Below are 57,671 nucleotides of genomic sequence, written 5' to 3'. Positions count from 1 at the left end.
ATGGTAATTTTCATACGTCAATTGCTTATGATGCCAAAGATGCTAAGCAGCAACTTGCTGCCGAAACGATTAATGAAAAACTCGCTTATCGCGCCATCGAACTCGAAGGAACATGCACAGGTGAACATGGTGTCGGCCTCGGAAAAATGAAATATCAAGATGCAGAACACGGTACTGCTGTTACCATTATGAGAAACATGAAGCAAATGCTGGATCCAAATAATTTACTAAATCCAGGGAAAATATTCGCATAAAAGCCAGCAGGGAGTCTATTCCTGCTGGCTTTTAGCTTGTATTTAGTTAAAAATCAGAAACCGAGTCGTTCTCTGACACTAGCCGTATAATTTTGGCTAACGGGTAAAATCGAGCCATCTCTTAGTGTCAACTGATAGTTTGATGCAATATCTCGAGAAATTTCTTCTATATAGTCAATATTTACGATATAAGATCGATGAATCGGTAAAAAACTATCTGGCAATTGATGCTTTAAATTTTTCAATGTATGTATTGCACAATACGTTTCATCATCTGTATAAAACCATGTTTTCTTTTGGCTGCTCTCAATATGGGAAACTTTATTTACAGAAACAGGACGCCAAGTATCTTCATACTTGCCTGTTAGAAATCGGATTGGTTTGTTTTTACGAACTAAATAATCTGGCGGCAAAATAATAACGAGTACACTTTCTTTTTCTCCTAACTTGACCGGATAGCCAATGCCGTAATAAGGGGTTCCGAAGATAGACTCTTCGACAAACATTTCAATTCGTTGTCCTTCTTTTTTCGCACGTGCAGCAATACTACCGGGAAGCACCGGCTGGCCTTCTCGAATCTGTAAGTCATGAACTCCCGCTTTATAGTAGATATAGCTATCTTCTACCGCAATTGCAATCGATGCTTCTTTCGGAATCCAATCCCCTATGATAAAACCCATTTGTTCCAAAATCGTATTTTCCATCCCCGACTCCCCTTTCAAATGTGCTTATCGTTAAATACTCGCTTCTATCGCCAAATATTCTTTTTCGTCCTGTTTAGAAGACAGTTAGAATTTTCTGTTATATATTAATATACATTAAAACAAACTGTATTAATACAGAAGATTAAATTTTTTTCAGAAAGGGATGATTTGTTTGTTAACTAAATCGACGATGACGATAAAAGGTGAAGAAGTTCCAGGAATGGAAACCATTTTAACTCCTGAAGCATTAGACTTTATTGAAAAACTGCATACTAATTTCGACAAACGACGTGTCAAGCTTTTGGAAAAGCGACAAGTGCGTCAGAAAGAAATTGATGCTGGAAAAAAATTAGACTTTTTGCCAGAAACTAAACATATACGCAATAACAATTGGACGATTGCTCCGCTCCCTGAAGATATGAAAGACCGCCGTGTTGAAATTACAGGTCCAACAAATCGGAAAATGCTGATCAATGCATTAAACTCAGGAGCCAAAATGTTTATGGCAGATTTAGAAGACGCCACTGCACCCAACTGGTTTAATGTCATTGATGGTCAAATCAACTTACGTGATGCGGTTCGGCGCCAAATTGATTTTGAAGTTGCTGAAACTGGAAAAAAATATGCGTTAAATGAAAAAACAGCAGTTTTAATGGTTCGCCCTCGTGGTTGGCACTTGATGGAGAAAAACATTCTTATTGATGGGCAGCCGATTTCCGGTAGCTTAGTCGATTTCGGATTATATTTTTTCCACAATGCGAAGGAATTGATTGAACGCGGAACAGGACCCTATTTCTATCTTCCAAAAATGGAAAGTCATTTAGAAGCGCGTCTATGGAATGATGTTTTCGTTTTCGCACAAAATGAATTAGAAATTCCTCAAGGGACGATACGCGCAACCGTATTGATCGAAACCATTATGGCCGCTTTTGAAATGGACGAAATTTTATACGAATTACGCGAACATTCAGCTGGCTTAAACTGCGGACGTTGGGACTATATTTTTAGTGTGATTAAACGTATGCGCAATTTACCGGAATACATTTTCCCGGATCGTTCACAAGTAACTATGACAGTCCCGTTTATGCGAGCTTACACACAACTGTGTATTAAAACGTGTCACAGACGTAATGCACCGGCCCTTGGCGGAATGGCAGCACAAATTCCCGTTAAAGGAAACGACGAAGCCAATGCCGCGGCTTTTCAAAAAGTGGCTGAAGACAAACGACGTGAAGCTATGGACGGTCATGATGGAACGTGGGTTGCACACCCTGGAATGGTCGCTGTTGCGATGGAACAGTTTGACGAGCATATGCCTACACCAAACCAAATTGATAACAAACGCGACGACGTTCAAGTTACTGCGGAGCAATTGGTAGAAGTGCCAACTGGTACCATTACAGAAGAGGGATTACGCTCAAACATTTCAGTCGGCATTCAATACATTGCTTCATGGTTATCGGGAAATGGCGCGGCTCCTATTCATAACTTAATGGAAGATGCTGCAACTGCTGAAATTTCCCGCTCCCAAGTATGGCAATGGATTCGCCATCCTAAAGGTGTTTTAGAGGATGGACGAAATATCGACCTTCCTCTGTTCCATGAAGTGATTGAAGAAGAAACGGCTAAGATCCAACAACAGGTTGGCGAAACAAGATATTCAACCGGGAATTATGCGGAAGCCCGTGAGTTGTTTACAAACCTTACTTTAGAAAGTGAATTTGCTGAATTTTTGACATTGCCAGGTTATGAAAAACTAAACTAAACTATTGGAGGAGATCAAAATGAAAAACACTCAAACTTTCGAAACGCGTACAAAAAAAGAATGCCGGGAATGTGGTTGCATAATCAAAGAACGCCGCGAATCTATTATTTATGAATGTGAACGTTGCATTGCCAATGCCGAAGAATAACGCAAAAGAGGAAAACCAGTAAGTATGGTTTTCCTCTTTTTTTGTTAGTATGTTATTTTCTCTAATAATCTCTGTTGATTGTTAACTTGAATTTTGCCAATTTTCCCTGCTGTTGGTACGATTGCCTCGCCATCAAAATCAAAGGTTTCGATTACACCTATTTCATTTTCATACATTACTTGAAATGTGAAAGTATACAAAGTCTTCTCAATTTCATTTTGATTGATTTCAATAGTAGCAGTACTTAGTTTGTACTTACGGTCCGAAAAGCTATACATAAAAGCATCTGTATTCTTAAATGTTTCATACGCATTTTCAGTAAAATACGAAGCATACGTATCGCTCATGTAATCGATTAAAGCTTTATATTCCGTTGAATTCAACCAAGCGTTGTATTGTTCCTCGTTCATATCAACTGTTTGGGTGTTCATTGCAGCCTCCCACAGCTCGCGGTATTTTTTGTCTGGACCGTTAAATTGTTTTTCAATAACAGCTTGAATGGCCGCTTTGTCTTTTTCAACTGAATCGATTGTTTTTTCAGTTTCTACTTTTTTTGCTTCACCATTTCCTGAACAACCGGCAATGAGTAAAAAAGAAACGAACACTAGTAGCAACCCGATAAGTCTTTTATTCTTTGTTAAAATGCCCATACGTTATTCCCCCTTTTATTCTCATTACACGCTTTTCACAAAAAAGTAATTCTCTATTATACGAATCTTCGCTCAAAAAGTTCCCTTTTTCTTACAACAAATGCTTTCGTCTCCTAATATGTAAATCCATCATTTTTCCAAAATAAAAAACTACCCCAAAAGTCAGTGCTCATGACTTTTGGGGGTAGCTTTAAGTTTCACTCTTGATTAGATGATTTAAAACGATATCGTGTATCTTCTTCGAGTTTATTGAAAACTTCGATATAGCGCGTTCCGCCTTGTTCACGCTCATTCGGTGTATCCTCGCCTTCTAAAATTTCGTCGAGTGGTCGTGCTTCGGGCTCAATGATTACCGAATCATAATCGTCCATCAATCCTTGGAGTTCACTGTAGTTTTCAATATTTTTGTCTTTTTTCACTTCTTCGAATAGTCGGTCTGATTCGTCCTGTGTTAAATCTACGTATCCGACTGTGATCTGTTGCTTTTCCATTTTACAACCTCCTGTAGCTAATCCCTTATTTCTTATTCCATACCCTATAGACTAAAATACATAAACCTACGCCCCACACTTACTGGAAGATATCGCTATTTTCCGCTATGATAAAAGCTATAGAAAAAATGAGAACCGGAGTTGATTTCTTTGCGCGTAGCCATATTCGATTTTGATGGAACATTGTATTCAAAAGAAACTTTCCAGGTAATGATGAGTCATTTAAAAAATCACCCTGAACATAGCACACGCTACCGTCAATTTTACCGGACTATTATGCCGCCTTATATTGGTCATCGACTAAAAATTTATCCTGAATGGAAAATGCGTGAACGTTCTGTTCAAGCTTATTTGTCTTCGTTGGAGACTTTTACAAAGACTGAACTCGAACAGTTTTTCGGTGAGATTGCAGATCGTATGCACGGGGATATGAACCTTACGGTGGTAGAGCGATTAAAAGAACATGTAGCTAATAATGATTACGTTATGCTCGTTTCTGGAGCCTTTACTCCATTACTTCACGCAGTGACACAACAATTGCCGATTAAGACCATTATCGGGACAGAAATTCTCTATAACAATAATATTTTAGATCACCAAACTCCGTTGTCACATGTCCAAGGTCAGCTAAAAACGAAAAAAATCAAAGAAGCACTAGAAGGCTGGGACATTGACTGGGCCAACAGTTATGCATATGGCGACAGTCCTTCTGACTTACCTGTACTTGAACTTGTCGGTCATCCTGTAGCGGTGCGTCCAAAGCCGAAATTAAGGACAGTTGCAGAACGTCGCAACTGGGAAATTATTTAAGCATGAAAAAACGGATCGCCAATTGGCGGTCCGTTTTTTCATGCTTCGTCTAACACTTCAATACAAATTTGAATGCCTTTAACAAGATCTTCATGTGACCAACTAGGAATCCGACCATGTTGGATCGCCAATTCATGTGACGCAGGAATGTGGATAAAGCCTGTTTTCAACGTGGGTTTGTTATATTTGGCATAATGCAACCCTTCATACATAACGTTATTACATAGATATGCACCAGCTGTATTCGAAATATCTGCTGGCAAGCCCTTGGCTATTAGATGATCCACCATTTTCCGAACTGGTAAGGTAGACATATAGGCTGCATCTCCTTCTTGTCGAATCGGCTCATCAATAGGCTTATTACCTTCATTATCAACGTCTCCATCTTTGACATTCAAGGCGATTCGTTCTGGTGTAATTTTATATCGTCCCGCAGCAAGTCCTAGTGATATAACAGCATCCGGATTTTCTTCTTTAATAAATTTAAGCAAAAATTCTCCAGACGAATTAAAGTCCACAGGCATAATTTTCCCGACCACTTGGTAATTACCGATTGTTTTTCCATCTAGCGCTTCTACTATTTTCATCGTCGGGTTGACCGTATAATCCAAAAATGGTTCAAAACCGGTTAACAGTAATTTTCTCATTAGTATCTCCTCCTAATCACCATTATACGCAGACCCTCTTTTCTTTCCCAACCCTCTCTTTTATACTCTTTTAATTATCAGAAAATATAAACATTAAATTTATCGGAAAATAACTTCCCAAATGCTTTTTCTTGTGATAAAATTCATTAAAATGAATAAACATACATATAACAGGAGGAATATACATGATTAAGAAACTATCATTTATCACTTTATTTGCATCATCTGCATTAATACTAGGAGCTTGTGGAAGTTCTAGTGAAGACGAAACAGGGTCTTCAGAGAAAAAAGAAGTATTGGAGATGGGTACATCTGCAGAATTCGCTCCATTTGAATCGCGCAACCCCGAAGGCGACATTGTTGGGTTCGATATTGACCTTGCAAACCACATAGCAGACGAATTAGGTTATGAACTTGAAATTACAGATATGAAATTTGATGGCTTGATTGGTGCTCTACAAAATGATCGTGTAGATATGGTCATTGCCGGTATGTCGGCAACTGACTCTCGTAAAGAGAACGTCGATTTCTCCACAGAATACAATCATTCTGGTGAAATGTTCGTTACAGCTAAAGATTCCGAACTTACGAGTCTCGAATCTTTAGAAGGTAAAACGGTTGGTGTTCAACTCGGGACAATTCAAGAAGAAGGCGCGAAAAGCATCATCGCTGACGAAGGCATCAATTTTGAATTGAAAGCTTTAGACGATTCAGGTGCATTAATCCAGGAAATTTTATCTGGGCGTATCGATGCTGCTTATATTGACAAACAAGTAGCGCTTGGCTACATCGAAGCGCAGGACCTTGGTGCATTTGACGATCCCACAACAGCTTCACCGGGCATGGCTGTCGCTTTCCCTAAAGGTAGCGAACTTTTAGAAGATGTTAACGGCGTACTTGCCGAAATGGAAGAAAGCGGTAAATTAGATGAACTAAAAGAAAAATGGCTATCTGAAGAAGAGTAAACTTACCTGTAGAAAAGAGTTGTAACTTATGAACCTGGATTTTTCTCAAATTGTCCCCTATATCCCTTTCATGCTTGAAGGGATATGGGCCACTTTAAAATTCGTATTTTTTGCTATCATTCTTGGATCCATTCTTGGAACATTATTGGCTTTGTTTAAAATTGGCAGCATCAAACCTTTACGTTGGTTTGCAGATGCCTATACATCGATTTTTCGTGGAACACCACTAATCCTGCAATTGATGATTATTTACTTTTCCACTCCCCAGCTAACCGGATATGATATTTCAGCTTTTCTGTCCGCAATTCTGGCTTTTGGATTAAATTCATCCGCCTACATATCGGAAATTATCCGTGCTGGCATACAAGCAGTAGATAAAGGACAAACGGAAGCCGCACAAGCTCTTGGTGTGCCCTACCGTTCGATGATGAAAGACATCATTTTGCCGCAAGCTTTGAAAAACATTTTGCCTGCACTCATGAATGAATTTATCACTTTAACCAAAGAATCTGCCATCGTTTCGACCATTGGCTATCTCGATCTCATGAGACGTGCACAAGTAGTAGGAGCTGATTTGTTCCGTAATTTCGAACCTTTATTATTTGTTGGTTTCATTTATTGGTGTCTCGTAATGGGCTTAACGATGATCGGTAGAGTGTTTGAACGGAGGCTGAAACAAAGTGATTAATGTACAAAATTTATACAAGAAATTCGGCACCAATGAAGTACTTAGTGATATTTCAGCTACCGTAAAAAAAGGTGAAGTCGTTTCAATAATCGGTCCTTCTGGTTCCGGTAAATCGACTTTCTTACGTTGTTTAAATTTGTTAGAAGTACCGACTGACGGTACTATCGAAATTAACGGCAAAAGCTTGACCGCTTCTAATAAAAACATACACAAAATTCGCCAAGAAATTGGGATGGTGTTTCAGCACTTTCATTTATTCCCTCATTTAACAGTGCTTGAGAATTTAACTTATGCCCCGATAAAAGCAAAAGGTATCAAAAAAGCAGAAGCAGAACTGAAAGCTCGTCTTTTACTCGAACGTGTTGGCTTATCTGAAAAAGAAAAGGCATATCCAAATAGCTTATCAGGCGGCCAGAAACAACGTGTAGCAATTGCTCGTGCGTTGGCAATGGAACCGGAACTGATGCTGTTTGATGAACCGACATCAGCACTTGATCCTGAAATGGTTAAAGAAGTGCTCGACGTAATGAAAGACTTAGCTCAATCAGGCATGACGATGGTTGTGGTTACGCATGAAATGGGTTTTGCTCGCGAAGTTGCAGACCGCGTGTTATTTTTAGATCACGGTGTACTAGTCGAAGAAGGTCAACCTGTTGAATTTTTTAGCAATCCAAAAACCGAACGCGCAAAAGATTTTCTGGATAAAGTATTGTAACAAGTGTCTTTTAGGTATTTTTACAGACTGTAGACAAATCGATTTATTCGATTTTGTCTACAGTTTTTTTATTGGAAACAAATCGCTCTGGTATTTGTTCATTTGATGCTCAAATGTCGAACGTATCCATCACCTTTCACATGTTATAATCGAATCTGGCAATCTTGCAGAAAACAGAGGTGAAGAATGTGTTTAGAAAAATAATTATTTTAGTTGGTGTTGTATTTTTCATGTCGCTGTTTGTTTTTACAGCTGTCATGTTTTTAAAAAATGAAATAGAACTTTACTCCAAAAACAATATAACGTTAACGCTTGAAAAGCCGACGTTCATTACGCTTAATGAGCCTGAAGTTAGTGAAAATGGACCAGACGTAACACAGCTTTACGAAATGACATTCCTTGGCTTGAATGTTGGGACGTATACACTTGTTGACCGTTCGCTTTCCAATGGAACTTCTATCATTTTTGAAGATATCAAAAATACAAGTTGGCTTCCTTATACATTTTCAATGAACATTAACGGCCTAGAAGATACAGACTATAAATCTTGGAATCCAAAACCACCGGCTAGACTTGACGAAGCAATGTATGGTTCAGACCCTACGACCAATCCTTACGGCGTCTTCACGACTCCAGACGGCGAAATCCTAATTGGTAATGTGTATGTATCACGAAATCTTCAACTCGGTAATGGCAATTGGGTGCAGGAACTACGCCATGAAATTACCGAGTTGACTTTAGAAGAAGGCGTACTATCGAAAAATCTATGGCTTCCTCCTAAACATACAAGCCAAACTTGGTTAATGGCTTCACCAGAACCTTTATTTGATAAAGACAAAATTGAAGATGATTGGATTTCTTTTTCATTGGAAAACCGGCTATCTCAGTTAAACTGGCTAACACCTGAAGGTCCTTTGGTTAAGCTCGAATTGACTGATGACCCACGCACACAGCTAGCTTATGGGTATATCGAAAAACGGACTGCCGATTTAACTTCCTTAGAATGGAATGAAAGATCCTTTGCCTTGTTTTTTGAATCGATGACACTAAATGCAGAAATCAATAAGCAATAATATAAAGGGTGTCTTAAAAGTTCATGGACAATGACTTTTAGGCACCTTTTTTCATGAACTTTTAAGAGGTTTAGTGTATTTAATGCGCTAAGCTCTTTCTTAGCTATTAAACTAAATATTCTGTATAATGGATGTGAGTTAAAGCTGTCGTTTTTATTGCCATCTGGCTGCTGGCTATCAAATGAGGAGGTTGGTCATAATGGAACGCAAAGTAATTGATCCACAAGAAGTCGAACTTCAATTAGAAGATGACTTTAATGCAATTCTGAATATGATTGGCGAAGGTGCACCAGATTTTGCAGCCGATGACGAAAACGACATGTTAAAACAACGTCGCCGTGAAGAAGCAAAAGCGAAAGATCTCCATTAACACATAAAAATCACCTCTCTATAAATAGAGAGGTGATTTTTATGTGTAAATTCCTTATTTGACAAGATTTTTTCTTATTCCATCATTTCTGCCAAGTAATCGTATGACTGTAGACGAGCTTCATGATGGAAAATTGGTGAGTGAACGATAACTTCATTCGCTCTTGTTTTTTGGATAAAGTTTTTCAACTTTTGCTTAACGAGATCGGGTGTTCCGACAATCATCGATTCAGAATTTAATTTATCTCGGAAAATTGCAATTTCACGATCTGACCAAACGTCTTCCAACTTATCAATCGGTGGTTGGAATGTTGTCGGCTCTCCTCTCATCAACGAAAACATTTGCTGTTGTGAGGAAGTTGCTAACCATTCTGCGCGTTCTTGCGTTTCCGCAACAATAACATTAACGCCAAGCATAGCATATGGTTCAGTTAATGCTTTGGATGGCTTAAAATTCTGATGATACAACTGCAAGGCTTGCATCATATAATCCGGAGCAAAATGACTAGCAAACGAAAACGGCAAACCTTTTAATGCAGCAAGCTGTGCACTAAATCCGCTTGAGCCAAGTAACCACATGGGCACTTTCATATTGGTGCCTGGATATGCTCGTACACGACCCACTGGATTTTCTGAGAAGTAATTTTCAAGTTCCGCTACTTGTTGTGGAAAGTCTTCTCCATTGCTTTGCAAACTGCGGCGCAATGCATGAGCCGTTGCTTGATCACTTCCAGGTGCACGTCCTAAGCCTAAGTCGATGCGCCCTGGATAAATCGTTTCCAAGGTACCAAACTGCTCCGCAATCACTAGTGGTGCATGATTTGGAAGCATAACGCCACCCGAACCGACACGGATCGACTTAGTCGCTCCTGCAATATGTCCGATTAAAACAGATGTAGCCGAACTACCAATTCCCGGCATATTATGATGTTCAGCTAACCAAAAGCGGTTAAAGCCTAATGACTCCACATGTTGCGCCAGTTCAACGCTATTTTTGAATGCCTGCGCCGTTTCCGCACCTTCATTAATCGGTGCCAAATCAAGCACAGCCAGTGGAATATTTTCGAATTTCTTAATTTGCATAATGACCTTCACTCCTATTCATCTCCATTGTAGCGATGTTTAACAAAAACATCCCTTTTTCTGCTCATGTCACGAAAAGTGAAAGTGCCTGGTCAGCTCCGACAGGCATAAGACAGACCAGCAGGGTGGCGTTCTTTGCCACACAGCTGGGTTGACTTATGACCCGAGGAGCTAGGCACTTGCAACTGGACAACAAGAAAAGCGGAAGCTGCCGTGTAGATTCGACGGGCATAAGACGCTCTGGCGAAGCGGCGTTTTTCAGCCGCACAGCAAGAGTGGCTTATGACCCGAGAATCTGGTAGCTGGAGCTAGACAACAAGAAAAGCGGAAGCTGCCGTGTAGATTCGTCCACTTCTTTCCCTTCTTTTTTCTTTTTATTCTAACTAATTAAAATTCTCACTTGCTTTCCTTCAACAAATGATTTATGATAAGGAACATCGAAACAGAAACACCATAAATTTAATAGGATATTTCTTATCTAGAGAGACGGAGGGATTTGGCCCTGCGAAGTCTCAGCAACCAGTCTGACGAAGACTACGGTGCTAAATCCAATAGGCTTTGCCTAGAAGATGAGAAGAATATGTTTCCTGACAGGGGCTTTCTTCTTAAAAGAAGAAAGCCCCTGTTTTATCGTGGAGAGGATGAGTAAAATGACAAAACATAGTTTAGAAACTTTATTGGTGCAATTGGGGAATCGCAGTGATGCCGCGACAGGAGCGGTTAACCCACCCATTTACTTATCTACAGCTTATGAGCATCAAGGTCTTGGACAATCAACTGGTTATGATTACACGCGGACTAAAAATCCGACACGTTCTGTTTTAGAAGAAGGTTTTGCAGAACTTGAAGGGGCTGATGCAGCATATGCTTGTAGTTCTGGAATGGCAGCTATTCAACTGGTTTTGTCTTTGTTTCGGCCCGGCGATGAGCTATTAGTACCGGAAGATATTTACGGAGGTACGTATCGCCTGTTAGATCATTTCGCAGCCGCTTATAACATCCATCCCATATACGCTGAATTTAAAAACGTACAAGATACAGAAAAGAAAATAACGATAAACACACGAGCTCTTTTTATCGAAACGCCTACAAACCCGCTTATGCAGGAAATTGACCTTGTCGCTTATGCCGCATTAGCGAAAAAACATAAACTTCTATTAATAGTAGATAATACATTCTTAACACCTTTTTTCCAACAGCCCATCAAGCTTGGAGCAGATATTGTGATTCATAGCGCCACTAAATACATCGGTGGTCATAATGATGTGTTAGCTGGACTTGTAGCCGCTAAAGGAGAGAAGATTTGCGACAAACTAGCCACATTCCATAACTCGGTTGGAGCAGTCCTCTCCCCTTTTGACTCATGGTTATTGGTTCGGGGCTTAAAGACCTTACCATTACGCATGAGGCAGCACGAAGCGAATGCGAAAACAATTGCCGAGTTTTTATCTAAACACCCAGTCGTCTCAGACGTATTGTATCCGGGTAAAGGCGGCATGCTTTCTTTCCGATTGCAGAAAGAAACTTGGGTTGGACCATTTCTAGAAAATATTAAGCTCATCACGTTTGCTGAAAGTCTTGGCGGTGTTGAAAGCTTTATCACTTACCCTGCCACTCAAACTCATGCAGATATCCCTTTTGAAGAACGCACAAAACGCGGCGTATGCAACCGTCTATTGCGTTTCTCTGTAGGCGTTGAACTAGCTGACGATTTAATCGCTGACTTAATACAAGCATTTTCAAAATTGAAAGAGGAGGTTGTTGAATATGACCGATCGTATTGAAACCAAGTTTATTCACTCTACCGGAGTTGATCCACTCACTGGGGCCGTTAACGTACCGATCTATTTGTCATCTACATTTCATCAGAAAAGCTTAGATTCTTTTGGTCCTTTTGATTATAGTCGCTCGGGTAATCCTACTCGTCTTGCACTCGAAGAGACGATTGCAAAGCTTGAAGGCGGCACTCGTGGTTTTGCCTTTTCATCGGGAATGGCTGCCATCTCTTCTGCTTTTATGCTTTTATCTTCTGGTGATCACGTACTTGTTTCCGAAGATGTTTACGGAGGCACCTACCGTTTCATCACAGAAGTTTTGGATAAATTCAAGATTGAATATACATTTGTAAATATGACTGATTTGGATGAAATGGCCCATGCTATTCAACCAAATACTAAAGTTATTTACTTAGAAACGCCTTCAAACCCTGTCATGAATATTACAGATATTGAAATCGCTGCAAAATTAGCAAAAGCGAATGGTTGTTTAACATTCGTCGACAATACATTTATGACACCACTCTATCAAAACCCGTTAGCACTCGGTGCCGATATTGTTCTACACAGCGCGACAAAATTCTTGTCTGGTCATAGTGATATTATTGCTGGACTCGCCGTCACGAAAGACGAAGAACTTGGCAATCGTCTAGCCTTTATCCAAAACACGTTTGGTTCTGTTTTAGGAGCACAAGATTCTTATTTACTAATTCAAGGCATCAAAACTTTAGGCGCTCGTTTAGGCCAATCATCGGAATCTGCTCGTGTGATTGCTGAATACTTGCACAACCATCCATTAATCGAAGAAGTTTATTACCCAGGGTTTTCATTTCATCCGGGAAATCCCATTCACGAACGTCAGGCGAAGAGTGCAGGAGCTGTCCTCTCTTTCCGCTTAGCTGATAAAAAATCCGCTCGTGTATTTGTAGAACATTTGAGAATTCCAGTATTTGCGGTCAGCTTAGGTGCAGTGGAATCGATTTTGTCATACCCTGCCACAATGTCCCACGGTTCTATGCCTCAAGAAGAACGTGAAAAGCGCGGAATTACCGACGGCTTATTACGTTATTCAGTCGGCCTTGAGCATTCGGATGACCTGGTGCAAGATTTAAGCCAAGCACTCGCTCAAGTCGCACGACGAAAAGGTTTGAGTATCGCAAATTGAACAGTAGCTTGTTAAATCGAAAAGTATCCTTTCCCAAGCTGGGTAAGGATGCTTTTTAATTTTGCAAATGATGAAATTCAATGAACTCATTTTTTTAGACACAACTCTAAAAAAATTAAGATAGTTGGCTGTTTCTGATTGACATTCTCAATTAGCTCTTTATAATTGAGGTTGAGAATGATTTTCATTTAACTTCTCAATTACATACTAAAGGGAGAGACATCCATGAAGAAATCCTTATATCTCATCTTAGCGTTATTACTTCTTGTTTTAGCAGCATGCGGAAACGACGATGCAGCTGAATCAAATGAAGAAACAACGGATAGCAAAGAAGTTAATCTATATACAGCAAGACATTATGATGTAGACGATGAACTATATAAAAAATTCGAAGAAGAAACAGGCATTAAAGTCAACTTGATCAAAGGCGATGCAGACGAATTACTTGAACGCATCAAGCGCGAAGGCGATGCTACGGAAGCAGATCTATTCTTAACTGCTGATGCTGGCCGTCTATACCGTGCGAAAGAAGATGGTTTGTTGCAATCTGTAACAAGTGACCTATTAGATGAGCAAATTCCTGAGAACTACCGTGATACAGATCAAATGTGGTACGGCTTAACGAAACGTGCTCGCGTGATTATTTATAACCAAGACACAGTAACACCTGAAGAGTTATCAACTTATGAAGCATTAACTGAAGATCAGTGGAATGGCCGCGTATTAATCCGTAGCTCTGAAAACATTTACAACCAATCTTTACTTGCTTCATTAATCGAAATCGATGGTGAAGAACAAGCAAAAGAATGGGCTGCAGGCCTTGTTAATAACTTCGCTCGTGACCCTGAAGGTGGAGATCGTGATCAAGCAAAAGCTATTGCAGCTGGAGTCGGCGATGTTGCGATTATGAATAGCTACTATTTCGGTCAAATGTTAAATTCTGAAGATGCTGCTGAAGTAGAAGTTGCAGAAGGTCTTGGACTTTACTTCCCGAACCAAGAAACAACTGGAACTCACGTTAACGTTAGTGGTGCAGGTGTCGTTAAAACTGCTAAAAACAAAGAAAATGCGATAAAATTACTTGAATTCCTTTCTGCACCTGAAGCGCAAGGCACTTTTGCAGAAGCTAACTATGAATACCCTGTAAACTCAGCTGTTGAACCTTCTGAGCTATTGAAATCATGGGGCGAATTTAAAGAACAAGATATCCCACTTTCTTCACTGGGAGACAACAACGCCAAGTCGATTTTAATCTTTAACGAAGTAGGCTGGAAATAATCAAAAAGCTGTTCCCTTGCTGTGTTCTATAACGGCAAGGGATTTCTGACGATTGGAAAGGTGACTAATTCTATGCAACGAAGACTCGCTAATATAAATATTTGGACGGTTGCAGCCATTGTTATTATAGCTGCACTGTTTTTGCCGAACATGACAATTGTGACAGGTTTATTCACCCCCTCTAATGAAAATTGGGAGCATATGAAAGAATTCGTCCTCTGGTCGTTTGTCAAAAACTCCTTGATCCTCGTTGTTGCTACAGCAGGTTCAACGATTTTCATCGGTTTGAGTTTAGCTTGGCTGATTGCCCAGTACCAGTTTCCTTTCCGAAAGTTTTTAAAATGGGCTTTGATCTTACCTCTTTCTATTCCTCCTTTTATCGGAGCTTATACCTATCATGGAATCTTCAATTATACCGGGGTGATCCAGACAACACTTCGTGGACAGTTTAATATGGAACTCAATCCTGTATACTTTGACATCATGAATTTACCGGGTGCCATTTTTATCTATACGGTTTTCTTGTATCCTTACGTTTACACCATTACACAAGTTTTTCTTTCTCAACAATCCGCTTCACTTATTGAAAGTACGCGACTTCTAGGAAAAGGCCCTTGGCGAACGTTTTTCCAAGTGGTTGTTCCGATTTCACGCATTTCGATTATTGCAGGTGCCAGTTTAGTCATCTTAGAAGTATTGAATGATTACGGCGTCGTAAAATATTACGGCATCCAAACGTTTACGACAGCGATTTTCCAAAGCTGGTTTGGCTTAGGTGATATTGAAACGTCGATTAAACTAGCCGCCTCTTTAATGGGCTTTGTTATCATCATTTTGCTGATTGAGAAAATTCTTCGTGGGAAACGTCAATACAGCTATTCTTCCACTAAAGTACGTCCATTGCCGCTAATTCGGTTAACTGGTTGGAAAGCATTTGCAGCAGCCGGCTATGGCTTTTCAATATTAGCATTAGGCTTTTTTATCCCAGTAATTCAATTGATCGACTGGACGATATTAACTTTCGGAACTATCCCTCTAGATGAGTTTATATCTTATATAAAAAATTCAGTGTTCGTGGCAGGTATTAGTGCTGCTACCATTATTGTGTTCTCATTAATTGTCGGTAACTTTGCACGACTTGTGCATGGCAGAATTGCTAAATTGTTGCCAAAATTGACTGTTCTCGGTTACTCTATTCCTGGAGCTGTTATCGCAGTTGCAGTCGTAACTGCTTTTGTAGCATTGGATAATTTTTTAGCCCCACTGTATCAGTTAGTGGGCACAAAATCGACGCTTGTACTCAGTGTTAGTCTTATCTTGCTCGTTACTGCTTATATTATCCGATTTTTTGCCATTGGCTATAGTTCGATTGAGACCGGTTATGATAAGATCGGTACGGATTTCCAAGATGCTTCTCGCCTTTTAGGAGCAGGACTAACAAGAACATTCTTTAAAGTAGATATGCCGATGATGAAAGGCGCAATCATTAGCGGATTTATTCTAGTCTTTATCGATGTATTAAAAGAAATTCCATTAACTTTAATTTTAAGGCCATTTAATTTTGATACACTTTCGACGAAAGCTTTCCAATATGCCAGCGACGAAAAAATCATGGAGGCTTCTCAAGCTTCCTTATTGATAGTTGGTATTAGTGCTCTGGCAATTATGGTCTTCTACAAGTTTTTGGAAAAGGAGTTGGATTAATATGTTCGTAACCATTGAAAATCTTTGTTTTTCTTATCCAAATACAAAAGCTGTTGCACTTGATAATTTCTCTTTACAGATTGAAAAAGGTGAAGTTATCTCCATTCTTGGCCGAAGCGGAAGCGGAAAAAGTACGGTTCTTCGTCTTCTTGCCGGACTTGAAAATCCCTCAGTTGGCAAAGTAACAATTCAAGATCAAGTTCTCTGTGATAATAAAACATTTATACAGCCCGAAAAGCGTGGCATCGGCATGGTTTTTCAAGATTATGCACTTTTCCCTCATATGACGGTTGCTGATAATATCTTATTTGGACTGTTTCGCATGAAAAAGTCTGCCAAACAGAAACGTCTCCAAGAAGTGTTGGAACTTGTTGAATTGCAAGGGTATGAAAATCGTTATCCACATCAACTGAGTGGTGGACAACAACAACGTGTAGCGATTGCTAGAGCGCTTGCACCAAACCCTCATCTTCTCTTGCTTGATGAACCATTCAGTAATTTGGATGCAGAACTGCAAGAGAAGATCCGGAAAGAATTACGTGATATTCTAAAAAAAGCCAATATCACGTCAATCTTTGTTACGCATGATGAAAAAGATGCTCACATTTTGGCTGACCGCATTGTCAAAATCAAAAATGGGCAAACGGATTTTATCGGACGCCCATGTGATTTACTCGACGTTTACCGTCAAGAAGGTCATAGTGAACCATTTCCTACTGTAGAAGCAAAAGAATTAGTTCATAGCTAAAAATAGCCAACACGCCTTCTTAAAAGAAAGCTGTGTTGGCTATTTTTTTAAATCTAAAATGAAACACACAAAAAAACCATCCGTTTTCCCGGATGGTTTCCTCTTAACTCTGGTTTTCGCCAACTGCCGATAAACTGACTGTTTTTTGCTTTAAGTCATCTGTTGCAATTGTTTTTCGTGCAACTCCTGTTTCGATAGCAGCTTTAGCAACTGCCGCAGCTACAGCTGAAGCTACACGTGAATCAAATGGTTTTGGAATCACGTAACCTTCATGCAACTCATCTGTCTCCAGCAAGCCCGCTATCGCTTCGACTGCAGCAATTTTCATGGCATCGTTGATATCGGTAGCCAATACATCTAAAGCCCCTCTAAAGAGTCCTGGGAAAGCTAAAACGTTATTTACTTGGTTCGGGAAGTCAGAACGCCCTGTTCCAACAACTCGTGCTCCAGCCTGTTTTGCCAAATGTGGAAGAATTTCAGGGTTCGGATTTGCCATCGCAAAGATGATAGCATCGCTATTCATCATCCGGACCATGTCTTCAGTCAATGCTCCTTCAGCTGATACGCCGATAAAGACATCTGCTCCTTGTATCACATCTGCTAGTAGACCTTCTTTACGCTCATAATTACTCATTTCAGCTACTTCAGCTTTAAATGGATTCATACCATTTTTGCGCCCTTTATAAATAGCTCCTTTTGTATCACACATAATCAGATGGGCAAAGCCAAATTTACTTAGCAATTTGACAATAGCAATACCTGCAGCTCCTGCACCGTTAACGACTATTTTCGTTTCCTGTACATCTTTTCCAACTAATTTCAATGCATTGATCAAGCCTGCTAGTGTAACAATAGCTGTGCCATGTTGATCGTCATGAAACACTGGAATACCCATTTCTTTTTTTAGACGTTCTTCCACAATAAAACAAGTTGGGGCAGAAATATCTTCCAGATTGACGCCTCCAAAACCTGGTTCAAGTAATTTTACCGTCTGGATAATGGTTTCTGCATCTGTTGTATCTAAACAGATAGGAAATGCATCTACGCCTGCAAACTCCTTAAACAAAATCGCTTTTCCTTCCATAACTGGCAGTGCAGCAAGTGGACCTATATTGCCAAGACCGAGAACAGCTGTACCGTCTGTTACAACTGCGACCATATTGCTTTTCATCGTATAATCGTGAACTTTCGATGGATCAGCCGCGATTTCTCTGCACGGTTCCGCTACTCCTGGAGAATAAGCGAGACTTAAGTCCCTTTCGTTTTCTACCGCTACTTTTGAACGAATCTCCAGTTTTCCTTGATGCGTTCTATGCAATTGTAGCGAATCATTTTTTAGATTGGACATTTGCCTCATCTCCTTAGGTTCATAATTGTTCATTATAAAGGGTATTGAGATAATTGAAAGAGTTTTCAATTAATTTGACTAATATTCAGACTTTAGGCGGATAAAGCATTAAAGTCTTGAGACAATTTAAATAGCGGTCCAGCCCCCATCAACTTTAATCGTTTCACCGGTTACAAAATTAGCTAAGTTAGATGCTAAATACAATACTGCCCCTGAAATGTCTGCCGGCTGAGACAAACCATCAAGTAAGATTCTATTATTGACATCGTTTTTAAATTTTTCATTTTCAAACATTTTAGCAGTCAGTTCAGTTTCAATGAAAGTTGGTGCCACTGCATTCACGCGTATGCCTTGCTTTGCCCATTCAACAGCTAATGCTTTTGTTAGTTGCACTAGACCACCTTTACTTGAACAATATGCGGCGCGCTTCTCATAACCAACAAAAGCCATTTGAGAAGCAATATTGATAATACGCCCACTTTTTTGTTCAAGCATATATTTAGCAGCTGCTTGACTTGCAAAAAATGCAGATTTCAAATTCAAATCGAGCACAGTATCCCAGTCTTCTTCTGTCACTTCCATAGCAGGTTTAGCAATATTGACACCAGCATTATTAACTAGAACATCGATGGTGCCAAATTCTGACGCAGCTTTGTCGATCAGCTTGCGGACTTCTGCAATATTGCTTAAGTCACCTGAAACAGCAATACATTTCGGATTGTGCTCTCTAAGTTCCACTAGAACTGATTCAAGTACAGCTTCATTTCTACCTGATATCACCACATTGGCATTTAGCTTGGCAAACGTTATGGCGATATCTTTACCAATTCCTTTACTACCACCTGTAACAACAACGGTCTTTTTTTCGAGTTCTGAAAAATACGCGCTCATTTTACCCCTCCTATTTCAAATCATTTTTTAAGAAGTAAATTAGCATTTGCTCCCGCTCTTCGTTTATCTTCGCTGAAACTTCAGTCTCCCAGGAATAAAATCCTTCACCTGTTTTATCGCCGAGTTTGTTGTCAGCTGCTAGTTGAGTCAGAACTTTACCTGAACGTTGATCTGTCGATAAATCTTCAAATAAATAATTTGAAATTGCCGAGAAGACATCTAGACCTCCCATATCAGCCGACATCAACGGTCCTGTAACAGGCAATCGACGGCCAATGCTATAAGTCACTGCCGCATCAATATCTTCTTTAGAAGCTGCTCCAGCATCTAATAAGGATTGTGCTTCACGGAATAATGCATATTGCAGTCGGTTACCGATAAACCCAGGAATTTCTTTCTGTAATACCACTGCTTTTTTGTTCATCTTATCTAAAACGGCCATTGCTCGTTCGACTGTTGCTTCATCCGTGCGCTCACCTTTGACCACTTCAACTAAGGGGATAAGATGTGCCGGATTCCAAAAATGCGTGACGACAAAACGTTCAGGTCGTCTCATATCAGCAGCTAGTAAACTTGGTTTAAATCCTGAAGTGTTACTAGCAATTACGACTTCGTCGTCTACTATGGTTTCTAATTTAGTGTATAATTTTTTCTTTAAATCTAAAATCTCTGGAACAACTTCTATTATGAATGTAGCATCTGAAACGGCATTCTCTAGAGAAGTCGTAAATTTAATACGTTCTCTAATTTCTTTTGCTTGATTAGCAGAAAATAATTCATTTTCAATCATTACGTTGAGTTTATTGTTCAAACCTTTATCCGCACTTTCAAGATCTTGCTCATTAATGCCATATACATTTACCGCTTGGTTTGCCCAAGCTGCTGACAAGGCAATAGAGTGTCCCATCGTTCCTGCTCCAAGAATTGAAATTTTCTCCATCAGTTGCACATCTCCATCTTTTGATTTTTAAGTACAAACTAATAATAATACTCTTACCGTTAAGTATCTTGGACAAATTCGGCTTGTATATCTAAACATAAAAACAGTAAATGAGCTAAAATAAGTTGGGTTTTCACATTAATTTATTTATTACCGTATCTTCTTACTCTGAGGAGTGCTTGTTCGGCGTGCCCTGCGAAGTTTTCAAGTTTGCACAACCGTGCTGCATATTCACCAATATAAGCACTCGCTTCTGGTGTTACTTTTTGATATGTAACAGTTTTAATGAACTTTCCAACCCATAATCCGCCAGTATAGCGAGCAGCACCTTTTGTGGGTAATGTGTGGTTTGTTCCAATTACTTTATCTCCGTATGCTACATTCGTTTCTGGCCCAAGGAACAAGCAACCATAATTCGTCATATTTTCAAGGAAGTAATCCGGATTTTCCGTCAAAATTTCAACATGTTCAAAAGCTAAGCGATCTGCCTCAATACGTGCTTCTTCGATTGAATCTACCAATAATATTTGTCCATAATCATCCCATGAAACACGAGCCACGTCTGCCGTTGCTAATGTTTCTAATTGACGTTCGATTTCTTTAACCGTTTCATTTGCCAATTCTTCTGAAGTTGTGATTAATGCGCCTGGTGAAGTTGGTCCGTGCTCACCTTGACCTAAAAGATCTGTTGCTACCATTTCAGCATCAGCCGTGTGATCTGCGACAACTAAAGTTTCTGTTGGTCCAGCAAATAAATCGATACCAACACGGCCATATAGTTGCCGTTTTGCTTCGGCTACAAATGCGTTTCCGGGTCCAACAATCATGTCCACTGATTTGATTGTTTCAGTTCCAATAGCCATCGCTGCCATTGCTTGAATTCCGCCAAGCAAATAAATTTCATCTGCTCCGGCTAGTGACATTGCCGCAATTGTTGCGTTTGGAATCTCTCCATTAATTGGTGGTGTACATGCAATAACACGCTTAACTCCAGCAACTTTTGCCGTTAAAACACTCATATGAGCTGATGCAACCATTGGATAACGTCCACCGGGGATATAACAGCCTACACTATTAACTGGAATGTTTTTATGACCAAGAATAACACCTGGAATGTTTTCAACTTCCACATCACTCATAGAAGCTAGTTGAACTTCTGCAAACTCGCGAATATTTTTTTGAGCAAATTTAATGTCTTCAATCACATCATTCGGTACTTTGGAAACGATTTCATTTATTTCGTCTTGAGATAACCGAAAAGATTTTGGTTCCCATTTATCAAATTTCTCGGAAAGTTCACGTACCGCTTTATCCCCTTGTGTTTCAACGGCTTGTAATGCTTCTGCGACAATTTGCGAAACTTTTGTGTCGTTAGCACTTACTTCCTCTTGTGATTTACCCGCTTTAAAAATTTTCATTATATTAATTCCTCCCTTTTATGAATACGTATGCAAAAGTGAAACTATTTAGATAATATGGGAATTTTCAGAGAATGTCAATACCTTTTACGTTGTTTTCCGTTTTACAAACTCCCCATCTAGTTCAACAGATTCTGCTAAACCTGTATATTCAGCTATTTCGGATAGTAAATAGTTCACCGTTTCTTCCACCATTTTTTCAATTGGCTGTTCCCATGTCGTCAGTTCATAAGCTGGCCAAGAAGACATACTGATATTATCAAACCCTATTACTTTAACTTGTTCTGGCACTTGAATTTCTTGTTTTCGCAAAGCATCTAATACGCCTAAAGCCATAATGTCATTCGCCACAAAAAAAGCTGAAGGTAAATTACCTTTCCCGCTAATAGTAAGTGCAGTTTTGTAGCCACCTTCATACGTATAATCTGACACATATTTTGTATAGCTGATTTTATGTTCCTCTAGTACTTCGCTAAAACCTTGCTCACGCTCTAAACTAGTTGATGTATTTTCATTGCCGGAAATATATACTGCGTTTTTTAACCCTTCCGCGATCAAATATTGAGCAATCGCACGTCCAGCATTTAAGTTATTACAGCAAACCGAATAAAAATTGGAGCGGCTAAGTTTACGGTTGAAGAATACAAGCGGAATTTGATTTTCTTTAAAACTTTCTGCCACATTTAAAGACATTGTGGCATCGGTAATAACAACACCCGCAACATTATAGTTCAGCAAAGTTTCAATATCCTCAGTTTGTATTTCATCGCTATTCGTATGAACAAACAAAACGCTATAACCATGTTGTTTGAATGAGTTAGTAAATTGAGTCAAAACTTGTGGATAAAAAGGATTTTGAACTCCTTTCATGACCAAGCCAATAATTTTTGTTCGATTCGTAATTAAACTTCTGGCAAATTCATTTGGTCGGTAACCTAACTCTTCAGCTGCCGCCAATACTTTTTCCCGTGTTTTTTTGGATACTTTCGCACCTTCAAAATAAACACGTGAAACAGATGACTGTGATACTCCCGCGAGCTTTGCAACGTCTTTCGCATTAATTGTGGATTTCATTCACTTCAACCCTTTTCCCCTATTCTTACTCTCTAGCTTACCTTAAATTCACATAACTGGCACTTGTAGTTTTGTCACGGATAAAAAGCTTGCCATTTACTTGGCAAGCTTTTTAAATTATTGTTTCATTCAAGATCAATACTTTCAAGAACAGAAGTCACGACAAACTCTTGTTGTCCTTCTTCTTGCATTCGAAATTCACGCTTTACTTCACCATATCCTTCAGCGAAATAAGTTTTGTTAATCGTGTTTTCGGTTTCTTCACTTTCAAGAACACTGACGTTTTCAAAGTTTTGAAAAGCCGTTTTAGCGGTCGTAGCTGTTTCAGTAACTGTCCAATCTTCAATCACCGTTCCTACTTCTAACGGCAAAGTTAAATACGTTCGAATTGGTTGTAATGCTTCTAACTCATCCGAACTTGCAACAAAATCCTCATAAAACTCGGCTTGCTCTTTCACTAGTTCTACTTCATTTTCGCCGACTCTATAAACTTTCAATATTACTGTTCCTCCGTTGTCTTCATAAGTAGCGATATGCTGATCATCCATATAAACGGTCCGAAGTGTAAAACTCGCGTATTCATTCCCTTCTCCAAGAAAAGTAGCTATAGAAGCATCTGGCATAAAAAAGTCATGTGGATCTACATTAGCAGCCGGCTGCTCTTCAGGTTTTTCTCCATTCTCTGAGCCTTCTTCCGTTAACTTACCATCCTCGTCTGGAGAATTTGGTTCTTCTGAACTTTCTGTACCACAGGCTACCAATAGTAACAGCACGGATAAAATAAAAGCAATGAGCTTCTGCATATCGAATCTTCTCCTTTAGAAAAGTCGTATACATGATTATCGAATGCTTTTTACAGATGAAATGAATCGTCATATAAAGGCTTCATGTGCAAATCATATTCCTTTTTCACATCTTCAATATCGTAAATAGTTCCAGATTGTTCGGAACTGTTCATTTGTTCAACTTGTTCATGAACTAAATCAGCAAAATATTTTCCACAAGCTACATTATTCGGGTATTTTGCTTTTACTTTCTTCACAAGTTCTTCGTCTAGTATTTGGTTGAATGCATGATACATTGCCGCATTTACAATCGTCAACGACTTTTTAGAAGCATAAGATACCATGTAATAATTTCCGTAACCGTCCTTTAGCAAATCCTTCTTCGGCACAATTTCCATAACTTCGCCCTCCTTTAGTTCTATAGTATTCCATACCCTTCCGCTCTTCTGAAAAAACAGTTGAGCTCTATAACACAAAAAAACTCCCTGCCCTAAGTAGAGAGTTCGAATGGTTACAGGTACAATTATAAGCGCCACAAATGAATTTTTCCCGGTTTTTTCGCTTCTTCTAAAACCCCTTTTATATCAAAGACGATTCCCTGGTGCCCAATTAATAAGTCTTCAAACTGCTTCCAACTATTGTCCTTGTAAGCTTTATGGGGAACAGCTAAAACAACTGCATGTGCTGGTTTTAATTCTTGATGGGATAGTAAGTCCGCTTCGTAATAACTTTGAGCATCTTCTGCAGATGCATAAGGGTCGGCTAACTGAACATCAATACCATGCAATTTTAATTCTTTAACAATGTCTATTACTTTAGAATTACGTAAGTCAGGAACGTCTTCTTTAAAAGACAGTCCTAAAATAATAACGCGCCCTTCAGTTAACATGATATTTTCTTGAATCATTTTTTTCATCAAGGTTCGTGCAATAAACTGTCCCATTCCGTCATTAATTTTTCGTCCTGGCAAGATGACTTGAGAGCTATGTCCAAGCGTTTTCACTTTATCCGTTAAATAAAATGATGCGAGTTCAATCTCTTGTCCACCTACTAAGTTGGGCATAGTCTTCACGAAATCTCGTTTACTTCCTGCTGTCGCTAACACCGCTTGTGTATCAATTTCTAAACGCTCACAAATCAATGCTAGTTCGTTCATCAAAGCTACGTTAACATCTCGTTGAATGTTTTCAATCAACTTCGCTGTTTCAGCAACTCGAATAGAAGGTGCTTTATAAATGCCACCATTCACTACACTGCCATACACTAAGGCAAGAAACTCTGTTACTTCCTCATTTTGACTGGCAACCACTTTTTTCATAGTCTTGAAGTTATTCTTTTTATCTCCGGGTAATGTTCTTGCAGGAGAATAGCCTACAAAAAATTCCTTCCCATTTTCGTACCCTGAATACTTCTCTAGTAAGGGAATACAGATTTCTTCAGTCATTCCAGGCCCAACAATTGTTTCGTAGACCACTACCGCGCCTTTTTTCATATGTTCTCCTACGCATTTACTCGCTTTTTTTATAGCAGACAAATCTGGTAACTGATCTTCACCCAGAGCTGATGGCACAGCTATAATGATAAAACCTGCATCTTGTAAATCTGCAGAATCAGTTGTAAAAGCAATTGTTGCTTTCGTAAGTTCTTCACAGCTTATTTCATGTGTATGATCTACACCTAGCATTAATGCCTGAATTCTGGCTGTACTTATGTCGTAGCCTGTAACTGGATATTTTTGATTAAAAGCAACCGCTACGGGCAATCCGACATAACCCAATCCAACTACTGCTATTTTCAGATTGTCCAACATAGTGACAGATTTCCCCCTTTACCTACTCTTCCATTGAGCTATTCGGATTGCCCATGCTCTTTGTTCAGATTTCACTCAATTTTTAGTAGATATACATTATTCCATACTAAAGTAAATTTTCTTTTTCCAACAACCACGTGATTAAAATAGCTTGTCCTCTTGAATCTAATGCAAACTTCCAAGAAATCACATCGTCTACTTTGTTTTTAATGTGAAGATCAATGGCAAAAGCCTTGAGTTGATCAAAATGTGGGATTTTACTACCCGCAAAAACAAAGCGCGTTTGCGGATGCTTGTCGATTTTTTGAAGGGTTTTCAAATTATACGCATATGGTTTCAAGTTCCCTTCCTGATCCAAACCACATGAAACTTCTCCAATTTGCTCTTCAAATCCATCGTTGCTATCAACAGTCCCCATTTCTAAACTACCTGACAGCATTGCAACAGTATTATTTTCGCAATACGTCACCAAATGGATGATATTCAACGCATAGGGATAAATTTTGTTCAAAAAGGGATGTTGTTCTATCATATCGTCATTTTGGAATGGCACATGTCTTCCAAAAACTTCTTCGAAAAGATATTCATTATGATATTTTTCTGCTCCCATTTCTCCCACCCTTTCTTTTTATTGCTTAATAATCGATATTACAAGTTCTTGCATTTCATCCTGAGAGGCTGTTTTCAGTTTTTTTAATAGACGTGCCATATCTATTTGACTTAGTTCTTTTTGTTTTTGAAGTTCTGTATAAACAAATTTATTTTTGTGTTGAGTTAAGTCTCCTTTGTCGAATGCCGTAATTATGCCGCCAATCTGAAGAATTTTTTGAACTGCAGCAATAACTTCTACTTGCTGCTCAAATACTGGATAATACTTTGATGCCAATTGATCAGTAAAGAAAAATCCAGGGAGTCGAATAATGATGTACTTTGTTAAACTGGTTTGCGAAATACTCTCGACAATAACTTCTGATAATCTTTTGGCAGCTTCTAGTAAATCAATTGGATTTCCAGCCTGTTCCGAAGATACTTGAACAAATACACCCACGTGATATCGGTTCGCTGCTTCTGCAACATTATTTGTCCCGAGCGCATTCGAGTACACAGCTTCAGCAAATTGTTCTTCTGTAAAATCAATTTGGTGATTACCCACTGTATGGTAAATAATATCTGGCGTATACCGTTCAACAACTTCAAAAATTCTTTTTTTATCTTGAATATTAATAATAATAGGTATGATTTCTGTTTGATCTCCTAATTGCTGTCTTAGCTCATGCTCCACTGTATAAATCGATTGCGGGCCATGCCCAACTAGTAAAATACGTTCAGGAGAAAATCCCAGCAATTGACGACTGATTTCTGAACCAATCATTCCTCCTGCGCCGGTAATCATCACGACTTTCCCTGTAATGTGTTCCATCTTTGATAATCTTTTGTGCTCGAATATTTGCTCGAAATGTTCAAACCCTTCCAACACAAACGTACGGAACTGCCGATAAGCAAGAAGGAAAGTCTTCTGAGAACGATGAAGACTTTTGCGTATATGTCGTTTATCGATCTTCATACGTTTTCTTCCTTTCCTTTTGAGTCAGCTTCATCAATCATTATAATTATGGTAATAATAATTTTCGCTTGTTAACGGATAATTATTTAAAACGACCCCTAAAATAAATGCTTTCGCAGTTGCTAAAGAATCTCGTGCTTTTTCAACACTTACTTTTTCTGATTTCCCCGTATTCACAACTAGGACAGTTCCATCGCATCTGTTCGCTAAAATTTTAGCATCGGTTACAGATAAGATTGGCGGCGAATCCAAGAGAACATAATCATATAATTCTCGCATCTCCCCCATTAGTTCATCCAAAGTATCTGACTCCAGTAATTCAGCTGGATTTGGAGGAATTTGTCCACTCATCAGTAAATCCAAATTCGGAATTCCACTCGCTTTAACTGAATGCTTCAAAGTACCTTTTCCCAACAGTAAATTAGACAGACCTGTATTATTTCCTAATTGGAAGGTTCTAAATAGTGTTGGACGTCGCATATCTGCATCAATTAACAAGACTCGCTTTCCAGTTTCTGCAAAAACAATGGCCATATTAGCAGCAGTCGTTGATTTACCTTCTTCTTTTGAAGCAGATGTGAACAAAATGATTTTCGAAGTTAAATCAGGCATTGAGAAGTTAATGTTCGTTCGGATTGTTCTGTATTGTTCAGCTGCAATTGAATGTGGATTAGTACGAACCACCAATTTTCGTGGCATTAATCTTTTTGTCTTGTTCGCTGTCCGCATAATTATCCTTCTCCAATCTATCTGATAAATTTAATGGCTTTTCCATTTTCAAGTTGCTGTCTACAGGACTAACGATTCCTAATACTTGAAGTCCTGTCATTTCTTCAATATCCTCTTCTGAACGAACCGTCGTATTTAATTGTTCCAAAATCAATGTTATACCCACTCCAAAAACCAAGCCAACAATTGCCCCAATCGCCATATTAAAAATAGGATCTGGACGAATCGGTTTTGGACTTGCAGTCATCTCTGCTGTGGCTAATATACTGACATTATCAACTTTCATCATTTGCTGAATTTCTTCTTGAAAAACCTTTGCAATCGTATTAGCTAAAATCACAGCTTGTTTCATAGAAGAGTCTTCAACAGATAATGTTACGACTTGTGAACTTTCAATATTCGTAACCGTAACTCGTTCTGTTAATGATTGAGCCGTTTCATCAAGTTTCAACTCTTCAATGACAGTAGTTAAAATTGCTGGACTTTTAATAATGACATTATACGTTCCGATCAATTGAAGATTGGTATTAATATCAAGACTGTTAACATCTTGGCTACTAACTGTGTTTTGGTTGACCAAAATTTGCGTGGTCGCTTTATAAACTGGTTTCATAATGGTGTAGCTCGCCACTGCAGCAAACACCACAAAAGCGAGAGTAACAAAAATGATTAACGCTTTTCTTTTGTGCATCACTTTCAGGAATTTATTCAGATTGAATGTACTCTCCATAACTAAATCCTCCTAAGGTTCATCCTTTATAACTAGTATATTAAAAGTCGAAGGTTAAATAAACGTTAAATAATCTAAAAATTCAAATAAAAAGGAAAAAAATAGTCATTTACCGTAAATCATAGTTCTTTAGATTCACTATAAATGACAAAAGAATCAGGATAAATAAAAAAGAACTCGGTTTTTACAAACCGAATGCTTTTACTCCCATATAAACTTGTAACCAAAACCTCGAACTGTTTGAATAAATTCCGGATTTGCCGGATCTTTTTCAATTTTTTTCCGTAATTTGCTTATATGCACTTTAACTGTCTGCACATCACCTTCAGAGTAATAGCCCCATACTTGATCATATAATTGTTCAGCCGTCCAGACACGATTTGGCGTCTGAGCTAGTAGCAGCAATAACTGAAATTCTTTATGGTAAAGCTTTACTGGAGTTCCTTCCAAATAAAGTTCACGAGAATCTACATGAATATGGAGGTCCTTGTACTTTAAAATGGTCAGTTGATCTTCCACGTTATTTCTCCAACCATTTCTCCGAAGAATTGCGCGCATACGAGCCTCCAACTCATTAAAATCAAAAGGCTTCGTAATATAATCATCACCACCAGCTTCGAGCCCTTGAATTTTATAAACCAACTCTTTGCGGTAACTGACAAATAAAATAGGCAAAGTGGTTTTCAGACGAATTCTTCTGCATACTTCCAGCCCATCCATGCCCGGCATTTCAACATCTAGTAAAATAAGATCGGGCTTTTCTTTTTCCAATAACTCTAATGCTTGAAACCCATCTTCTGCTTGGATGACTCCATAACCTTTTTTAAGAAGAAATAAACGCAACAGCTCGCGGATACCTTCATCATCCTCTACAATCATTATAGTTGCAGCATTCATCTGTCTTCCTCCTTTCCTTTACTGAAAAGTTAACGGCAGCACAATGATAAATTCGCTTCCTTGTCCTTCTGCACTGTCTGCCCAAATTTTTCCTTTATGCGCCAAAATAATTTCTTTCGCAATCGCCAATCCAAGTCCACTCCCTTTATAGTTAGCAGAACTATTGATTTTATAAAACCGTTCAAATATATGAGGTAATGATTCTTTCTTAATTCCGCAGCCATTATCTGCAATTCGAATAAACAGTTCTCCATCACAATCTTCATCTAACATGGCATTGTCGTTATTCTTAGCTAAAATTTCAATCAACAATGTAATCTTTCCATCTTCAGCAGAAGTGTGCTTAACAGAGTTCCATAGAATATTAGATATCACCTGGTCTAGTCGATCTAAGTCTACTTTTAGCAATGACTGATTAATACCATCCTGATTTTCTGTGCCTAAAAATTCAAAAGCACGTCCACTTTGTGTGACGTCAGATGCCATAGATTCCGCTAGCCTCGTTATCCAACCCTCCAAGTCTCTTTCTACAAAACGCAATGTCATGTGCCCTGACTTGTATTCGGTCAACTCTACAAGATCTTCCGTGAGGCGTTCTAAGAGTAATAGTTTTTTATGAATCATATCCAAATAACGTGGATTATTTTCTTCTATTAAACTTTCTTTCACTGCTTGTATATAACTATGGATCAAAGTAATCGGTGTGCCTAATTCATGTGAAATTGCAGATAACATTTCATTTCTAGATTTCTCAATTTCTTGTATTTCATCATTGACTGTTAACAAATTCAAGTTGGTAATTTCTAGCTCCATTGTCCGCTCTTTCACATTGCGCTCAAGAAAATAATTCAAGTTGCTGATTTCCTGCGTTAAGCTACTCGTATTCGCTAGAGTTCCGACACGGAGTAAAAACTCTTCTTTATCGCAAGGCTTTAGTAAGTAATCATTGGCCCCGGCTATAAAAGCTTCCTTTTTTTCCTGGAGACTATCTACATTTGATAACATTAAAATCGGCAGCTCTGTCAAAGTAAATTCTACTCGTATTCGTCTACACAATTCATCACCGGTCATATCGGTTAAGCATCCATCCATCACAATTAAATCCACTGGTTTATATGACAATAGATGCATTGCTGTTTGTCCATCCTCTGCGCCTATTGCTTGATAACCTTCTATTAGTAATTGGCGGATTAACACCATGCGATTAACTTCTTCAGAATCAATTACAAGAATATGCAACTCTTTACTAGATGAACGTTGTTTCAAAATGGAAGCGGCTAGCTGAGGAGCTGTCATTTCCTTAGTGATTGACTCGTAATTATTGATGAATTGTACAGAACCATCGTCTTTATATACCGGTACGGTAAAGGTAAATAGTGAACCTATCCCCTCCTGTGACTCTACTTTTAATTTCCCACCTTGAAGTTCGACTAAGTTTTTAGCGATTTTCAACCCCATGCCATGATTTTCGAACGTTTTCTCCTTCGATATATCCCATTCAAATAACGTTGGAATTCTTTCTTCTTTTATCCCTACCCCTGTGTCTTTCACTAAAATTTCTAGCTCTTTTCCTAAAACACGAGCTGAAACGACAACCTCTCCTGCATGCGTATGACGAATAGCATTGTCGATTAGATTATATAAAATTTGTTGCAATCGATCTGCATCCCCAACTACTTTAGGCAATGAAGATGGAACAGTATGATAAAGCGTTACTAATTCTGTTTGAATCAGAGGACGACAAAGTGCTAGAACTTCGTTGCATAACTCATTAATCGCAAGAGCTTCAACTTGAATACGCGAAAAATCTAGTTTGCGTTTTGAAGAATCGAGAAGTTCATTTACTAAATGCGCCATATTTTTACCGTTTGTCACTAAATCATTTAATTGATTCATCATAGTAGGTGTAATTTTTCCATTAGTTGATGCTCGGAGTGTTTCTGCAATGCCGATCATGCCATAAAGAGGCGTTCTTAATCCATTTGATGTGTATGCCAATAATTCCTCTTTTCGTTTATTAGCATTTTTGAGCGCCTCTATTTTCATTAATTGACGTTCATTTGCTTGATGTTCAAGCTGTTCATTTTTTTCAAGCTGTTCTTTTTCTTTAGAGAATAATGCTTTTGCAATAAGCAAGATAACTAGATAACTACAGAAACAAAGGAGATATTGAACGGTTTCAACATAAGGTAAAATTGCCGCAGCAGTTAAAAAGGAAACAACGAGGATAATGATGGATAATAATAACGCTGCAACATATGGATTAATATAAGAAATTCTTTTATTCCAAGCATACAGAGCAGTACTTAAAGACACCAATACCGCAAGAGTAGCCAATGCAAATAACATGGCACTTGCAACTGTATACGTAAAGTAAGAAAGGACGAATGAAAATAAGATATAAACTCCTGTCACCTTAGTCAGCTTTGAAAGCCAGGACAATTCAAACATATTTGCCAAAAGTTCTTTAGTGAGCAAGAAAAACATTAAACTTACTGTACCGAAAGTAACTAAAATAGTTTGTCCATACCACCATTCTACATCCGGCCAAATAGAGGAAAAGCTCCACCCTTTCCAAGAAGAAGAGGCAACTAGCACTGAAAACGCTAAAAAGATAAGATAAAGAAAGCTAACTTGTTGAGAAGTTCTATACCATTTAATGCACCACAAACAAAAAATGAGGCATAGTCCGCTGATTAATCCGATTAATACCATTGTTTGGTTAGATTTTGTGTTGAACGCCGTATGTTCCCAAATTGTTAAAGGAAGATGCATGCCTCCTTGCGACTCAACTCTCATAAAAAATGTATTGCTGCTGTTATTCGGCAAAATCAGTTTAAAAACAGGAGGATGTTCTGAATAAACACCTTCTGAACCTGACTGGCCATTGCTTAATACAATCGAAGTGTGTTCCCCAGACGGTTCTGGGGAATACAGAATTGCTTTATCGACAAAAGTGTTCGCAAGCTCTAGTAGCCATTCTTCGTTTTCCGAATCATTTTCAACAGTAAACCTTATCCAATAAACATCGGAAGAAAATCCGCCATTGGGAACGCTCTTTTCATTTTGAACAAACTTCCAACTTCCGGGAGGTTCTAACAGTTCTTCGATTTCATAAGTTCCTTCTGGATCTTTAAGAATCTGCAGATTTTCTGATAGAGAGATCTTGCTGATAGTGGAATTTAATTGTGTAGATCCTTCGCTACTGTTCGCGCTAATTGTTTTTTCAGTTTCGAGAAAAAAGAAAAAAATCCAAAAAACACAAAAAAGCTGAATAATCATAGAAGTTTTCGGATGTCTTTTCTTCATTTTCTCACCTCAACTATTTAGAAAGACTTATTATTTAAGTCATATAGTAAATTTTTTTTCAATCCTTAATATTCAGGATATATATAGCACCTTATTACTATTAAAAAGAGTTGGTAAGGTGCTATATAATTACAATAAAGACCATTATTTGTATTTTTAATGGGATTTACGATTTAACAAAAGCATACCATTTTTCATATTAAAAGAAAACTTATTTCGTTTCTGAAAATTCAAACATACCTTCCACCTATCATAATTTCGTATTCACTATCAAACGCCTACAAAAAAACATGAACCGTATTGGTTCATGCTGGACTTACGTGAAATGAATTTTTTTCCTGTCGTTTTGCTTTATACATTGCTAAATCTGCTCGCTTCATCATGGTAGAAATAGATACTCCCTCTTCGGGAGTCATTGTAATACCCATACTAATTGAAATTTCAAAGAACAATTCCTGCACGTTAATTGGTGTTTTCATCGCCTGATATATGACATCCGTTATTTTCGTCACTTTTTCCTTGCTCTCTGCCTCAGTCAAAAGAACAATAAATTCGTCTCCACCTAAACGTGCAGCTATGTTTTCACCATACATGCAGCGATTTAAGCGATGCCCAAACTCTTGAATAACCGCATCACCAACTTCATGTCCCCATTGATCATTAATCTGCTTAAAATCATCTATATCTAAAATAAGAACGGCCAACTTCTCCCTGCTTTCTTTGTCCATCTCCAATCTTTTAGTTGCATACTCCTGGAAATAACGACGATTCGGCAATTCAGTCAGGGTATCGATATAGGCAAAATGCTTGAGTTGATTTTCGTATTCTTTTTGAATTGAAATATCTCTAGCTACAATCACCATGTGATTGAACTTATTATCTTTTCCCAATACAGGGGTGCCTGCTACTTCTGTCCAGATCCATCCTCTATTTTTGTGCATAAGACGTAGCTGTTCGCGAAAAGTAATACTATTTTTAGCAGCATGATCAAAACTACTGCCTACACGTTTGATATCATCAGCATGTATTTGGTAATAAGCTTCCTTTTGCACAATAGCATCTGCTTTAAAACCAAATATATTTTCAGAAGATGGAGACACGTATAAATACTGTCGATGTTGATCCATCAAGACAATGACATCGTGAACGTTTTCAGCAATAATTTGAAAATTTTCTTCCCCTGCCTTATAAAGTCCCGAGATTTCGTCTAATTCAGTCATGTCTTTTGTACTCATATAAAACCCAGTGATTATTCCTTTTACATTAATCGGGATAAACTTCACTAAACAGGATATTAGTTGACCAGACTTGTTCGCAAGTTGAAGCCGTTCATCTCTCATTTCCCCTAACTTCGACAGCTGAAAATGTTCTTTTGCGCGATTTTGATCTTCCACACTGACAAAGCGAACAAAGTTCTCTTCTAACAACTCTTCCCTCACATACCCACTAAGCTCTAAACTCGCAGAATTCCCTCCTATTATACGCCCATTAAAATCTAAAGTGAAAATGGCACTTGCATTACTATCAAACAAGGATTGGTAACGTGCGCTGCTTTCTGCGAGGCGATCATGAATCTCTGCACTTTCTAGCTTAGCTCTCTTTTCGTTTGTAATGTCTTTTACTAGACTAACAATATGCGTACATTTCCCCGTCTCATCGTAAAGAGGAGTCAATAACGTTTCCGAATACAACAATCTATTTTCTTTAGAATAAAAAGAGTCTTCATAACTCGTTTTTTTCTTGGTTTCAATTACTTCTTTATATTTTTCATATAAAAAAGTTGCCATCTCTTCGGAACAGACTTCATTAAATGGCTTGCCTATAGAATCAGGAGTTAAACCCGTTTTTTCTAATACTGCTTGGTTAAAAAAGTCATATGTGAAAGATTCGGCTTCATTAACTTTTACAACAAATACCATTTCTTTTATTCCTTCCATTAATATGCGCATAAAAGATAATGAAGTTGTTTCTTTCTCCATAATTTCACCTCCTGAATACTTTAAAATTTCTCATTCCTTAGAATTCTCTTTTAATAGTATAACAGAATAAACTTATGATTGAATCTATAGTCCTGACTTTTTCACTTAAATTCACTAAATATAGTTTTATAGAATCATTAAAAATCCCGATGGTTATACTTCGCTTAATATTGTTTACTCTATAAGTCTTCATTTGTTCACAAGTTGCTGTTCTATCATTGACGATAATTATTGTATATAATAAATCAAAAAGGGGAAAAGTTATGTGTCTGATAAATCTGCAATTTCGAAATCACCCAAGCTATAAATTGATCATCGCCGCTAATCGTGATGAATTTTATAGTCGTCCTGCTGCACCTGCTCATTTTTGGGATGATGAACCTTCAATATTGGCTGGTCGTGATTTGACACAGTTAGGGACGTGGTTAGGCGTTACGAAGCAGGGGCGCATTGCGGCTTTGACAAACTTTAGAAACCCTACAAATTTAGAAGCAGGTCCTTTATCAAGAGGAGCTGTCGTCAAAAATTTTTTAGCTGCTACAAGTTCCCCAGAAGAATATCTACAATCGATTGACCCAAAGCAATATGCTGGCTTTAATCTTATAGTGGGAGATGCTGAAAAGTTGCTCTACTACAACAATATTCAACATGAATCTTATGAGATTCCCCCAGGCACCCATTCACTAAGTAACCATTTTTTGAATACGCCATGGCCAAAGGTTACCAAAGGAAAAGAAAAACTCGCATCCTACATGGCCCAAACAGAAAAGGCCGATTTAGAAGAGCTCTTTACGATTTTGGCAGACGCGGATCATGCACCCGACACACATCTTCCCGATAGTGGAGTCGGCTTAGACTTAGAACGAATGTTATCGCCCATCTTTATCAAAACACCCGATTATGGCACACGTTCTGCGACTGTCGTTTTGGTTTCTCATGATAACACACTTACCTTTGCCGAAAGAAATTTCGAAAATGGCCAGTTTAAAGAAGACATCCAATTTAATTTTAAAATCAACTAATAGCAAAACATATTGAGTTTACTCAAAACTAACGAACAGCGCCAATCATTTGATTGGCGCTGTTCGTTAGTTTAGCTCTTTATACATATAATAATGCGTATATCCTTTAGGGAAATCTTCTAATTTCCCCATTTCTTTAAATCCTAATCGCTTATAAAATTCTGGTGCTTGAAAGCTGAATGTTTCTAATCGGATAAATCGACAGCCCTTTGTAATCGCAAGCTCTTCAGCTTCACGGATTAGTTCTTGTCCTTTTCCTAATCCGCGTAACGACTCATCGACCCATAAAATATCAACAAAAAAGCATTCCCAATCGATATGACCAACAAGGCCCCCGAGTATATTTTTTTCATCATCTTTTAAAATGAGGTTGATTTTTTCTTCTTCTGTATAAGCTACTTTGCCTTTGTTATGTTTGATTAATTGATACTTTATAAAACACGTTTCTTCTTCTTGATAGCCCGTATGCAATGTTAAACGAGTCATATTAGCACCCCTTTTTTATAAATAGCGTTTCTATTTACTAGTATACCTAGCTTGGCACGATATTTCCTATATAATTACTGGATTTGTTGATAGAACAGGAATGCACGAGGTGGTAAAGGGTATACCTAAAAGAAGGAGCTGAAACTGCATGAGATTAGGTTACGCCTGTATGAACACAGAATTGAAAACAGTATTTAAAACTTTGCGTGTAGCAACTGCAGAAGCAGAAGGTATTGACAAAATAAAAGAATTGACGCTAAAAAATTTGAACACCACACTCGAAGTCATCCATTGGAATTTAGAACACGATATTTATTTTTACCGAGCTTCTAGCTCAATTGTTCCGCTTTCCACCCATCCCATCAATGACTGGATATGGTGGGAAGACCCGGACGTATTAGCCATCACAGAAAAAATTCGATCTTTTGTCGAAATGCACAATATGAGAATTTCTGTTCATCCCGGTCAATACACAGTCATTAATTCACCAAAACCTGAAGTTGTTCGAAAATCTATAGAAGATCTTGAGTATCATGATAAACTCATTCAATTGCTAGGGGGCACTGACATCATTCTCCATACCGGTGGTGCATATGGCGACAAAGAAATCGCCAAACAACGATTCGCTACTGTTTACTTAGAACTATCTCCTAGTATTCGTCAGCGATTGCGTTTAGAAAATGACGATAAAACTTACACAATCCGCGACGTTTTAGATGTTCACCGGATGTGTGAGGTACCCGTCTGCTTTGATATTCATCACCATAATTGCAATAATGACGGAGAATCCGTAGATTTTAAAGAAATCCTTAAAACTTGGCAAGGATACGGCAAGCCAAAAGTCCATATTAGTACAGGGAAAGAAGGTTTTACAGACCTCCGCCATCATAATTTGGTATCTGAAACCGACTTCGAAGAATTATTGCTCGTATTAAATGGCATCGATGCTGATATTATGTTCGAAGCTAAACTAAAAGAACAATCTGTTCTTCCTTTTATCCATCACTTTACTAACAAATAAAACAGCATCCTCCGCCGCGGAGGATGCTGTTTTATTTGTTAGTTGAATTTGTAAGATTAGGGAATTCCAATCGAAATTCGGTACCTTTATCTTTTTCAGAATCTACAAAGATATGGCCATTCATTTGGCTAACAATGCTATATGTGACCATCATCCCAAGTCCTGTTCCTTTAATCTTGCTCGAGAAATAAGGCTCTCCTAATCGTCGTACCTCTTCTTTTGTCATCCCAATTCCTTCATCGGTTACGTGGACACTTACTTTAGCAGGAGTCGATTTAATCGCAATAGCCAACATTCCTCCATCCGGCATTGCTTCGATGCCATTCCGAATGATATTGACTATGGCTTGTTGAAACTTATGACGGTCCATTAAAATCTCAGCATTCCCATCCATTTCCGTAATATGCATTTCTACACCTTTTCCGTTTGCGTAAGGCATCATAATTTTCAATACATGCTGGACTTCACAAGAAATACTAGAAGCTTCCAACTGACCATAAGTAGGTTTTGCATAAACAAGATAATCATCGATTAAATCTTCTGCAGATTCAATTTCGTTTAAAACCATTTCGTGAAACTCGATTTGTTTATCACGACTATAATCATATTCTTTCATTAATTGAACAAAGCCTTTAATACTTTGAAGTGGATTTCGCAATTCATGAGAAACGGCTGCCGCAAAATGACTTACTGTTTCCATCTTTTCGTGTTTGAGTAAAGAATTATACATATACTCCTGACGCTGTATATGTTCAATCAGTAATGCCGTTAAAGCAGTAATAGCTCCTTGGTTAAGCATCAGCACCAGCCATATCCCGATAATGTCATGAATTGGATCCCCAAAAAAGAAATAACCTGCTAGCATATTAAATAGTAGTGAAACAATTGATATGATAAATACCAAAACAACTTTCATCAATCGATTAATGCGCATATACATCGGACGTAAAAAAGGTACTCCTGCTGCAATAACCAATTGATTAAGCACCGCAATATACATCCCGTCTCCACCGATTATTATTCGAGTAATTGCTGCAACTAAAAATAACACAGCTGATACGAGCGGTCCTCCGTATAATGCCCCTAAAATCATTGGTACTTGACGCAAATCAAAAATATAATCTTCTGAAACAACTTGATAAGGAAACATCATACATAGGATGATTGAAATAGAAAATAAAATGGTCAAACTAAGACGATGACTAACAAAGAAGTTCCGTTGACCTGTTGTCGTCAGCAATTGATAAACAACAATCGGAAAGATAATGAAGAAGATATTGTTGATCATGCCGGTCATCATTGCTTCCAAATTTTCCATCTCCACTTCTTTCCATTAGTTTCTATAAGTATACATTTACCTATTGTTCCCTACCACCTTTTTTGTTGTGCACTTTCTCCTTCTTATAAGGATGAAGTGTCGTCTCTCTCAGCTTATTCACTAGACGCTGTCGTCTCTTTTTCATGCCTGCAAGCGAAATATTTTCTGCAACAGCAAGTTCTGATAAACTACACCCTCTTACATAAAGTGCATCTAATAACCATTTTTCATGCTCATTTAACATGCTTACTTCGAGCCATTCTGGCAGATTTTCTTCATACTCCTCTGGACTCTCTTCTTTTATCTCATTATCACAATGACTGCTCTGTTCATTTCTCTTTGTTTCTCTCTTTAGTTCATCAAGCATCGCCCCTTGAATACTACGATATGCATAAGGTGTAAAGTTTCCTTTAGCATCATCAAAACGCTGCCATGCTTGCCATAAGGCGATATTCCCAAGTTGACGGAAGCTTTCATAATCACGATAAATATGAAGTTTACGGATGATCGCTGAAATCATTGGCGCATATTGATTCGCTACTTCTTCAAAATTTTTCATAGTCTTATCCTTCTGAACGTTCGTAGATTCCCGGGTCAGTCTAGAATAAGATATGAAAATCATGAAAGCCACTCGTCGATTAAGCCGTTTTCTTTAACAAACTATCTGTTTCTCTTCATTAAACAAATTGTTCGAGCAAGTAAATAGTCGGAACAATATCTATTTTCTAAAAATATATTGTCACTTAAAGTTGGAGGTGGTAAAATTTTCATGTGTTGAGAAAGGGGAGTTTTTAATAGTGAAGAATTATGATGATAATTTACTTGATCGATCGGTATTGTTTGTAGAAAATTATTTTGAAAAAGATAAAAAATCGCAGATTACAACGAAAGATGGCGTGTTTTATTCCCGTCACTCTGTTCTAACATTAATCGATAAAACATGTATGATGTTTGCGTCTACATACGAAGGCCGTGTAAAAGCAACACGCCATAACCTCAAGCAACATAAAAAAACAACACTTCTCATCTCAGAAGATGGATTGGCCGCCTATCCCACAAAGTCTCCAGATCATCCAGACTGCGTATGGATTTTCAATCATCATTACCGCCTCGAAACTATCGCTCCAAACAGGACCCGCATCTTGTTTGATGAGTTCAACGTCTCGACAGAAGTCAATGTCTCAATTGGCATCCTACAAAAACAACGAAGTCGTATGTATGAAATGATTTATTATTATTCCAATGTTCGTCAGAAAAATAAATCTTAATCGTAATAGCAAAGACACCTCTCTCTATACTGGCATCAGTCCAGTATAGAGAGAGGTGTCTTTAAATTTTTTATGCTGCGTCGTCCCCTAGTAGTAAAAATGCAATTTCAATAGCCCATTTGTTTAAATCTTCTTCTACCTCCATGTCAGTTACATAAAACTCAAAGCGCCCGTTCCAAATTTCTGCTTCCCCTTCCCAACGTTTGTCGATATCCAACCCTTCCTGCATAGCCCATTGTTCCAAAGCCTCGAGGGACTTTTCCAAATTCTCAGGATGACCTTTGTGCATTGCGGTTACGTAAGAACCTCCTGGTATATACCCAACCACTACACGTCGATCTCCCGCAACCATACGTTTGACCGGTACACCGACTTCCATGTTGTACTTACCTTCTGAATCCCCCATGCACCAATAGCGAAAAAATGGTGCTCCTGCTGGTTTGGTACCTTGCGTTTTTAACCACTCAAATAGTTCGCCTACAAGTCCATTGACCTCTTCCCATTCTGACAGACCTGCTAGAATCGGAATTCCAACATAAGGTTGCTCCGTCCGTTCTGCAACAAATGGCTCACTAATGTATTTCTGTAGCATTCAACCCTCTCCTCTTTGAACGATTAAAGGCATCACTTTCTCTTCTATACCCGCTAGAGTGGCTTTTTTAATCGCTTAGTAAGAAATAACTAATTGTCAATGTTAAAGAAATTTAAGAATCATCACTAAATATGTAATAAATCCAAGACATTCAAATTGACTTTATCTATTTTTTTATATACTCTAAAACAGCTGACCAATCAGTCACTTTATGTGACCATGCAGTTCAGGAGGAGTCTAATGGATAAAAAAACAGAATTAATGAAACATGCCGTACGTCTATTTTCTTTAAAGGGTTTTCACCAAACCTCTGTGCAAGAAATCGCAGAGGCCACTGGAATTTCAAAAGGCGCTTTTTACAAGCATTTCGATTCAAAGGAATTACTTTTTATCAAGATTTTAAAGCAACATCACCAAGAAATCATGATGGAAATTTCGAATTCACAGTCTAACCTCGAAGACGATAGCAAAGATATTTTCAAGAAGAAATTAGCGATTGAAATAGAACGTACGCTTTCCAACCATGAGTTTTTCATGATGGTATTTAAAGATTTCACACTTACCGAAAGCGAAACATTAAAAGACGTTTTTATGGAATTGAGACAGTCCACCATTACGCTACATAAAACTATTTTATTAGACACTTATGGGGCAGGCATCGAGCCATTTTTACCTGATTTAGTCGCAATTCTTGAAGGTTTGATGCAACAATACATTTTCGTGCTGGTATTTGAAAAAAAACAAGTATCCATTGCTAAACTCGTTAATTTCATCACAACAACAATCGATGCAGTTGTAAATAACTTAGACTGCATGGAACCTGTTCTAAATGAGGCTCGTTCTCCGGCCGCAACAATTGAAGAAGGATTCCAGCAAATTATTGAAAAGATTAAAGCTACCGAGACAAATCAAGAAAAGCTATTAGCAACACTCCATTTATTAAAAGAACAAGTCGAACAAGAAGAACCTCAAGCATTTTTAATTGAAGCTTTATTGGTTTACTTAAAGCAGTTTTCTTTTATTAAAAATGAAGTTGCCTATTTAGAAAATTTTATTTAAGGAAAAGGAGCAAACAACTTGAAACAAATCATTAATTTTTCACTAAACAACAAATTTGCGATTTGGATTTTAACGGTCATGGTCGTAGTAGCTGGTTTATATGCCGGCTTGACGATGAAACAAGAATCTATTCCAAGCATTACACTTCCAGCGGTTACAGTCGTTACTGTATATCCAGGTGCAGCACCTGACGAAATTATGGAAGAAGTCACAGTTCCTATGGAACAACGAATTCAAAACATGAATGGCGTAGAGTTGATCACATCTACCTCGATGGCTAACGCTTCAACCATTCAAGTACAATATGATTTTGAAGTTGATATGGATGAAGTGACTCGTGAGTTGGAAAGTGCCTTATCACAAATCGAGATTCCCGAAGCAGCCAATGAGCCTCAAGTATCGCGTCTAAGCTTGGATGCTTTTCCCGTTCTATCATTGAGCATCAGTGGTAGCGACAAATCATTGGAAGAGCTGACAACTACCGTCGAAGACAATGTTCTGCCAGCTATTGAAGGTGTAGCTGGTTTATCCGACGCACAAGTTTCCGGACAGCGAATCCAAAAAGTCACGATGACTTTTGACCAGCAAGCTTTGGCTCAATATAGCTTGACTGAACAAACAATTCAACAATTGATCCAAGGATCGAATTTGACATTTCCATTAGGCTTAACAAATTTTGATGGTGAATTGAAAAACTTAGTTATTGACGGAGATATCACATCTGTTGAAGATTTAAAAAAATTGCAGATTCCAGCTGTTCCTCAAGCTGCAGCTACTGCTCCAACTGAAGCACCAAGCGCACCTCAAGCACAACCACCTGTTGCTGCGCCAACTGCGATTCCGACGATTGCACTGAGTGAATTGGCGGACATTCAAGTTGTCAGTGAAGCAGAGTCCATTTCACGGACGAACGGTGAAGAAGCAATTGGTATTTCTATTATCAAGTCACCCGATGCGAATACTGTAGAAGTCGTAAACGATGTTCAAGAAATCGTTTCAGGTATGGCAGACGAATACAATTTGACAGTTTCTTCATCATTTGACCAAGGAGAACCTATCGAAAAATCTGTTGAAACAATGCTCAGCAAAGCCTTATTTGGTATTTTATTTGCTGTAGTCATTATATTGCTATTCCTTCGTAGCTTTAAAACAACATTAATTTCGATTATCTCAATCCCGTTATCCTTGTTAATGGCGATTTTCTTATTAAATCAAATGGATATCACGTTAAATATTATGACGCTTGGGGCATTAACGGTTGCCATTGGTCGCGTTATTGATGACTCAATCGTTGTTATTGAAAACATTTATCGTCGTATGGCATTACCGGGAGAGAAATTACGTGGCAAAGAATTAATACGTGAAGCGACGCGCGAAATGTTCTTACCTATTTTTTCATCTACTGTGGTTACGATCGCCGTATTCTTACCGCTTGCACTTGTTAGCGGACAAATCGGCGAATTGTTCTTACCATTTGCATTAGCAGTTGTTTTTGCACTTTCAGCGTCTCTATTGGTCGCTGTTACCATTGTTCCAATGATGGCGCATTTAATGTACCGCAAGCAATTAACGAATATGGATACTGCTAAATCAACACAAAAAGAACACAAGCCAGGGAAAATGGCCGCAAGTTACAAACGTATATTGGAGTGGTCATTAAATCATAAGATCATCACTTTTGGTGGGGCTTCACTCGTACTTGTAGCAAGTTTATTCTTGGTACCAGTGATTGGTGTGAGTTTCTTACCTGAAGAAGAGCAGAAGATGGTTATGGCTACTTACAGCCCAGAACCTGGACAAACCCTTGAAGATGTAGAAGCCATCGCGCTTGATGCAGAATCTGCCATTAGCGAACGTGACGGCGTGACGTCTTATCAATATTCGCTTGGTGGAGATAATCCAATGTCTGCAATGGGAGGCGCTGGAAATAACTCGGCATTGTTCTACATTGAATACGATGACGATTTTGAAGCATTCAGTAACGAAAGCACAAAGTTAATCGAAGACTTAAATAGCTCTACAGAATCTGGCGAATGGGCGAGTATGGACTTTGCTCCTACAGGCGGAAACGGCTTAGAATTATTCGTTTATGGCGATAATGTAGAAGATATTCAATCTGCGATTAAAGAAATCCAGCCATTCATGGAAGACAATAATGGTTTAGAAAACACAGAATCTAGCTTAACTGATGCTTATGATCAATTCACATTGGTCGCAAGTCAACAAAGCTTAAGTGAAAATGGATTGACTGCCGCACAAATTGGCATGGCTTTAAGTAGTGTCGGTGAAGCACCGGTCTTAACGACAGTTACTCATGAAGACAAAGACATTAATGTGTATATTGAAACAGAAGAAACCGAATACACTGGAATTGAAGATGTTACTGCTGTAGAAATTCCAACAGCTCTTGGAACTTCTGTTAAAGTCAGCGATGTGATGACCGTAGAAGAAGGCAAATCTCCAGATACGATTAATCGTAGAGATGGCCAAATGTTTGCTTCTTTAACGGCAGATGTTCTTGGCAATAACGCTGCTGAAATCACTGCTGAAATTGATGAGCAAATTGCTGAAATTGATTTACCAGCTGGAGTGACAACAGATCATGGTGGTGTAACGGAACAAATTAACGAATCGTTTACGCAACTAGGTCTTGCTATGCTTGCAGCCATTGCAATTGTCTACTTTGTACTGGTTGTAACATTCGGCGGCGCATTAGCACCGTTCTCAATCCTGTTCTCCCTACCATTCACAGTGATTGGTGTTCTTGTCGCATTGTGGATTACTGGTGAAGCGTTAAGTGTTAACGCGTTGATTGGTGTATTGATGTTAATCGGTATTGTTGTCACAAACGCGATCGTCTTGATTGACCGAGTGATCCATATGGAAGATGCTGGGCTCAGTACTCGCGAAGCACTTCTTGAAGGTGGCGTGACTCGCTTGCGTCCTATCCTAATGACCGCGTTAGCTACAATCGGTGCATTGATTCCTCTCGCTCTTGGCGTTGAAGGCGGAGGCGGAGGATTGATTTCTCAAGGCCTCGGAATTACTGTAATCGGCGGGTTAATCAGCTCGACTCTTCTCACGTTGGTCATCGTACCAATTGTTTACGAAGTCGTAGCGAAATTCCGCAAGAAAAAAGTCAATTAATTTAAAACAGGCAGCTCACGCGGATGAGCTGCCTGTTTTTTTATGCCTATTTTTAACTGAGCGCACCTTAATTGGTCAAGAGCGAACCTCAAATGGCAAAGTCCGCACCTCGCAGCGTGATAACCACACCCCAAACAGCGAAGTCCGCACCTTCAAACGAATTAAACACAATAAAATTCAAATTTTTATCTTTTTTATTAAAATTAAATTATTTCTCTCCACTTTCCAATCATAAACAAGGCTAAATATCTACGTTCGTGATATATTAGAAGTACAATCTCCCTCATGATTTTCTCACTTAAATAAGCCTTATACATACGCTGACTCTGTTTCAGCGCACTAACTAAAGGGGTGAGAAAGGTGCTTTCTTCTAAATGGGTAAAAGTCACAGCCGCGTTGCTTCTGATCCTATTTACCGTCTTCTCTTTCTCTAGTCTGTCTCAAGCCGCAAGTTCCACATATATATCAAAAGGCAACACATCCAGTAAAGTAGTCGCGCTCACGTTTGATGATGGTTCAGATGGCACAAACATTAACAAAATTTTAGACGTTTTATCTGCCAATAAAGTGGATGCAACATTCTTTTTAACTGGTTCTGGCGCTCAAAATCATCCTTCTTGGATTAAGAACATTTCAGCTAAAGGCCATCAAATTGGCAACCACTCCTTTTCACATGCTGATTTCACAAAATTGTCGGCGGCTAAAATGAAAAGCGAACTTGCTACAACAGAAGCAACGCTTAAAGACATTACAGGAAAATCGACAAAGCCGATTTTCCGCGCTCCCTTTGGCGCATCTAATGCAGCTGTTTTAAAAGCCGTTGGTGATGCAGGCTACACTCATACCATACAATGGAATATTGACACCGTTGACTGGAAAGGCGTTTCTTCGACACAAATCACTAATAAAGTAATGAATAACATTGTTCCTGGATCTATTGTGTTGATGCATACGGGTGCTGGCGCATCAGGAACACCTGGGGCTTTACCAGGCATGATTAGCAAATTGAAAGCGAAAGGATACACATTTGTTACAGTATCCGAGTTGTTGAAACTACCTTCTGCTCCTGTTACTGGAACAAACTATACTGTTAAGGCTGGTGACACGCTTTATAGCATCGCCAAAAAATTTAATGTAACTGTTTCGGCATTAGCTAAAGCCAATAACATCACTAACTATAATTTAATCCAGGTCGGTCAAGTATTGACGATTCCTGGAAAAACGACCACACCTCCTGCAACAGCTGTTAAGTACACAGTAAAAGCTGGAGACACGCTTTATAGCATTGCAAGAAAATATAATGTTACCGTTACAGACCTAGCTAAAGCCAATAACATCACCAACTATAATCTAATCCAGGTTGGTCAAGTGTTAACGATTCCTGGAAAAACGACCACACCCCCTGCGACAACTGTTAAACATACAGTTAAAGCCGGTGACACACTTTACAGCATTGCACGCATCTACAAATCTACAGTAGCTAAAATTGCCGCAGCCAACAATTTAGCCAATGTCAATTCTATTCGCGTTGGACAAGTGTTAATAATTCCATAATAATGGAATTATCTCATGCAACAAAATACTCATAAAAAAAAAGAAATTCCCGACTAACGGGAATTTCTTTTTTATCTACATATAAGCAAATTATTCTTTATTCACAATATCCGAAACATAGTAAAAACCATATTCATCCATTACAATGGTATAGGTTTTGCTGCGTTCTTGAACAGACCAATTACCATCAGCGTCTTTGAAATCAAAAGCTTCTTCTGTTTGTACAACTGCATAATCATCAAAGATTTCAACATCCGAGATATCCAATCGAGTAAAGTTGAACTCCATCCCTTTGCCAGAGATATCTGAAATGTATTGACTTATACCATTGTAAATTTCACTTTGATAAACGAGTAAATTCTGTACATAGAAAAAGTCTTCTTCTTTCAATGCTAGTTCGTAATAATAACGGAAATCGCCAATAAATTCGCTTAAGTTGGCTTCATTAAAATTCATTTCCAAATCAATATCGTATTCATAATTTTCGTCTTCATAACTATCGAAATCTTCGTATACATCAAATACTGTCGCGACTTCTTCTGCCGACATGGGATTGATTACCCATTGAGATAATTGTTCATGCATTGAATACAATGGAATAGAAAAGCCAATTGAATCGCCTTCTTCCATAACTAATGAGTTGATCCCAATTACTTTCCCGGTTGTCGCATCTACTAAAGGTCCGCCACTGCTTCCGGGTGCAATTTTCGCATCGATTTGATAAATATCTTCATACGTAAACTCTTGGTAAAAATCACGATCAATTCCTGTTATATAACCAATTGACGCAGTATTTTCCAATCCTGCTGGACTGCCGAGCGCAATAACTTCTGTTCCAACATCCGTTGTACCCATTTCAGCTTCTAATGGCGTAATGCCTTCAAATGCTGCTACATGAATCAATGCAATATCCGATTCACCAGAAATTCCGACCACTTTACCTGGTTGATCTTGCCCGTTAATATTACGAACGACAACATCTGTAAATCCTGCCACTGCATGAGCATTTGTTACGACCATTCCAGTATCAGAAAACAAGAATCCTGAACCTTGTCCACCTTCAGTTAATACTGTATATACTTTTTGCTGTGATTCCTTAATGATTGCCGTTTTCTCTTTTTTCTTCGGTTCTACTTTTTCTTCCTGTTCAGAAGGTGGCACGATATTTTCTGCTTTTGTTACCGCCCCTACTATTTCTTCTTCAGCTGGAACTGTTACTTCTGGTTCTTCGATTTCTTCAACTTCTTCAGGCTCTTCTACTACTTCTGGCACTTCCGGTTTCTCCGGCTTGGTTTGCTCTTGTTTAGAAGGCTCCGCATTGTTGTCCATTAATTGAGCAGACCCGATCCCAACACCAAGTAATGTTACTACTAAAATAACCGAATAAATAAGGTTACGTTTTTTTTGTTTTTTAGTTCTTGTCTTTATAAGTGAATGCCCACAATCTTTACAGAATTTAGAGCCTTCTACATTTTCAGTTCCACATTTGTCACATTTCATAGTTGTACCTCCTTGATGTTCTAGCATAAAGTTCTTTATTTTCTTCCATTATAAACCTTATAACGTAAAACAACTACTTAGGGTTGCAAGATGTAATGAAGTCTTCGCATTTGTAATAAATCTATCAATTCAGAAGATATTTTTATTACACAAATCAAATTCACATCTATAAGTAAGTGGAAATGGCATTTTTTATTATTTTATTCTATTCTTTTTCTTTTCATTTAATGATATAATCGATTCAATAAAATACTATTTTTTAGGAGATACGAAAATGAACGATTTTACAAATGTATTCAAGAAGACTTTAGACTTTAAAAGTAGGTCGCGCCGAAAAGAATATTGGATGTTCATATTATGGACTAGTATTATTTCAGTAGTTTTATCCATCGTTGAACTTGTATTGAACTTAGAAATCACGTCAGATTTAGGACTTTTAAGCACTATTTTTTCGCTTGTTATTCTAATTCCAAGTATATCACTTTCAGTTCGCCGCTTACACGATATCGGGCGTACAGGTTGGTGGTTATTACTTAGCTTTATCCCTATTCTTGGATGGATTGCTTTATTCGTATTCACATTACTTGATAGCGAGTCAGGTACAAATAAATACGGTCCAAATCCAAAAGAATTTGGACATGACTTTAAACCAGTTAGTAACTAAATTACAAAAACACTGAAATTGTCTTTTCACAATTTCGGTGTTTTTTTTTTGCATAATTTATTTTACATCTATTTCTTGCAGTTTTTCTTGAACCGTTAATAAGCATTCGAATTTAGTCGCGATGATCGTTGGTTCCAACTCATTTTCTTTTGAAATAATAGTTGTCTCTTGCAGTAGGTCGTTTAAGGTCGTTTGATATAGCTCATATTCTTCAAAACTTAACGATATTGGATTATCTAATTCTAAATTTATTTTATTTAAGTCTTTCTCTATGTTATTTACAGATTGAATATCTTTTACATTTAAATTCTCACTTATTTTTTGTGACTGCTTTTCTAATTCAAAAATCCGGTTTGACATATGCGCATCTGGTTGTGCCAAAACAAATACTATGGCAAAAATAGCAAGTACTACTCTCCAATATATCTTCTGCATATATTTTTCCTCCTCCAAAAAAATTCGGCGTTATTAACAGCTGCTAATAGTTTCGCCGACCATAAACTTTTTTCAAGAAGTCTTTAGAAGTTCTTAATCTCTGCTTTACAATTCGAGCTGCTAATAGATAAATGAAATCTCAAATTATTATCATGACTACTACTCGATTTATTTAGCTTTAACTCAGTCGAATTTAGCAGTACAACTGTTTATAATGAAAGTTATCCATACAAAGTAATGTGGAGTTTGCTGGGAAAGTTTGATAAAATAAGCAAGTAGTAGTGCGATAGAAAAAGGAGATTATTATTCATGGTAATGTTATTTAAGCGATCAACTAAACCGAATACTAGACAGTTGAAAAAGTACAATCGGATAGTAGCATCTATTAATGCTCTTGAGGCAAAGTACCAAGCCATGTCCGATGGGGAACTTCAGCAAATGACTACCATCTTTAAAGAACAAGTAAACAAAGGAATTAAGATAGAAAAAATCATTCCCGATGCTTTCGCAGTGGTCCGTGAAGCTTCAAAACGCGTATTAAGCATGCGTCATTTTGATGTTCAGCTATTAGGCGGTCTTGTTTTAGCGGAAGGGAACATCGCTGAGATGCCTACAGGAGAAGGAAAAACATTAGTATCATCTCTTTCGGCATATGTAAGAGCTTTAGAAGGAAAAGGCGTACATATTATTACAGTGAATGAATATTTAGCTAAACGAGATTTTGATCAAATTGGTCAAATTCATCGCTTTTTAGGATTAACAGTTGGTTTAAATCTTCCTCTAATGCTTAGCGATGAAAAACAACAAGCTTATCAAGCCGATATCACTTACGGTGTCGGAACAGAATTCGGGTTTGATTACTTACGGGATAATATGGCTCCTACTTTACAAGAAAAAGTTCAACGTCCTTATCATTACGCAATAATTGATGAAGTCGATAGTGTTTTAATCGATGAAGCGAAAACCCCACTTATTGTTGCTGGAAAAATGAAAGCCAATGCGGACCTACATAAAATCGCATCTATGCTAGCTCTTCGTTTTGTTGAAGATGAAGACTATGAATACGATGATGAAACAAAAGCGACATCATTGACTGACAAAGGCATTGAAAAAGTAGAAAAGGCATTTGGTGTAGATAACCTTTACGAACTTGAACATCAGACCCTCTACCATTATGTTATTATGGCTCTTCGTGCTCGGGTTATGTTTATACGTGATGTCGATTATATTGTAAAAGACGATAAAATTATGTTGGTCGACATGTTCACAGGTCGTACTTTAGACGGTCGCACACTTTCTGATGGGCTTCATCAAGCACTTGAAGCAAAAGAAAAAGTCGAGATTACAGAAGAAAACAAAGCACAAGCTCAAATAACCATCCAAAACTTTTTCCGTATGTATCCGCTTCTTTCTGGTATGACAGGAACGGCTAAAACACAACAAACTGAGTTCCGAGAAGTTTATGGCATGGACGTTATAGAAGTTCCTACCAATCATCCTAAAGCCCGCGTTGACTTAGTAGACCGTGTATTCCAAACGACACATCAGAAATACACAATAGTGGCAGAAGAAGTTGCAAAGCGCCATCAAACTGGTCAACCTGTTTTGATTGGAACAACTTCTATTCTACAATCAGAAGCCGTAGCTACTTATTTAAAAGAAAAAGAGTTAAATTTCCAATTGCTTAACGCAAAAAGTATGAATGAAGAAGTTTATTTGATTTCTCAAGCAGGTCAGTTAAACCAAATTACTGTGGCGACAAATATGGCGGGACGCGGAACTGATATTGTTCTTGGAGACGGCGTAGCAGAACTAGGCGGTTTGCATGTGATTGGAACAGAAAAACACGAAAATCGCAGAATTGATAATCAATTGCGTGGAAGATCCGGGCGTCAAGGCGACCCAGGTTCCTCTCAATTTATTATTGCGCTTGAAGATGATATGTTTAAACGCTTCGCAAAAGAAGACGTTGAGAAGTTTGAGAAAAAGATGAAGACCGATAAATTCGGAGAAATTACCAATAAAGAAATTCATGAACTAACTGAACGGACGCAACGAATTGTTGAAGGCTCTCACTTCTCTATGCGAGAATACAATCTTAAACTAGACGATGTCATCAATGAACAACGAAAAATCGTTTATGATTTGAGAAACCGTGTACTGGCAGGCAATGAAAACTTTGAATTGGTACAAAGCATGGTTCGTGATGCCGCTGATTATGTTATTTCAGAAACTCTCCCTGAACATGAAGATATTCAACTTATACACCTAGCAGCAATTAAACAAGATTTACAACAATTACTAGGGGAAACAATTAATATTCCAGATCAATTGAGTAAGCGTAAAGAGATTGATTTGGCAATTGAGCCTTATTTGGAAAGCATTTCAAGCTTTATTGCTTTAAGTCAAAATGATGAAAAAGTGAACAGAACAGTACAACTTGTTATGCAACCTCAAATTGATTCAATGTGGGTCAAGCATCTCGAATCAATGGCTCATCTCAAAGAAGGTATAGGTCTTCGCTCATATCAACAAGAAGACCCTATGAGAATCTACCAAAAAGAAGGCCTTGAACTATTCGCCATGAATTTCCAAAACTTACGCTATCTAATTGCTTCCGAAATTTTAGGATTCTTGCGCAATTTGGCTAATCAAGAAAAGGGGTAAATGTAGTGAAAATTTTTTCTTTTTTTAATAAAACAGATAAAAACGGTAAAGAAGCAGTTATTTCATCTTCCGAAATGACTGAGTCGTCCAATAAACCTTCTTCAGTAGAAGAAGTAACACCAATTTTATCTATTTCGCCACAATGGGAAATTAGCAAAGAGCAAGAATATGTATTAAAGTTTCTTTCAAATGATCTACCAGCCTTGCAAGAAGACCAATTATCACTTGCTGGGATTAATATTGAAGCGGACCCTTATACGGGAGATTGGAATGTGCAAGCATTTTTCCGATCTTCACTTAATCGTCCAATAACAATGGAAAAAGCAGAGTTGGTACTACTTGGTCCTAAAAAAGAAACCATTGCTTCACAGGAATTTGATTTGTCAGAGCTAGGAACTATTCCACCTCTCGCAAATCGACCTTGGATTTTCACATTCCATAAAGATGCTATTCAAATTACAGAAATGCCTGCTGCCGATTGGTCATTAGCCTTTAATGTTCAATCTCTTGTCCCACATGCATTGGACTTAGACAGCACATGGGAAAAAGCACTAACAGCCAAAAAGAAATCAGTATTAAGAAATCTTGTGAATACATTACCAAAGTTAAACTCTCAAGAATTGAATTTAACAGGATTTCAAACAAGTTTTTCAGAAGAAGGCAATTTAGCTGTGTCAGTCTTTATTCGTAATGGTTATTCAAAACAAATTGAATTAGAAAATTTACCATTAGAAATTTTAGACGCAAACGGCCATTCAATTGTCCAAGGTTCATTTAAACTAGCTCCTCTTACCATTAAAGCCAATACAACAAAACCTTGGACCTTTATTTTCCCTAAAGAAACATTACAAATAACGAATCCAGATTTGTCACGTTGGACTGCTCGAATCCCTAACTAAAAGTAAATAGCTGCTATTTACGTAGTATAAAACCAGCCCTTCTTAAAAAAGTGGCTGGTTTTTCATTGTCATTATCGACACCTTCGACCAACTGATTTAAGGAAGGTATCGTGTTTTTTTATTTATATGACAATCAATGCCCATTGCGGTGTATTTTTATTTCACATCAATTTCCTGTAATGTTTTTTGAACTGTTACTAACTGTTCGAATTGATTTGTTAAGTTCATTGGTTCTGTTTCTCGCGAGATGGTAGTTGTATCTTGTATTAACTCATTCAAGGTCGATTGATATTGTTTGTATTGATCAAAGCTTATGGTGTTTTCGCCTTCTATTTGCGCACTTAAAATACGCAGTTTTTCCTCTAGCTCCTCCATTAACTGATTTTCATAAGGAGTTGGTAATTCACTCCTTTCATAAGATGCTGGAGATTCTTTTATTTGATAAGCTTGTGTGTTTAGTTGCGTCATCCAAACAAATCCCATTGCCAGAATAAAAATAGATGTTTTCAAGAACAAAGTCTTTAACTATTTTTCCTCCTTCAAATGATTAGTCGTTACATCTAGCTTAACTCATCCACTAAATGCCGTCCCTTCTCCTTTGAAGTCTTTAGAATTTCTTAATCCCTGATTTACAATCTATTTATCGCGTCGTAGTTTTCGACATTGAATTTCGGAGTATTTGTAGAAATGCCTCGAGTTCCTGTTTCGTGGTATTTTTGGAAATTGATATTCGGATAAATTTGCGGGCAGCATCTTGCGCTATCCCTATAGCACTCATTGCAGACATCGCTTCACCAGCGCCAATCTTACAGGCAGTTCCTGTTGAAATCGCCACCTGATGGCGATTACATTCGAGCATCATCCACTGCCCTTCTACATGAGGTAATAAAACCCCTAAAATAAATGGCGATTTTTTAGCACTATTTCCTATCATCCTAACATCTTCTGGTAGGTGTTCTTGTAAATAAGACTGCAAATTTTCAGCGTGCTGAAAAACTTGTTTTTGTTCTGATATGGCTTCTTTTGCAGCAATAGTTGCCGATACAATTGCTGGAACGTCTATCGTTCCGGCGCGAAAGCCTTGCTGATGCGTAGTTCCTTCATAAGTCGACTCCCAGTGGATGCTAGGGTCTAGCCACACGATGCCCACTCCCTTTGGCCCACCGATTTTATGTCCTGAACAAACGGCAGAAGTAACACCTAAACTAGCCAAATCTACCGGTATTTTACCGACTGCTTGGACAATATCACAGTGAAAAGGAACAGCAGTCATTTTCGCAATAGCAGTACATTTTGCTATTGGCTGAATGGCTCCCATTTCTGAGTTGACCAACTGAATGACCACTAAAGCCGTTTGATCCGTAATCATTTTTTTGTATTCCTCTAACTCAAGAACTCCGTCTCTATCAACTGGTACATAACGAATTCGGTACCCTTCCTTTTCTAACTCATGTAAGGTCGTCAGCACAGAAGCATGTTCAAGTTGTGTGGTAATAATTTCGCGATTGCTGCCTTTACTTCCACGCAGCAAAGAGCGAATCGCCAATTGGTTTCCCTCTGATGCATTGCCGGTAAAATACATCCCTTCTCCTCGTACATTGAGCAATCCCCCCCACATCCGTCGGCACGACTCATATAGCATCAAAGCATCTGAGCCGTTATCATGCAAACTTTGCGTATTTCCAAAAACCTCTCTAGCTGCAGTGACATAAGCTTCACTAGCAGATTCCCGCATAGGAGCTGTTGCTGCATAATCCAAATAAATTGCCATTTCTCCATCATTTCCTTCACATACTATATTTTAATCTTGTAATCACTTTAGCTTTATGTCATTAATAGTGTCAAGACACTTGTAAAGTTGGTGTAAACTTATGTTTGATGTTTGTATAATCGGAGGCGGTATCGCGGGACTAATGTTAGCTCATTCTCTTTCTTCTTCGTTGTCCATTGCGGTGCTTACAAAAGAAGATTCATTTTCAAGTAATACGGCTCTAGCCCAAGGAGGGGTTGCTGCGAGTATTGGTCCCGGAGACCACCCGACTAGTCATGCCACAGATACATTATTCGCAAGCGCTGGTCATGCAGATGCTGAACGTGTGAAACTTTTAACAACTGAAGGGCTAGCAATAATTGAAAGCTTGTTATCACGAGGATTACCCTTTGACGCCAATCAAGCAGGACTCCCGCTCCTTGGTCAAGAAGCGGCACATTCCACAAAACGAATTCTTCATGCGGGAGGAGATCAAACAGGAAAAATGTTCTTGCAATATTTCTTAGCCGTAACTGAAGATCACGTTAAACGCCTGCCTTACAGTTCTGTTCTTGAACTCGTGTTAAGAGATGGCCAATGTGTTGGCGTCTGTATAGAAGACGACCAAGGCAATCGCTCTATCATTCAAGCGCACCATATCGTATTGGCGACCGGTGGTATCGGTCAATTGTATAGTCAAACTTCCAACTCCTCAGTCGCTACAGGAGATGGCTTATCACTAGCTTTTCATGCAGGTGCCGTCTTAGAAGATTTGGAATTTGTCCAGTTCCATCCCACTGTCTTAACTCTTAATGGCGAGTCACATGGATTGATTTCCGAAGCAGTCCGTGGCGAAGGAGCTTGGCTTGTCAATGCTGATGGACAACGCATCATGACCGGTGTTCACCCCTTAATGGAACTTGCACCACGAGACATAGTTGCTCGTGCCATTGAATGGCATTGGCAGCAAAAAGGACCTGTCTTTCTAGATGCTCGACCCATTCAGCAGTTCAAGTCAAAGTTTCCTTCGATTTTTACAAATTGTCATAATCTACATATCAATCCTGAACAAGAGTTGATTCCTGTTAGACCTGGTGCTCACTTCCATATGGGAGGAGTTCAGACCGACGAATGGGGAGCAACAACGGTTCCTCGTCTATATGCCATCGGAGAAGTGGCTTCGACTGGTGTGCACGGCGCAAATCGACTAGCCAGCAATTCCTTGCTTGAAGGCTTGGTGTTCGCTAAACGTTTAGCCAGCAAATTACTAAGTACCGGTTTTAATTTTAAAGAAAAAGAAATTCAATTAGCCGAAGTGACAAAAGAATTCGCTTTGCCTGTTAATCTGCAAGTGCGCATGACAAAGCAAGTAGGGATTTTAAGAGAAATAGACAAACTACAAAAATTCAATGCCGATTTCCCTCTTCGCCTTTTTGATTTACAGCATTATTCTAGTCAACATATCAAGCACATTCACCGGTATACTGCTTGCAGTTTGATCGCTAAAGCTGCCTTACTGCGAGACGAAAGCCGTGGCGCCCATTATCGGAGTGATACACCAGATACTTCTGCACAGTGGACTGGTAAAACAGTCGAATTGTCTTTAACCGGCCACACATTTGGAGAGCGCCTATTACAACAAAAGGAGACCGTGTCATGAATCGCTTAAAAGCGGAAAAAGCTATCAAAAATTTTTTATTAGAGGATATTGGAGATCGTGATTTGTCATCTATCCTTTTCAGTCCGGAAGATCGTGGTGAAGCAGTTGTTCGTCTAAAACAAGACGGAGTTATCGCCGGATTACAATGCTTTCAATGGGGATACAACTTATTAGATTCTGCAGTTACAGTAGAATTTTTAAAAAAAGATGGCGATTGGGTAAAATCTGGCGAAGCTATCATTCGCATAGAAGGACCTATTGCAGTGTTATTAGCTGGAGAGCGAGTGCTTTTAAATCTGGTACAACGCATGAGTGCGATCGCGACATTGACTGCGAAATGTGTGGAAGTTTTAAACTCTCCCCACACACGCATTGCCGACACAAGAAAAACCACACCTGGACTGCGAATGTTTGAGAAATATGCAGTGCGGACTGGTGGCGGATTTAATCATCGAAATGGGCTATACGACGCTGTCATGTTAAAAGACAACCATATCGTCGCTGCTGGATCTATCCATCAAGCCGTAAAAAAAGTACGCGAACAAGTGGGACATATGACCATGATTGAAGTTGAAATTGAAAATTTAGCTCAATTACAAGAAACGATCGAGGCACGTCCAAACGTTATAATGTTCGACAATCAAACTCCTGAAACGCTAGCTGAATGGGTAAAACTCGTACCAGAGTCGATCTGCACAGAAGCTTCGGGTGGCATTGGATTAGAAAATTTAGCGGCATACCGTCATACAGGCGTCGATGTGATTTCTATTGGAGCATTAACTCACAGTGTTCACAACCTTGATATCAGTATGAATTTAACTAATTCACATAAGGAGGCAATTTATCAATGACTCTATTTCTAAAAGAATTACAGCAAGAAGAGGGTATGCCCGCTTCATACTTACAAGCAACAACTGAGGAACTGCATGCACGTGCAAAACTTGCTCGCTCGAAACTCGGAGATCGTTTATACATACTCGGTCATCATTACCAGAAAGACGAGGTTATCCGTTACGCTGATGTGACAGGCGACTCGCTTCAACTCTCTCAAATTGCCGGACAGCAAACAGCAGACTATATTATTTTCTGTGGTGTTCATTTCATGGCGGAAACTGCAGATATTCTAACAAATTCTGAGCAAGCAGTTATTTTGCCCGATATGCGCGCCGGTTGTTCAATGGCAGACATGGCCAATATTGATCAAACAGAACGCGCTTGGCTACAGCTACAAGAACTTTTCGGCGATACAATTGTGCCATTAACTTACGTCAATTCAACTGCAGCGATTAAAGCGTTTGTCGGACGCAACGGCGGAGCTACGGTCACTTCTTCTAACGCTGAGCCGATGGTGCGCTGGGCTTTAACTCAAAAGCAGCGCATGCTGTTTTTGCCAGACCAGCATCTTGGACGCAACACAGCCGTGAAATTAGGCATTCCGCTTGAGCAAATGGCCATTTGGGATCCGATAAAACAAAAACTCGAAGCGCAATGTCCGCTAGAAGACATACAAGTTATTTTGTGGAAAGGCCATTGTTCTGTACACATGAATTTTTTACCGAAACACATTGACAACTTACGGCAAAATGAACCCGACCGCAACATTTTGGTGCATCCAGAATGCACGTATGAAGTGGTGAGTCAATCCGATTTTGCCGGGTCGACAAAATACATTATTGATATGATTCGAGCGGCTGAACCTGGGTCCAAATGGGCAATTGGTACCGAGATGAATTTGGTAAACCGGCTGATTGCAGATCACCCAGATCTTGATGTCGTGTCGTTAAATCCTTTTATGTGCCCTTGTCTAACAATGAATCGCATTGATTTGCCTCATTTAACATGGGCTCTTGAAGAATTGGTAGAAGGACGTGTTATTAACCGCATTCAAGTTGAGGCCAAAACGGCGATTGAAGCAAAATTGGCTTTGGAAAAAATGATGTGATTTAAGGAAGGCATTGCGCCTTCTTTTTTTATTTGCTTTTATTTGCGCGAGGTGCGGTCTTTGCCTCTCGAGGTGCGGTCTTTGGCTTCTGAGGTGCGCTTTTCGCCTCCGGAGGTGCGGAATGTACCTTTCAAGGTGCGGTCCCTCCAAATTCACGCAAAAAAAGCCATTCCCCAAAAGG

At 38.6% G+C, this 57,671-nt stretch carries 54 protein-coding genes and 1 riboswitch (1 of these 55 running past the window's edge); of the genes, 26 read left to right on the top strand and 28 right to left on the bottom strand.

What is annotated here, in order from left to right; translation table 11 throughout:
* On the top strand, positions 1 to 254 hold the final stretch of the coding sequence (locus MLE13_RS00270) for an FAD-binding oxidoreductase (protein WP_240747483.1). It extends 1,111 nt beyond the left edge of the window; only the last 254 of its 1,365 coding nucleotides appear in the window; the start codon falls outside the window, past its left edge; its stop codon occupies positions 252 to 254.
* A gap of 53 nt (positions 255 to 307) precedes the next feature.
* Here MLE13_RS00270 and MLE13_RS00265 read toward each other — a convergent pair whose 3' ends face one another.
* Positions 308 to 958: a LytTR family DNA-binding domain-containing protein gene (locus tag MLE13_RS00265; RefSeq protein WP_240747482.1), complete on the bottom strand. Its 651-nt coding sequence runs from the start codon at positions 956 to 958 to the stop codon at positions 308 to 310.
* 163 nt (positions 959 to 1,121) lie between these two features.
* On the opposite strand from MLE13_RS00265, the gene aceB reads away from it, so the two are divergent.
* Together aceB and MLE13_RS00255 are read left to right on the top strand one after the other, a co-directional pair.
* Positions 1,122 to 2,723 carry a malate synthase A gene (gene aceB, locus MLE13_RS00260; protein WP_430905187.1) on the top strand — a complete coding sequence of 534 codons (1,602 nt, stop codon included), beginning with the start codon at positions 1,122 to 1,124 and terminating at the stop codon, positions 2,721 to 2,723.
* 19 nt (positions 2,724 to 2,742) lie between these two features.
* Complete coding sequence (locus MLE13_RS00255) at positions 2,743 to 2,871, top strand: YhfH family protein (protein ID WP_240747480.1); 129 nt, start codon at positions 2,743 to 2,745, stop codon at positions 2,869 to 2,871.
* Positions 2,872 to 2,915: 44 nt separating this feature from the next.
* Here MLE13_RS00255 and MLE13_RS00250 read toward each other — a convergent pair whose 3' ends face one another.
* Both MLE13_RS00250 and MLE13_RS00245 read right to left on the bottom strand, forming a co-directional pair.
* Positions 2,916 to 3,521: a hypothetical protein gene (locus MLE13_RS00250; protein WP_240747479.1), complete on the bottom strand. Its 606-nt coding sequence runs from the start codon at positions 3,519 to 3,521 to the stop codon at positions 2,916 to 2,918.
* Positions 3,522 to 3,718: 197 nt separating this feature from the next.
* Complete coding sequence (locus MLE13_RS00245; protein WP_240747478.1) at positions 3,719 to 4,012, bottom strand: hypothetical protein; 294 nt, start codon at positions 4,010 to 4,012, stop codon at positions 3,719 to 3,721.
* Between the two features lie 150 nt (positions 4,013 to 4,162).
* On the opposite strand from MLE13_RS00245, the gene MLE13_RS00240 reads away from it, so the two are divergent.
* Positions 4,163 to 4,822 carry an HAD family hydrolase gene (locus tag MLE13_RS00240; protein WP_240747935.1) on the top strand — a complete coding sequence of 220 codons (660 nt, stop codon included), beginning with the start codon at positions 4,163 to 4,165 and terminating at the stop codon, positions 4,820 to 4,822.
* A 38-nt stretch (positions 4,823 to 4,860) separates the two neighbouring features.
* On the opposite strand, the gene pcp is transcribed toward MLE13_RS00240, so the two are convergent.
* The gene (gene pcp, locus MLE13_RS00235; RefSeq protein ID WP_240747477.1) at positions 4,861 to 5,469 is read right to left on the bottom strand and encodes a pyroglutamyl-peptidase I; all 609 of its coding nucleotides are present in this window, start codon (positions 5,467 to 5,469) and stop codon (positions 4,861 to 4,863) included.
* A 185-nt stretch (positions 5,470 to 5,654) separates the two neighbouring features.
* Between pcp and MLE13_RS00230 the strand changes: the two genes are divergently transcribed.
* The 5 genes from MLE13_RS00230 (at position 5,655) to MLE13_RS00210 (ending at position 9,280) form a co-directional block, all read left to right on the top strand.
* On the top strand, positions 5,655 to 6,434 hold the full coding sequence (locus MLE13_RS00230) for an ABC transporter substrate-binding protein (protein WP_240747476.1): 780 nt from the start codon (positions 5,655 to 5,657) through the stop codon (positions 6,432 to 6,434).
* Positions 6,435 to 6,462: 28 nt separating this feature from the next.
* Positions 6,463 to 7,122, top strand: a complete 660-nt coding sequence (locus MLE13_RS00225) for an amino acid ABC transporter permease (RefSeq protein WP_040850929.1) — start codon at positions 6,463 to 6,465, stop codon at positions 7,120 to 7,122.
* Positions 7,115 to 7,837 (top strand): amino acid ABC transporter ATP-binding protein, encoded by a 723-nt coding sequence (locus MLE13_RS00220; protein ID WP_240747475.1) that lies wholly within the window; start codon positions 7,115 to 7,117, stop codon positions 7,835 to 7,837. The genes MLE13_RS00225 and MLE13_RS00220 overlap by 8 nt, the downstream gene beginning before the upstream one ends.
* 188 nt (positions 7,838 to 8,025) lie before the next feature.
* The gene (locus MLE13_RS00215; protein ID WP_240747474.1) at positions 8,026 to 8,910 is read left to right on the top strand and encodes a hypothetical protein; all 885 of its coding nucleotides are present in this window, start codon (positions 8,026 to 8,028) and stop codon (positions 8,908 to 8,910) included.
* Between the two features lie 199 nt (positions 8,911 to 9,109).
* Positions 9,110 to 9,280 carry a hypothetical protein gene (locus tag MLE13_RS00210; protein ID WP_240747473.1) on the top strand — a complete coding sequence of 57 codons (171 nt, stop codon included), beginning with the start codon at positions 9,110 to 9,112 and terminating at the stop codon, positions 9,278 to 9,280.
* Positions 9,281 to 9,354: 74 nt separating this feature from the next.
* Here the strand turns inward: MLE13_RS00210 and MLE13_RS00205 are convergent, their stop codons facing one another.
* Complete coding sequence (locus MLE13_RS00205) at positions 9,355 to 10,362, bottom strand: LLM class flavin-dependent oxidoreductase (protein ID WP_240747472.1); 1,008 nt, start codon at positions 10,360 to 10,362, stop codon at positions 9,355 to 9,357.
* Between the two features lie 471 nt (positions 10,363 to 10,833).
* Positions 10,834 to 10,938, top strand: a riboswitch (SAM riboswitch).
* A 74-nt stretch (positions 10,939 to 11,012) separates the two neighbouring features.
* Between MLE13_RS00205 and MLE13_RS00200 the strand changes: the two genes are divergently transcribed.
* The 5 genes from MLE13_RS00200 to MLE13_RS00180 all read left to right on the top strand — a co-directional run bounded on the left by MLE13_RS00200 (position 11,013) and on the right by MLE13_RS00180 (position 17,032).
* A complete protein-coding gene (locus tag MLE13_RS00200; protein ID WP_240747471.1) occupies positions 11,013 to 12,146 on the top strand; it encodes a methionine biosynthesis PLP-dependent protein in 1,134 nt (377 codons plus the stop codon).
* Positions 12,130 to 13,302, top strand: a complete 1,173-nt coding sequence (gene metC / locus MLE13_RS00195) for a cystathionine beta-lyase (RefSeq protein ID WP_240747470.1) — start codon at positions 12,130 to 12,132, stop codon at positions 13,300 to 13,302. The genes MLE13_RS00200 and metC overlap by 17 nt, the downstream gene beginning before the upstream one ends.
* 225 nt (positions 13,303 to 13,527) lie before the next feature.
* A complete protein-coding gene (locus MLE13_RS00190) occupies positions 13,528 to 14,580 on the top strand; it encodes a Fe(3+) ABC transporter substrate-binding protein (RefSeq protein ID WP_240747469.1) in 1,053 nt (350 codons plus the stop codon).
* A 72-nt stretch (positions 14,581 to 14,652) separates the two neighbouring features.
* The gene (locus MLE13_RS00185) at positions 14,653 to 16,284 is read left to right on the top strand and encodes an ABC transporter permease (protein ID WP_240747468.1); all 1,632 of its coding nucleotides are present in this window, start codon (positions 14,653 to 14,655) and stop codon (positions 16,282 to 16,284) included.
* A 1-nt stretch (position 16,285) separates the two neighbouring features.
* Positions 16,286 to 17,032, top strand: a complete 747-nt coding sequence (locus tag MLE13_RS00180) for an ABC transporter ATP-binding protein (RefSeq protein ID WP_240747467.1) — start codon at positions 16,286 to 16,288, stop codon at positions 17,030 to 17,032.
* Positions 17,033 to 17,135: 103 nt separating this feature from the next.
* Here MLE13_RS00180 and MLE13_RS00175 read toward each other — a convergent pair whose 3' ends face one another.
* From MLE13_RS00175 to MLE13_RS00105, 15 genes are all read right to left on the bottom strand, one after another.
* Entirely contained in the window at positions 17,136 to 18,380 is a 1,245-nt protein-coding gene (locus MLE13_RS00175) for an NAD(P)-dependent malic enzyme (protein ID WP_240747466.1), read from the bottom strand.
* A gap of 126 nt (positions 18,381 to 18,506) precedes the next feature.
* Positions 18,507 to 19,271: an SDR family NAD(P)-dependent oxidoreductase gene (locus MLE13_RS00170; RefSeq protein ID WP_240747465.1), complete on the bottom strand. Its 765-nt coding sequence runs from the start codon at positions 19,269 to 19,271 to the stop codon at positions 18,507 to 18,509.
* Positions 19,272 to 19,281: 10 nt separating this feature from the next.
* On the bottom strand, positions 19,282 to 20,211 hold the full coding sequence (locus tag MLE13_RS00165; RefSeq protein WP_240747464.1) for a 3-hydroxyacyl-CoA dehydrogenase family protein: 930 nt from the start codon (positions 20,209 to 20,211) through the stop codon (positions 19,282 to 19,284).
* A 143-nt stretch (positions 20,212 to 20,354) separates the two neighbouring features.
* The gene (gene hisD, locus MLE13_RS00160) at positions 20,355 to 21,629 is read right to left on the bottom strand and encodes a histidinol dehydrogenase (RefSeq protein WP_276323755.1); all 1,275 of its coding nucleotides are present in this window, start codon (positions 21,627 to 21,629) and stop codon (positions 20,355 to 20,357) included.
* Positions 21,630 to 21,716: 87 nt separating this feature from the next.
* Positions 21,717 to 22,703, bottom strand: a complete 987-nt coding sequence (locus MLE13_RS00155; RefSeq protein WP_240747463.1) for a LacI family DNA-binding transcriptional regulator — start codon at positions 22,701 to 22,703, stop codon at positions 21,717 to 21,719.
* A gap of 125 nt (positions 22,704 to 22,828) precedes the next feature.
* On the bottom strand, positions 22,829 to 23,506 hold the full coding sequence (locus MLE13_RS00150; RefSeq protein ID WP_240747461.1) for a hypothetical protein: 678 nt from the start codon (positions 23,504 to 23,506) through the stop codon (positions 22,829 to 22,831).
* A 50-nt stretch (positions 23,507 to 23,556) separates the two neighbouring features.
* On the bottom strand, positions 23,557 to 23,886 hold the full coding sequence (locus MLE13_RS00145) for a hypothetical protein (protein WP_240747460.1): 330 nt from the start codon (positions 23,884 to 23,886) through the stop codon (positions 23,557 to 23,559).
* Between the two features lie 125 nt (positions 23,887 to 24,011).
* Positions 24,012 to 25,298, bottom strand: a complete 1,287-nt coding sequence (locus tag MLE13_RS00140; RefSeq protein ID WP_240747458.1) for a nucleotide sugar dehydrogenase — start codon at positions 25,296 to 25,298, stop codon at positions 24,012 to 24,014.
* 106 nt (positions 25,299 to 25,404) lie between these two features.
* Positions 25,405 to 25,908, bottom strand: a complete 504-nt coding sequence (locus MLE13_RS00135; protein WP_240747457.1) for a sugar-transfer associated ATP-grasp domain-containing protein — start codon at positions 25,906 to 25,908, stop codon at positions 25,405 to 25,407.
* A gap of 18 nt (positions 25,909 to 25,926) precedes the next feature.
* Positions 25,927 to 26,862: an SDR family NAD(P)-dependent oxidoreductase gene (locus tag MLE13_RS00130; RefSeq protein ID WP_240747456.1), complete on the bottom strand. Its 936-nt coding sequence runs from the start codon at positions 26,860 to 26,862 to the stop codon at positions 25,927 to 25,929.
* A gap of 33 nt (positions 26,863 to 26,895) precedes the next feature.
* Complete coding sequence (locus MLE13_RS00125) at positions 26,896 to 27,561, bottom strand: CpsD/CapB family tyrosine-protein kinase (RefSeq protein ID WP_346429141.1); 666 nt, start codon at positions 27,559 to 27,561, stop codon at positions 26,896 to 26,898.
* Complete coding sequence (locus MLE13_RS00120; RefSeq protein WP_240747453.1) at positions 27,533 to 28,321, bottom strand: YveK family protein; 789 nt, start codon at positions 28,319 to 28,321, stop codon at positions 27,533 to 27,535. The genes MLE13_RS00125 and MLE13_RS00120 overlap by 29 nt, the downstream gene beginning before the upstream one ends.
* Before the next feature lie 201 nt (positions 28,322 to 28,522).
* The gene (locus MLE13_RS00115) at positions 28,523 to 29,218 is read right to left on the bottom strand and encodes a response regulator transcription factor (protein WP_240747452.1); all 696 of its coding nucleotides are present in this window, start codon (positions 29,216 to 29,218) and stop codon (positions 28,523 to 28,525) included.
* Positions 29,219 to 29,236: 18 nt separating this feature from the next.
* Entirely contained in the window at positions 29,237 to 32,527 is a 3,291-nt protein-coding gene (locus MLE13_RS00110) for an ATP-binding protein (RefSeq protein WP_240747451.1), read from the bottom strand.
* A 305-nt stretch (positions 32,528 to 32,832) separates the two neighbouring features.
* Positions 32,833 to 34,506 (bottom strand): diguanylate cyclase domain-containing protein, encoded by a 1,674-nt coding sequence (locus MLE13_RS00105; RefSeq protein ID WP_240747450.1) that lies wholly within the window; start codon positions 34,504 to 34,506, stop codon positions 32,833 to 32,835.
* A gap of 263 nt (positions 34,507 to 34,769) precedes the next feature.
* On the opposite strand from MLE13_RS00105, the gene MLE13_RS00100 reads away from it, so the two are divergent.
* Positions 34,770 to 35,528 (top strand): NRDE family protein, encoded by a 759-nt coding sequence (locus tag MLE13_RS00100; RefSeq protein ID WP_240747449.1) that lies wholly within the window; start codon positions 34,770 to 34,772, stop codon positions 35,526 to 35,528.
* Positions 35,529 to 35,594: 66 nt separating this feature from the next.
* Here MLE13_RS00100 and MLE13_RS00095 read toward each other — a convergent pair whose 3' ends face one another.
* The gene (locus tag MLE13_RS00095) at positions 35,595 to 36,014 is read right to left on the bottom strand and encodes a GNAT family N-acetyltransferase (RefSeq protein WP_240747448.1); all 420 of its coding nucleotides are present in this window, start codon (positions 36,012 to 36,014) and stop codon (positions 35,595 to 35,597) included.
* Between the two features lie 148 nt (positions 36,015 to 36,162).
* Here MLE13_RS00095 and uvsE point away from each other — a divergent pair, with 148 nt between their 5' ends.
* Complete coding sequence (uvsE, locus tag MLE13_RS00090) at positions 36,163 to 37,035, top strand: UV DNA damage repair endonuclease UvsE (RefSeq protein WP_240747446.1); 873 nt, start codon at positions 36,163 to 36,165, stop codon at positions 37,033 to 37,035.
* Positions 37,036 to 37,066: 31 nt separating this feature from the next.
* On the opposite strand, the gene MLE13_RS00085 is transcribed toward uvsE, so the two are convergent.
* The gene (locus MLE13_RS00085) at positions 37,067 to 38,335 is read right to left on the bottom strand and encodes a sensor histidine kinase (RefSeq protein ID WP_240747933.1); all 1,269 of its coding nucleotides are present in this window, start codon (positions 38,333 to 38,335) and stop codon (positions 37,067 to 37,069) included.
* Positions 38,336 to 38,393: 58 nt separating this feature from the next.
* On the bottom strand, positions 38,394 to 38,912 hold the full coding sequence (locus MLE13_RS00080) for a sigma-70 family RNA polymerase sigma factor (protein WP_240747445.1): 519 nt from the start codon (positions 38,910 to 38,912) through the stop codon (positions 38,394 to 38,396).
* Positions 38,913 to 39,150: 238 nt separating this feature from the next.
* On the opposite strand from MLE13_RS00080, the gene MLE13_RS00075 reads away from it, so the two are divergent.
* Complete coding sequence (locus MLE13_RS00075) at positions 39,151 to 39,621, top strand: competence protein ComK (protein ID WP_240747444.1); 471 nt, start codon at positions 39,151 to 39,153, stop codon at positions 39,619 to 39,621.
* Between the two features lie 70 nt (positions 39,622 to 39,691).
* Here the strand turns inward: MLE13_RS00075 and MLE13_RS00070 are convergent, their stop codons facing one another.
* Positions 39,692 to 40,213, bottom strand: a complete 522-nt coding sequence (locus tag MLE13_RS00070) for a GyrI-like domain-containing protein (RefSeq protein WP_240747443.1) — start codon at positions 40,211 to 40,213, stop codon at positions 39,692 to 39,694.
* 240 nt (positions 40,214 to 40,453) lie between these two features.
* On the opposite strand from MLE13_RS00070, the gene MLE13_RS00065 reads away from it, so the two are divergent.
* The 3 genes from MLE13_RS00065 (at position 40,454) to MLE13_RS00055 (ending at position 45,973) form a co-directional block, all read left to right on the top strand.
* Positions 40,454 to 41,272 carry a TetR/AcrR family transcriptional regulator gene (locus tag MLE13_RS00065; protein WP_240747442.1) on the top strand — a complete coding sequence of 273 codons (819 nt, stop codon included), beginning with the start codon at positions 40,454 to 40,456 and terminating at the stop codon, positions 41,270 to 41,272.
* A gap of 18 nt (positions 41,273 to 41,290) precedes the next feature.
* On the top strand, positions 41,291 to 44,419 hold the full coding sequence (locus MLE13_RS00060) for an efflux RND transporter permease subunit (RefSeq protein WP_240747441.1): 3,129 nt from the start codon (positions 41,291 to 41,293) through the stop codon (positions 44,417 to 44,419).
* A 360-nt stretch (positions 44,420 to 44,779) separates the two neighbouring features.
* Positions 44,780 to 45,973: a LysM peptidoglycan-binding domain-containing protein gene (locus MLE13_RS00055; protein WP_240747440.1), complete on the top strand. Its 1,194-nt coding sequence runs from the start codon at positions 44,780 to 44,782 to the stop codon at positions 45,971 to 45,973.
* 90 nt (positions 45,974 to 46,063) lie between these two features.
* Here the strand turns inward: MLE13_RS00055 and MLE13_RS00050 are convergent, their stop codons facing one another.
* Positions 46,064 to 47,473 carry a trypsin-like peptidase domain-containing protein gene (locus MLE13_RS00050; protein WP_240747438.1) on the bottom strand — a complete coding sequence of 470 codons (1,410 nt, stop codon included), beginning with the start codon at positions 47,471 to 47,473 and terminating at the stop codon, positions 46,064 to 46,066.
* A gap of 274 nt (positions 47,474 to 47,747) precedes the next feature.
* Here MLE13_RS00050 and MLE13_RS00045 point away from each other — a divergent pair, with 274 nt between their 5' ends.
* Entirely contained in the window at positions 47,748 to 48,137 is a 390-nt protein-coding gene (locus MLE13_RS00045; protein ID WP_240747437.1) for a DUF805 domain-containing protein, read from the top strand.
* A gap of 57 nt (positions 48,138 to 48,194) precedes the next feature.
* On the opposite strand, the gene MLE13_RS00040 is transcribed toward MLE13_RS00045, so the two are convergent.
* A complete protein-coding gene (locus MLE13_RS00040; RefSeq protein WP_240747436.1) occupies positions 48,195 to 48,572 on the bottom strand; it encodes a hypothetical protein in 378 nt (125 codons plus the stop codon).
* A 309-nt stretch (positions 48,573 to 48,881) separates the two neighbouring features.
* On the opposite strand from MLE13_RS00040, the gene secA2 reads away from it, so the two are divergent.
* Both secA2 and MLE13_RS00030 read left to right on the top strand, forming a co-directional pair.
* Positions 48,882 to 51,239, top strand: coding sequence for an accessory Sec system translocase SecA2 (gene secA2, locus MLE13_RS00035; protein WP_240747434.1), 2,358 nt, complete (start codon positions 48,882 to 48,884; stop codon positions 51,237 to 51,239).
* A 5-nt stretch (positions 51,240 to 51,244) separates the two neighbouring features.
* Positions 51,245 to 52,138, top strand: a complete 894-nt coding sequence (locus MLE13_RS00030; protein ID WP_240747432.1) for an accessory Sec system S-layer assembly protein — start codon at positions 51,245 to 51,247, stop codon at positions 52,136 to 52,138.
* Positions 52,139 to 52,294: 156 nt separating this feature from the next.
* Here MLE13_RS00030 and MLE13_RS00025 read toward each other — a convergent pair whose 3' ends face one another.
* Entirely contained in the window at positions 52,295 to 52,606 is a 312-nt protein-coding gene (locus MLE13_RS00025) for a hypothetical protein (protein WP_240747431.1), read from the bottom strand.
* Positions 52,607 to 52,778: 172 nt separating this feature from the next.
* Complete coding sequence (locus tag MLE13_RS00020) at positions 52,779 to 53,909, bottom strand: cysteine desulfurase family protein (protein WP_240747430.1); 1,131 nt, start codon at positions 53,907 to 53,909, stop codon at positions 52,779 to 52,781.
* A 100-nt stretch (positions 53,910 to 54,009) separates the two neighbouring features.
* Here MLE13_RS00020 and nadB point away from each other — a divergent pair, with 100 nt between their 5' ends.
* Genes nadB through nadA form a run of 3 tightly spaced genes read left to right on the top strand, consistent with a single transcriptional unit; the run spans position 54,010 to position 57,490 of the window.
* On the top strand, positions 54,010 to 55,548 hold the full coding sequence (nadB, locus tag MLE13_RS00015) for an L-aspartate oxidase (RefSeq protein WP_240747429.1): 1,539 nt from the start codon (positions 54,010 to 54,012) through the stop codon (positions 55,546 to 55,548).
* Positions 55,545 to 56,399, top strand: a complete 855-nt coding sequence (gene nadC / locus MLE13_RS00010) for a carboxylating nicotinate-nucleotide diphosphorylase (protein WP_240747428.1) — start codon at positions 55,545 to 55,547, stop codon at positions 56,397 to 56,399. The genes nadB and nadC overlap by 4 nt, the downstream gene beginning before the upstream one ends.
* On the top strand, positions 56,396 to 57,490 hold the full coding sequence (gene nadA / locus MLE13_RS00005; protein WP_276323754.1) for a quinolinate synthase NadA: 1,095 nt from the start codon (positions 56,396 to 56,398) through the stop codon (positions 57,488 to 57,490). The genes nadC and nadA overlap by 4 nt, the downstream gene beginning before the upstream one ends.
* The last annotated feature ends 181 nt before the right edge of the window (positions 57,491 to 57,671 follow it).

It is taken from the genome of Planococcus halocryophilus, from assembly GCF_022489025.1.
Lineage (GTDB): Bacteria > Bacillota > Bacilli > Bacillales_A > Planococcaceae > Planococcus > Planococcus halocryophilus_A.
Note: the sequence above shows the minus strand (reverse complement) of the source record. Positions and strands in the feature narration are given on the sequence as shown.

What these genes read in the sequence shown, in the direction of transcription:
- MLE13_RS00265 (WP_240747482.1), bottom strand. Translation starts at nt 958, where the DNA reads ATGGAAAATACGATTTTGGAACAAATGGGTTTTATCATAGGGGATTGG.
- aceB (WP_430905187.1), top strand. Translation starts at nt 1,122, where the DNA reads ATGATTTGTTTGTTAACTAAATCGACGATGACGATAAAAGGTGAAGAA.
- MLE13_RS00255 (WP_240747480.1), top strand. Translation starts at nt 2,743, where the DNA reads ATGAAAAACACTCAAACTTTCGAAACGCGTACAAAAAAAGAATGCCGG.
- MLE13_RS00250 (WP_240747479.1), bottom strand. Translation starts at nt 3,521, where the DNA reads ATGGGCATTTTAACAAAGAATAAAAGACTTATCGGGTTGCTACTAGTG.
- MLE13_RS00245 (WP_240747478.1), bottom strand. Translation starts at nt 4,012, where the DNA reads ATGGAAAAGCAACAGATCACAGTCGGATACGTAGATTTAACACAGGAC.
- pcp (WP_240747477.1), bottom strand. Translation starts at nt 5,469, where the DNA reads ATGAGAAAATTACTGTTAACCGGTTTTGAACCATTTTTGGATTATACG.
- MLE13_RS00230 (WP_240747476.1), top strand. Translation starts at nt 5,655, where the DNA reads ATGATTAAGAAACTATCATTTATCACTTTATTTGCATCATCTGCATTA.
- MLE13_RS00225 (WP_040850929.1), top strand. Translation starts at nt 6,463, where the DNA reads ATGAACCTGGATTTTTCTCAAATTGTCCCCTATATCCCTTTCATGCTT.
- MLE13_RS00210 (WP_240747473.1), top strand. Translation starts at nt 9,110, where the DNA reads ATGGAACGCAAAGTAATTGATCCACAAGAAGTCGAACTTCAATTAGAA.
- MLE13_RS00205 (WP_240747472.1), bottom strand. Translation starts at nt 10,362, where the DNA reads ATGCAAATTAAGAAATTCGAAAATATTCCACTGGCTGTGCTTGATTTG.
- MLE13_RS00200 (WP_240747471.1), top strand. Translation starts at nt 11,013, where the DNA reads ATGACAAAACATAGTTTAGAAACTTTATTGGTGCAATTGGGGAATCGC.
- metC (WP_240747470.1), top strand. Translation starts at nt 12,130, where the DNA reads ATGACCGATCGTATTGAAACCAAGTTTATTCACTCTACCGGAGTTGAT.
- MLE13_RS00190 (WP_240747469.1), top strand. Translation starts at nt 13,528, where the DNA reads ATGAAGAAATCCTTATATCTCATCTTAGCGTTATTACTTCTTGTTTTA.
- MLE13_RS00185 (WP_240747468.1), top strand. Translation starts at nt 14,653, where the DNA reads ATGCAACGAAGACTCGCTAATATAAATATTTGGACGGTTGCAGCCATT.
- MLE13_RS00180 (WP_240747467.1), top strand. Translation starts at nt 16,286, where the DNA reads ATGTTCGTAACCATTGAAAATCTTTGTTTTTCTTATCCAAATACAAAA.
- MLE13_RS00175 (WP_240747466.1), bottom strand. Translation starts at nt 18,380, where the DNA reads ATGTCCAATCTAAAAAATGATTCGCTACAATTGCATAGAACGCATCAA.
- MLE13_RS00170 (WP_240747465.1), bottom strand. Translation starts at nt 19,271, where the DNA reads ATGAGCGCGTATTTTTCAGAACTCGAAAAAAAGACCGTTGTTGTTACA.
- MLE13_RS00165 (WP_240747464.1), bottom strand. Translation starts at nt 20,211, where the DNA reads ATGGAGAAAATTTCAATTCTTGGAGCAGGAACGATGGGACACTCTATT.
- hisD (WP_276323755.1), bottom strand. Translation starts at nt 21,629, where the DNA reads ATGAAAATTTTTAAAGCGGGTAAATCACAAGAGGAAGTAAGTGCTAAC.
- MLE13_RS00155 (WP_240747463.1), bottom strand. Translation starts at nt 22,703, where the DNA reads ATGAAATCCACAATTAATGCGAAAGACGTTGCAAAGCTCGCGGGAGTA.
- MLE13_RS00150 (WP_240747461.1), bottom strand. Translation starts at nt 23,506, where the DNA reads ATGCAGAAGCTCATTGCTTTTATTTTATCCGTGCTGTTACTATTGGTA.
- MLE13_RS00145 (WP_240747460.1), bottom strand. Translation starts at nt 23,886, where the DNA reads ATGGAAATTGTGCCGAAGAAGGATTTGCTAAAGGACGGTTACGGAAAT.
- MLE13_RS00140 (WP_240747458.1), bottom strand. Translation starts at nt 25,298, where the DNA reads ATGTTGGACAATCTGAAAATAGCAGTAGTTGGATTGGGTTATGTCGGA.
- MLE13_RS00135 (WP_240747457.1), bottom strand. Translation starts at nt 25,908, where the DNA reads ATGGGAGCAGAAAAATATCATAATGAATATCTTTTCGAAGAAGTTTTT.
- MLE13_RS00130 (WP_240747456.1), bottom strand. Translation starts at nt 26,862, where the DNA reads ATGAAGATCGATAAACGACATATACGCAAAAGTCTTCATCGTTCTCAG.
- MLE13_RS00125 (WP_346429141.1), bottom strand. Translation starts at nt 27,561, where the DNA reads ATGCCACGAAAATTGGTGGTTCGTACTAATCCACATTCAATTGCAGCT.
- MLE13_RS00120 (WP_240747453.1), bottom strand. Translation starts at nt 28,321, where the DNA reads ATGGAGAGTACATTCAATCTGAATAAATTCCTGAAAGTGATGCACAAA.
- MLE13_RS00115 (WP_240747452.1), bottom strand. Translation starts at nt 29,218, where the DNA reads ATGAATGCTGCAACTATAATGATTGTAGAGGATGATGAAGGTATCCGC.
- MLE13_RS00110 (WP_240747451.1), bottom strand. Translation starts at nt 32,527, where the DNA reads ATGAAGAAAAGACATCCGAAAACTTCTATGATTATTCAGCTTTTTTGT.
- MLE13_RS00105 (WP_240747450.1), bottom strand. Translation starts at nt 34,506, where the DNA reads ATGGAGAAAGAAACAACTTCATTATCTTTTATGCGCATATTAATGGAA.
- MLE13_RS00100 (WP_240747449.1), top strand. Translation starts at nt 34,770, where the DNA reads ATGTGTCTGATAAATCTGCAATTTCGAAATCACCCAAGCTATAAATTG.
- MLE13_RS00095 (WP_240747448.1), bottom strand. Translation starts at nt 36,014, where the DNA reads ATGACTCGTTTAACATTGCATACGGGCTATCAAGAAGAAGAAACGTGT.
- uvsE (WP_240747446.1), top strand. Translation starts at nt 36,163, where the DNA reads ATGAGATTAGGTTACGCCTGTATGAACACAGAATTGAAAACAGTATTT.
- MLE13_RS00085 (WP_240747933.1), bottom strand. Translation starts at nt 38,335, where the DNA reads ATGATGACCGGCATGATCAACAATATCTTCTTCATTATCTTTCCGATT.
- MLE13_RS00080 (WP_240747445.1), bottom strand. Translation starts at nt 38,912, where the DNA reads ATGAAAAATTTTGAAGAAGTAGCGAATCAATATGCGCCAATGATTTCA.
- MLE13_RS00070 (WP_240747443.1), bottom strand. Translation starts at nt 40,213, where the DNA reads ATGCTACAGAAATACATTAGTGAGCCATTTGTTGCAGAACGGACGGAG.
- MLE13_RS00065 (WP_240747442.1), top strand. Translation starts at nt 40,454, where the DNA reads ATGGATAAAAAAACAGAATTAATGAAACATGCCGTACGTCTATTTTCT.
- MLE13_RS00050 (WP_240747438.1), bottom strand. Translation starts at nt 47,473, where the DNA reads ATGAAATGTGACAAATGTGGAACTGAAAATGTAGAAGGCTCTAAATTC.
- MLE13_RS00045 (WP_240747437.1), top strand. Translation starts at nt 47,748, where the DNA reads ATGAACGATTTTACAAATGTATTCAAGAAGACTTTAGACTTTAAAAGT.
- MLE13_RS00040 (WP_240747436.1), bottom strand. Translation starts at nt 48,572, where the DNA reads ATGCAGAAGATATATTGGAGAGTAGTACTTGCTATTTTTGCCATAGTA.
- secA2 (WP_240747434.1), top strand. Translation starts at nt 48,882, where the DNA reads ATGGTAATGTTATTTAAGCGATCAACTAAACCGAATACTAGACAGTTG.
- MLE13_RS00025 (WP_240747431.1), bottom strand. Translation starts at nt 52,606, where the DNA reads ATGACGCAACTAAACACACAAGCTTATCAAATAAAAGAATCTCCAGCA.
- MLE13_RS00020 (WP_240747430.1), bottom strand. Translation starts at nt 53,909, where the DNA reads ATGGCAATTTATTTGGATTATGCAGCAACAGCTCCTATGCGGGAATCT.
- nadB (WP_240747429.1), top strand. Translation starts at nt 54,010, where the DNA reads ATGTTTGATGTTTGTATAATCGGAGGCGGTATCGCGGGACTAATGTTA.
- nadC (WP_240747428.1), top strand. Translation starts at nt 55,545, where the DNA reads ATGAATCGCTTAAAAGCGGAAAAAGCTATCAAAAATTTTTTATTAGAG.
- nadA (WP_276323754.1), top strand. Translation starts at nt 56,396, where the DNA reads ATGACTCTATTTCTAAAAGAATTACAGCAAGAAGAGGGTATGCCCGCT.